The sequence below is a fragment of the Actinomadura opuntiae genome (assembly GCF_030283205.1).
In the GTDB taxonomy this organism is placed as follows: Bacteria; Actinomycetota; Actinomycetes; order Streptosporangiales; family Streptosporangiaceae; genus Spirillospora.
The window spans coordinates 166,422-222,966 of sequence record NZ_JASNWF010000020.1 but is presented as its reverse complement, the minus strand read 5'-3'; the positions used below and the strand labels follow the sequence as shown (position 1 = coordinate 222,966).

The 56,545-nt window shown below is 73.1% G+C and carries 49 protein-coding genes (2 of these 49 only partly in view); 26 read left to right on the top strand and 23 right to left on the bottom strand.

Features of this window, described 5'->3' with window-relative positions; all coding sequences use genetic code 11:
- The 3 genes in view from QP089_RS36750 to QP089_RS36740 are tightly spaced (at most 46 nt apart) and all read right to left on the bottom strand, a layout consistent with a single transcriptional unit that may run on beyond the window.
- Positions 1 to 451: the beginning of an FAD binding domain-containing protein gene (locus tag QP089_RS36750; RefSeq protein ID WP_285918218.1), read on the bottom strand. 524 nt of this gene lie to the left of the window's left edge; 451 of the gene's 975 nt are visible here — the first part of the coding sequence; its start codon is at positions 449 to 451; the stop codon falls past the left edge of the window.
- Complete coding sequence (locus QP089_RS36745; protein WP_285918216.1) at positions 448 to 996, bottom strand: (2Fe-2S)-binding protein; 549 nt, start codon at positions 994 to 996, stop codon at positions 448 to 450. The genes QP089_RS36750 and QP089_RS36745 overlap by 4 nt, the downstream gene beginning before the upstream one ends.
- Positions 997 to 1,042: 46 nt before the next feature.
- Positions 1,043 to 3,541 (bottom strand): FHA domain-containing protein, encoded by a 2,499-nt coding sequence (locus QP089_RS36740; RefSeq protein WP_285918214.1) that lies wholly within the window; start codon positions 3,539 to 3,541, stop codon positions 1,043 to 1,045.
- Positions 3,542 to 3,655: 114 nt separating this feature from the next.
- Between QP089_RS36740 and QP089_RS36735 the strand changes: the two genes are divergently transcribed.
- Positions 3,656 to 4,372, top strand: coding sequence for an LmeA family phospholipid-binding protein (locus QP089_RS36735; protein ID WP_285918213.1), 717 nt, complete (start codon positions 3,656 to 3,658; stop codon positions 4,370 to 4,372).
- Positions 4,373 to 4,394: 22 nt separating this feature from the next.
- Here QP089_RS36735 and QP089_RS36730 read toward each other — a convergent pair whose 3' ends face one another.
- Both QP089_RS36730 and QP089_RS36725 read right to left on the bottom strand, forming a co-directional pair.
- Positions 4,395 to 5,252 carry a Cgl0159 family (beta/alpha)8-fold protein gene (locus QP089_RS36730; protein ID WP_285918212.1) on the bottom strand — a complete coding sequence of 286 codons (858 nt, stop codon included), beginning with the start codon at positions 5,250 to 5,252 and terminating at the stop codon, positions 4,395 to 4,397.
- Between the two features lie 82 nt (positions 5,253 to 5,334).
- Positions 5,335 to 5,709, bottom strand: a complete 375-nt coding sequence (locus tag QP089_RS36725; RefSeq protein WP_285918211.1) for a phage holin family protein — start codon at positions 5,707 to 5,709, stop codon at positions 5,335 to 5,337.
- 119 nt (positions 5,710 to 5,828) lie between these two features.
- On the opposite strand from QP089_RS36725, the gene QP089_RS36720 reads away from it, so the two are divergent.
- The gene (locus QP089_RS36720; RefSeq protein ID WP_285918209.1) at positions 5,829 to 7,958 is read left to right on the top strand and encodes a terpene synthase family protein; all 2,130 of its coding nucleotides are present in this window, start codon (positions 5,829 to 5,831) and stop codon (positions 7,956 to 7,958) included.
- On the opposite strand, the gene QP089_RS36715 is transcribed toward QP089_RS36720, so the two are convergent.
- Positions 7,914 to 8,576, bottom strand: coding sequence for a hypothetical protein (locus tag QP089_RS36715; RefSeq protein WP_285918207.1), 663 nt, complete (start codon positions 8,574 to 8,576; stop codon positions 7,914 to 7,916). The genes QP089_RS36720 and QP089_RS36715 overlap by 45 nt on opposite strands.
- 182 nt (positions 8,577 to 8,758) lie before the next feature.
- Here QP089_RS36715 and QP089_RS36710 point away from each other — a divergent pair, with 182 nt between their 5' ends.
- From QP089_RS36710 to QP089_RS36670, 9 genes are all read left to right on the top strand, one after another.
- Positions 8,759 to 10,156, top strand: coding sequence for a DUF1990 family protein (locus QP089_RS36710; RefSeq protein ID WP_285918206.1), 1,398 nt, complete (start codon positions 8,759 to 8,761; stop codon positions 10,154 to 10,156).
- 45 nt (positions 10,157 to 10,201) lie between these two features.
- Positions 10,202 to 10,834 (top strand): DUF1990 family protein, encoded by a 633-nt coding sequence (locus tag QP089_RS36705; RefSeq protein WP_285918204.1) that lies wholly within the window; start codon positions 10,202 to 10,204, stop codon positions 10,832 to 10,834.
- Positions 10,835 to 11,076: 242 nt separating this feature from the next.
- Positions 11,077 to 11,211 (top strand): hypothetical protein, encoded by a 135-nt coding sequence (locus tag QP089_RS36700; protein ID WP_285918203.1) that lies wholly within the window; start codon positions 11,077 to 11,079, stop codon positions 11,209 to 11,211.
- Between the two features lie 242 nt (positions 11,212 to 11,453).
- Positions 11,454 to 12,755 (top strand): nucleotide sugar dehydrogenase, encoded by a 1,302-nt coding sequence (locus QP089_RS36695; RefSeq protein WP_285918201.1) that lies wholly within the window; start codon positions 11,454 to 11,456, stop codon positions 12,753 to 12,755.
- Entirely contained in the window at positions 12,752 to 14,116 is a 1,365-nt protein-coding gene (locus QP089_RS36690) for a glycosyltransferase family 2 protein (RefSeq protein ID WP_285918199.1), read from the top strand. The genes QP089_RS36695 and QP089_RS36690 overlap by 4 nt, the downstream gene beginning before the upstream one ends.
- On the top strand, positions 14,109 to 15,659 hold the full coding sequence (locus tag QP089_RS36685; protein WP_285918197.1) for a polysaccharide deacetylase family protein: 1,551 nt from the start codon (positions 14,109 to 14,111) through the stop codon (positions 15,657 to 15,659). Before QP089_RS36690 ends, QP089_RS36685 begins: the two co-directional genes overlap by 8 nt.
- A gap of 51 nt (positions 15,660 to 15,710) precedes the next feature.
- On the top strand, positions 15,711 to 16,988 hold the full coding sequence (locus QP089_RS36680) for a polysaccharide deacetylase family protein (protein WP_285918195.1): 1,278 nt from the start codon (positions 15,711 to 15,713) through the stop codon (positions 16,986 to 16,988).
- A complete protein-coding gene (locus tag QP089_RS36675) occupies positions 16,985 to 17,779 on the top strand; it encodes a polysaccharide deacetylase family protein (protein ID WP_285918193.1) in 795 nt (264 codons plus the stop codon). The genes QP089_RS36680 and QP089_RS36675 overlap by 4 nt, the downstream gene beginning before the upstream one ends.
- A gap of 3 nt (positions 17,780 to 17,782) precedes the next feature.
- Positions 17,783 to 18,562, top strand: a complete 780-nt coding sequence (locus tag QP089_RS36670; RefSeq protein ID WP_285918192.1) for a hypothetical protein — start codon at positions 17,783 to 17,785, stop codon at positions 18,560 to 18,562.
- 65 nt (positions 18,563 to 18,627) lie between these two features.
- Here the strand turns inward: QP089_RS36670 and QP089_RS36665 are convergent, their stop codons facing one another.
- Complete coding sequence (locus tag QP089_RS36665; RefSeq protein ID WP_285918190.1) at positions 18,628 to 19,686, bottom strand: LacI family DNA-binding transcriptional regulator; 1,059 nt, start codon at positions 19,684 to 19,686, stop codon at positions 18,628 to 18,630.
- Between the two features lie 239 nt (positions 19,687 to 19,925).
- Here QP089_RS36665 and QP089_RS36660 point away from each other — a divergent pair, with 239 nt between their 5' ends.
- The 9 genes from QP089_RS36660 to QP089_RS36620 all read left to right on the top strand — a co-directional run bounded on the left by QP089_RS36660 (position 19,926) and on the right by QP089_RS36620 (position 30,248).
- Positions 19,926 to 20,744: an ABC transporter permease gene (locus tag QP089_RS36660; RefSeq protein WP_285918188.1), complete on the top strand. Its 819-nt coding sequence runs from the start codon at positions 19,926 to 19,928 to the stop codon at positions 20,742 to 20,744.
- 59 nt (positions 20,745 to 20,803) lie between these two features.
- Positions 20,804 to 21,826 carry an ABC transporter substrate-binding protein gene (locus QP089_RS36655; protein ID WP_285918187.1) on the top strand — a complete coding sequence of 341 codons (1,023 nt, stop codon included), beginning with the start codon at positions 20,804 to 20,806 and terminating at the stop codon, positions 21,824 to 21,826.
- A gap of 20 nt (positions 21,827 to 21,846) precedes the next feature.
- Positions 21,847 to 22,650, top strand: a complete 804-nt coding sequence (locus tag QP089_RS36650) for an ABC transporter ATP-binding protein (RefSeq protein WP_285918186.1) — start codon at positions 21,847 to 21,849, stop codon at positions 22,648 to 22,650.
- A 49-nt stretch (positions 22,651 to 22,699) separates the two neighbouring features.
- Complete coding sequence (locus QP089_RS36645) at positions 22,700 to 23,848, top strand: Gfo/Idh/MocA family protein (protein ID WP_285918185.1); 1,149 nt, start codon at positions 22,700 to 22,702, stop codon at positions 23,846 to 23,848.
- A complete protein-coding gene (locus QP089_RS36640) occupies positions 23,845 to 24,975 on the top strand; it encodes a dihydrodipicolinate synthase family protein (protein ID WP_285918183.1) in 1,131 nt (376 codons plus the stop codon). Before QP089_RS36645 ends, QP089_RS36640 begins: the two co-directional genes overlap by 4 nt.
- Positions 24,972 to 25,772, top strand: coding sequence for a sugar phosphate isomerase/epimerase family protein (locus QP089_RS36635; RefSeq protein WP_285918181.1), 801 nt, complete (start codon positions 24,972 to 24,974; stop codon positions 25,770 to 25,772). The genes QP089_RS36640 and QP089_RS36635 overlap by 4 nt, the downstream gene beginning before the upstream one ends.
- A 37-nt stretch (positions 25,773 to 25,809) precedes the next feature.
- A complete protein-coding gene (locus QP089_RS36630; RefSeq protein WP_285918180.1) occupies positions 25,810 to 27,051 on the top strand; it encodes a purine-cytosine permease family protein in 1,242 nt (413 codons plus the stop codon).
- A gap of 101 nt (positions 27,052 to 27,152) precedes the next feature.
- Positions 27,153 to 29,243: a PQQ-dependent sugar dehydrogenase gene (locus QP089_RS36625; protein ID WP_285918179.1), complete on the top strand. Its 2,091-nt coding sequence runs from the start codon at positions 27,153 to 27,155 to the stop codon at positions 29,241 to 29,243.
- A gap of 63 nt (positions 29,244 to 29,306) precedes the next feature.
- Positions 29,307 to 30,248: a LamG-like jellyroll fold domain-containing protein gene (locus tag QP089_RS36620; RefSeq protein ID WP_285918177.1), complete on the top strand. Its 942-nt coding sequence runs from the start codon at positions 29,307 to 29,309 to the stop codon at positions 30,246 to 30,248.
- A gap of 1,344 nt (positions 30,249 to 31,592) precedes the next feature.
- On the opposite strand, the gene QP089_RS36615 is transcribed toward QP089_RS36620, so the two are convergent.
- From QP089_RS36615 to QP089_RS36605, 3 genes are all read right to left on the bottom strand, one after another.
- Positions 31,593 to 32,867 carry an HNH endonuclease signature motif containing protein gene (locus QP089_RS36615; RefSeq protein ID WP_285918175.1) on the bottom strand — a complete coding sequence of 425 codons (1,275 nt, stop codon included), beginning with the start codon at positions 32,865 to 32,867 and terminating at the stop codon, positions 31,593 to 31,595.
- Between the two features lie 595 nt (positions 32,868 to 33,462).
- A complete protein-coding gene (locus QP089_RS36610; protein ID WP_285918174.1) occupies positions 33,463 to 34,401 on the bottom strand; it encodes a cyclase family protein in 939 nt (312 codons plus the stop codon).
- Positions 34,402 to 35,024: 623 nt separating this feature from the next.
- Positions 35,025 to 35,924, bottom strand: a complete 900-nt coding sequence (locus QP089_RS36605) for a hypothetical protein (RefSeq protein ID WP_285918173.1) — start codon at positions 35,922 to 35,924, stop codon at positions 35,025 to 35,027.
- A 111-nt stretch (positions 35,925 to 36,035) separates the two neighbouring features.
- Here QP089_RS36605 and QP089_RS36600 point away from each other — a divergent pair, with 111 nt between their 5' ends.
- Complete coding sequence (locus tag QP089_RS36600; RefSeq protein WP_285918171.1) at positions 36,036 to 37,487, top strand: hypothetical protein; 1,452 nt, start codon at positions 36,036 to 36,038, stop codon at positions 37,485 to 37,487.
- A 55-nt stretch (positions 37,488 to 37,542) separates the two neighbouring features.
- Here the strand turns inward: QP089_RS36600 and galT are convergent, their stop codons facing one another.
- From galT to QP089_RS36580, 4 genes are read right to left on the bottom strand one after another with little or no spacing between them, the layout of a single operon-like run.
- Entirely contained in the window at positions 37,543 to 38,604 is a 1,062-nt protein-coding gene (gene galT / locus QP089_RS36595) for a galactose-1-phosphate uridylyltransferase (RefSeq protein ID WP_285918169.1), read from the bottom strand.
- A gap of 10 nt (positions 38,605 to 38,614) precedes the next feature.
- Entirely contained in the window at positions 38,615 to 39,226 is a 612-nt protein-coding gene (locus QP089_RS36590; RefSeq protein ID WP_285918167.1) for a GTP-binding protein, read from the bottom strand.
- Complete coding sequence (locus tag QP089_RS36585) at positions 39,207 to 39,584, bottom strand: DUF742 domain-containing protein (RefSeq protein ID WP_285918165.1); 378 nt, start codon at positions 39,582 to 39,584, stop codon at positions 39,207 to 39,209. Before QP089_RS36585 ends, QP089_RS36590 begins: the two co-directional genes overlap by 20 nt.
- Before the next feature lie 6 nt (positions 39,585 to 39,590).
- Entirely contained in the window at positions 39,591 to 42,377 is a 2,787-nt protein-coding gene (locus tag QP089_RS36580; RefSeq protein WP_285918163.1) for a sensor histidine kinase, read from the bottom strand.
- Between the two features lie 256 nt (positions 42,378 to 42,633).
- Between QP089_RS36580 and QP089_RS36575 the strand changes: the two genes are divergently transcribed.
- The gene (locus QP089_RS36575) at positions 42,634 to 43,836 is read left to right on the top strand and encodes an ABC transporter substrate-binding protein (RefSeq protein ID WP_285918234.1); all 1,203 of its coding nucleotides are present in this window, start codon (positions 42,634 to 42,636) and stop codon (positions 43,834 to 43,836) included.
- A gap of 122 nt (positions 43,837 to 43,958) precedes the next feature.
- Complete coding sequence (locus tag QP089_RS36570) at positions 43,959 to 44,867, top strand: oxygenase MpaB family protein (protein ID WP_285918161.1); 909 nt, start codon at positions 43,959 to 43,961, stop codon at positions 44,865 to 44,867.
- Here QP089_RS36570 and QP089_RS36565 read toward each other — a convergent pair whose 3' ends face one another.
- Genes QP089_RS36565 through QP089_RS36550 form a run of 4 tightly spaced genes read right to left on the bottom strand, consistent with a single transcriptional unit; the run spans position 44,868 to position 48,103 of the window.
- Positions 44,868 to 45,761: a RecB family exonuclease gene (locus QP089_RS36565; protein WP_285918232.1), complete on the bottom strand. Its 894-nt coding sequence runs from the start codon at positions 45,759 to 45,761 to the stop codon at positions 44,868 to 44,870.
- A gap of 37 nt (positions 45,762 to 45,798) precedes the next feature.
- Positions 45,799 to 46,509 carry an MBL fold metallo-hydrolase gene (locus QP089_RS36560; protein ID WP_285918160.1) on the bottom strand — a complete coding sequence of 237 codons (711 nt, stop codon included), beginning with the start codon at positions 46,507 to 46,509 and terminating at the stop codon, positions 45,799 to 45,801.
- Positions 46,510 to 46,551: 42 nt separating this feature from the next.
- On the bottom strand, positions 46,552 to 47,406 hold the full coding sequence (locus tag QP089_RS36555) for a PHP domain-containing protein (protein ID WP_285918159.1): 855 nt from the start codon (positions 47,404 to 47,406) through the stop codon (positions 46,552 to 46,554).
- 49 nt (positions 47,407 to 47,455) lie between these two features.
- Positions 47,456 to 48,103, bottom strand: a complete 648-nt coding sequence (locus QP089_RS36550) for a DUF6758 family protein (RefSeq protein WP_285918157.1) — start codon at positions 48,101 to 48,103, stop codon at positions 47,456 to 47,458.
- Positions 48,104 to 48,186: 83 nt separating this feature from the next.
- On the opposite strand from QP089_RS36550, the gene QP089_RS36545 reads away from it, so the two are divergent.
- On the top strand, positions 48,187 to 48,582 hold the full coding sequence (locus tag QP089_RS36545) for an NUDIX hydrolase (protein ID WP_285918155.1): 396 nt from the start codon (positions 48,187 to 48,189) through the stop codon (positions 48,580 to 48,582).
- On the opposite strand, the gene QP089_RS36540 is transcribed toward QP089_RS36545, so the two are convergent.
- The gene (locus tag QP089_RS36540; RefSeq protein WP_285918154.1) at positions 48,568 to 49,971 is read right to left on the bottom strand and encodes a CPBP family intramembrane glutamic endopeptidase; all 1,404 of its coding nucleotides are present in this window, start codon (positions 49,969 to 49,971) and stop codon (positions 48,568 to 48,570) included. The genes QP089_RS36545 and QP089_RS36540 overlap by 15 nt on opposite strands.
- 50 nt (positions 49,972 to 50,021) lie before the next feature.
- The gene (locus QP089_RS36535) at positions 50,022 to 50,963 is read right to left on the bottom strand and encodes an HpcH/HpaI aldolase/citrate lyase family protein (RefSeq protein WP_285918152.1); all 942 of its coding nucleotides are present in this window, start codon (positions 50,961 to 50,963) and stop codon (positions 50,022 to 50,024) included.
- A 39-nt stretch (positions 50,964 to 51,002) separates the two neighbouring features.
- On the opposite strand from QP089_RS36535, the gene QP089_RS36530 reads away from it, so the two are divergent.
- On the top strand, positions 51,003 to 51,509 hold the full coding sequence (locus QP089_RS36530; RefSeq protein ID WP_285918150.1) for a hypothetical protein: 507 nt from the start codon (positions 51,003 to 51,005) through the stop codon (positions 51,507 to 51,509).
- 18 nt (positions 51,510 to 51,527) lie between these two features.
- Here the strand turns inward: QP089_RS36530 and QP089_RS36525 are convergent, their stop codons facing one another.
- From QP089_RS36525 to QP089_RS36515, 3 genes are all read right to left on the bottom strand, one after another.
- Positions 51,528 to 52,415 carry an RNA polymerase sigma-70 factor gene (locus QP089_RS36525; protein ID WP_285918149.1) on the bottom strand — a complete coding sequence of 296 codons (888 nt, stop codon included), beginning with the start codon at positions 52,413 to 52,415 and terminating at the stop codon, positions 51,528 to 51,530.
- Between the two features lie 115 nt (positions 52,416 to 52,530).
- Positions 52,531 to 53,031, bottom strand: coding sequence for an inorganic diphosphatase (locus tag QP089_RS36520; protein ID WP_285918147.1), 501 nt, complete (start codon positions 53,029 to 53,031; stop codon positions 52,531 to 52,533).
- A gap of 43 nt (positions 53,032 to 53,074) precedes the next feature.
- Positions 53,075 to 55,429 (bottom strand): SpoIIE family protein phosphatase, encoded by a 2,355-nt coding sequence (locus tag QP089_RS36515; protein ID WP_285918145.1) that lies wholly within the window; start codon positions 55,427 to 55,429, stop codon positions 53,075 to 53,077.
- A gap of 219 nt (positions 55,430 to 55,648) precedes the next feature.
- On the opposite strand from QP089_RS36515, the gene QP089_RS36510 reads away from it, so the two are divergent.
- Positions 55,649 to 56,545 carry the 5' portion of a DUF5954 family protein gene (locus QP089_RS36510; RefSeq protein ID WP_285918144.1) on the top strand. The gene runs 96 nt beyond the window's last position, so only the first 897 of its 993 coding nucleotides appear in the window; its start codon is at positions 55,649 to 55,651; its stop codon lies beyond the right edge, outside the window.

Genomic DNA, 56,545 nt, shown 5'->3' with positions numbered 1-56,545 from the left:
GGCCGAGGATCGCGAGGTTGTGGTGCTCGCCCTCGCGGGCCGGGCAGCCGCTGCCGGGGTCGCGCTTGTTGCAGGGCTTGTCGGCGTCCTGGAAGTAGGAGCAGCGCGTCCGCTGCAGCAGGTTGCCGCCGACCGTCGCGAGGTTGCGGATCTGGCCGGAAGCCCCCGCCAGCACGGCCTGCGCCAGCACCGGATGGCTCTCGCGGACCGTCCGGTCGGCCGCGAGGTCGCTGTTGCTGACGGCGGCGCCGATGAGCAGGCTCCCGTCCGGCCGCAGCTCGATCTCGCCGTAAGGCAGGTGGGAGACGTCGACGAGGCGGGACGGTTCCTCCACGCCCAGCCGCATCAGATCGACGAGGTTGGTGCCGCCGCCCAGGTAGTAGGCGCCGTCGTTGTGGCGCTGCAGGGCGTCGTCGGCGCTCGTGGCGCGCTCGTACACGAAGGGCCTCATGCCTTCGCCCCTTCGGTCCGCTTGCGCGCCGCCTCGCGGACCGCCTTGACGATGCCCGTGTAGGCGCCGCACCGGCACAGGTTGCCGCTCATGCGCTCGCGTATCTCGGCGTCGTCCAGGACCGGGTCGCCGCGCAGGTCCTCGGTCACCGCGCTCGGCCAGCCGCGGCCGGCCTCGTCCAGCACGGCCGTCGCGGAGCAGAGCTGCCCGGGGGTGCAGTACCCGCACTGGAACGCGTCCTGCTCGATGAACGCCTCCTGCAGGGCACTGAGCCGCCCGTCCTCGGCGAGCCCCTCCACGGTGACGATCTCGGCGCCGTCGTGCGCGACGGCCAAGGCCAGGCACGCGTTCGCCCGGCGGCCGTCCAGCAGGACGGTGCAGGCGCCGCACTGGCCGTGGTCGCAGCCCTTCTTCGAGCCCGTCAGCCCGAGCTCCTCGCGCAGCGTGTCCAGCAGCGAGGCGCGCGTGTCGACGCGGAGCCGGTGCTCGGTCCCGTTCACGACCAGCGTGATGTCGGTGTGTACCGGGGTGACTTCGCTGTCCATGACCCGGCCCCTACCCCGGATCGGCGCGGACCAGTCGGCGGACGGGTCAGCGGCGGCGGCGCGGGCGGAGCCGGTACAGCCGGTACCAGGCCAGCGCCGAGAACAGCAGGCCGAGGGCCGCCGCGACGCCGAGGTCCACGCCCCAGGCGCCCACGGCGTGCTTCCACACCGGGTCGGCGCCGCCCGCGTGCGGCATGATCGTGTCGAGGTCGATGGTCGCGGCGGCGGCGCCGAACCCCCAGCGCGACGGCGACAGCCAGGCCAGCTGCTCCAGCCCCGGCTTGCCCGCGAGCCGCACCAGCCCGCCCGACAGCACCAGCTGCCCCATCGACAGGACGATCAGCAGCGGCAGCGTCTTCTCCGAGCTGTTCACCGACGCCGACACCAGCAGCCCGAGCGTCATCGACACGACGCCGAGCAGCGCCATCGCCAGCATCAGCTCCGGCAGCACCGGCGCGAACGTCCCGGACGGCGGCAGCTTCACCCCGATCGTGCCGATCAGCACCAGCACGACCGCCTGCAACGCCGTGATCACGCCGAGGACCAGCAGCTTCGACATCAGGTACACCCCGGCCGACAGCCCCGCCGCGCGCTCCCGGCCGTAGATCGTCCGCTCCTTGACCAGCTCGCGGACGGCGTTGCCGGTGCCGGCGAAGCACGCCGCGAACGCCAGCACCATCAGCTTGGACGCGGCGTCGGCGTTGGAGCCCGGCGGCCCGGTCAGCCCCTTCGGCGCCGGGATCGCGGCGCTCAGCCCGCCGAGGATCAGCGGCATCACGCCGAGCAGCACCAGGTAGCTGCGGTCGGACGCGATGACCGCGAGGTAGCGCCGGCACAACGTGCTGAGCTGCGCGAACCGGGACTGCTGCGGCGGCGGCGGGGCCGGCACCGAGGTGTCGGCCTGCACGGCGCCGCCCTGCCGGCCGCTCTCCACGTACCGGGCGTGGCGCGGCGAGCGGCGGAACTCGGTCGCCCAGTCGCGGTCCGGCTCGCGGTCGAACGCCTGGAACACCTCCGCCCACGACTTCTTCCCGAAGTGCTCCAGCCCCTCGGCGGGCGGGCCGTAGTAGGCCAGCCGCCCGCCCGGCACCAGGACGAGCAGCCGGTCGCAGATGTCGAGGTTGGCGACGCTGTGCGTGACGACGATGACCGTCCGGCCGTCGTGCGCCAGCTCGGCCAGCATCTCCATGACCGTCTTGTCCAGGCCCGGGTCGAGGCCGGAGGTCGGCTCGTCCAGGAACAGCAGCGACGGCTTGGTCAGCAGCTCCAGCGCGACGCTGACCCGCTTGCGCTGCCCGCCCGACAGCCGGTCGATGCGGGTCGAGGCGTGCGCGGTCAGGCCCAGCTCGCCGATCACCTCGTCGACCCGCTGCTCGCGCTCCTGCCTGCGGGTGTCGCCGGGGAACCGCAGCTCGGCGGCGAACAGCAGCGCCTTCCGCGTGTCGAGCTGGGTGTGCAGGATGTCCTCCTGCGGGACGAGCCCGATGCGGTGCCGCAGCTCGTCGTAGTCGGAGTACAGGTCGCGGCCGTCGTAGCGGACCGTCCCCTCGGTCGCCGGGCGGGTGCCGGTCACCGCGCCGAGCAGCGTCGACTTGCCCGCGCCGGACGGCCCGATCACCCCGACCAGCGACCGCTCCGGGATCGGGAAGCCCACCCCGTCGAGGATCACCTTGCCCTCGGGCGTCCGGACGATCAGGTCCTCGACCGACAGCGACACGTCGCCGGTGTCGACGTACTCCCGCAGCTCCTGGCCGACCAGCTGGAACGTGGCGTGCCCGATGCCGAGCAGGTCGCTCTCGGTGAACTCCGCCGACTCGACCCGGTTGCCGTTGACGTAGGTGCCGTTGTGGCTGCCGAGGTCGACGATCCGGTGCCGTCCGGGGCCGAGGGTGCGCAGCTCCGCGTGGTACCGCGACACCACCAGGTCCGCCACCACGATGTCGTTGTCGGCGGCGCGGCCGATCCGCAGCGTCTTCGGCGCGACCCGGATGATCTGGCTCGGGTTCCGGTCGACGCTCGGCCGGTACTGCGCGGCCGGTTCCGGCCGCCGGTCCGGCGCGGGGACCGGCCCGGGACGCGGGCGCGGCGGGTACGGCTCCGGCGGCGCGGTGCCGGACGGCGGGCCCGCGTTCACCGGCGCCCGGCCGCGCGGCGGCTGCGTCCGTCCGCGCGGCGCCTGGACGGGCGGCGGGTGCACCTGGCGGCGGCTCGGCGGCGGGCGCTCGGGGAAGCAGGCCAGGCTCTCGCCCTCGGTGGAGTGGCCGAGCAGGAACGTCCGGTGCCCGCCGATCTCCATCCGCTCGATGCGTCCGCCCTGGCAGAACGTGCCGTTGCTGCTGCCGACGTCCTCGATCAGCCAGCCGTCCGGGCCCGTCCGCAGCACCGCGTGCCACCACGAGACGCGCGGATCCGACAGCGCGATGTCGGACGCGGGGTCGCGGCCGATGCGGTAGGAGCCGCCCGGGCGCAGCCGGTGCACCCGGTCCCGCGTGCGGACGACGAGTACGGGCGGGGCGAGCGATTCGGCGGAAGGACCGGCCGTCATGCGGGGAAGTGTAAGTCCTCGCCCCGGAAATGTCCCGGCCCTTTTTCCCGCCCGGCATTACCGGGACACCGGTCCCATTGACAGGGGCCGGGGCGCGGGAATTGAGTGAACGCCATGGCGAATCCGCCGGGCGCGGCCACCGTCACCCGGGTCGACCGTCTGCCGCGGCGCAGGCGGCCCCGGTGGCTGGTGGCCCTGGTCTGCGCGGTCCTGCTGTTCGCGCTGCTCCTGGTGGCGGCGGACCGGGGCGGCGTGGCCTTCGCGCAGCACGAGATGGCCGTGCAGATCAAAAAGGAGGGATTCCCGGCGACGCCGAAAGTGACGATCAAGGGAATCCCGTTCCTCACCCAGGTCGCCTCGCGGCACTTCGGCGATGTGCGGCTCGAGGCGAGCAGAATCACCGAAGGCCCCCTGCGCATCACGAACCTCAAAGTGCGCGCCCGGGACGTACGGGTCGATTCCGGTTTCGGCAGCGGGACGCTCGGCGCGGTGGACGGCACCGCGTTCGTCAGCTTCAAGGACCTCGCGAGCGCGAGCGACGACCCCGACCTCGTGCTGACCGCCGCCGGGCACAACCTGGTGAAGGCGAAGGTGGACCTCGGGATCACGGAGGCCACCGCGACCGCGACCGTCACCAAGCAGGGCAACAGCATCGTGGTGCGGACGCAGTCGGTCGAGGGGTTCTCGCGCTCCGACCTCGGCGACGACCTCGACTTCACCGTCCCGGTGCAGGGCCTGCCGCTCGGGCTGACGTTCCAGAGCGTGACCGTCTCGTCCAACGGCGTCGGCCTGCACGTGACCGGCCGCAACATCAAGTTCAGCGACTCGTGAGCCCGCGCCGGAGGGGTCGGGGCTAGAGCACGGAGACGGCGGCGTCGACGGCCGCCCGCACGTCGCCGTCCGGCGGGTACAGCAGCGAGCGCCCGGCGACCAGGCCCTTCACGCCCGGCAGCCGCAGCGCGCGGCGCCACCCGTCCAGCACCGAGCGGGGGTCGTCGCCGATGTCGCCGCCGAGCAGCACCAGGGGCAGCGTCGTCGCCGCCGCGACCCGCTCCATCTCCGGCACGACCGGCACCTTCAGCCACGTGTACGCCGACGTCGTGCCGAGCCCCGAGGCGACCGACACGGCGCGGATCATCGCCTCCGGCGTCAGCAGGTTGCGGACGCGGCCCTCGATGCGGTGCGAGACGAACGGCTCCACCATCGCCATCAGCCGGTGCCCCGCCAGTCCGGTGACGGCGTGCGCGCAGCCCTCCAGGGTGCGGGCCGTCGCCGGGTCGGTGTCCTCGATGCGCAGCAGCATCTTGCCGCCGTCCAGCCCGGCCGCGGCGATCGCGCCGGCGTCGTAGGCGGTGAAGCGGTCGTCGATCTCGAACGCCGCGCCCGCGAGGCCGCCCCGGTTCATCGAGCCGATCGCGACCTTGCCGTCCAGGACGCCGAGGAGCATCAGGTCCTCCAGGACGTCCGGGGTGCCGAGCACGCCGTCCACGCCGGGGCGCTCCAGCGCCGTGCAGAGCCGTTCGAGCAGGTCGCGCCGGTCGGCCATCGCCACCGGGTCGCCGCCGGCGGCCAGCGCGCCGCGCGCCGGGTGGTCCGCCGCGATGATCATCAGCCGGGACGGGAGGGCGGCGCACCGCACCCGCCGCGCCGCCGCCTCCGCGACCGCGCCCGGACGCGCGGCCCGCACGTCCGTCAGCTCGCCGATGCGCACTCCGCCGAGTCTGCTGACGCCCGCGGCGCGCTGTCAATCCGGCCGTGCCGGTCGGGCGGCCGCGCCGGGCGGGCCGGCCGGGTCAGCCGGAATCGGTGATGATCTCCGCCACCTGCCTCGCCGTCTCGGTCGGCAGCGGTGCCGGCAGCCCCTTCCACTTGCGCGAGGCCGCCACCGCCGCGGCGCCCGCGCCGCCCCCGTAGGCCAGCGCCGCGACGAACGACGCCAGCTCCGGCGGGAGCTTGCGCTCCAGCAACTGGACGTTCATGCGGTACGACGCCGCGGTCGCCATGACCCCGAGCGCCCCCGCGAGCGCGCCGAACCTCAGTGCCGGCACGCGCTTGCGCGCCTTGGTGATCATTTCCTGTTGCGCGGCGTCGATCACCTGCCGGACGAGTTCCAGGTTCTCCTCCACCGGGTCGTCCTTGATCTTCGCCGCGACTCGCGACTTGCTCATGACCTCGGCTTACCCGCTGCATTGCGAAGGATTCCAGGGAGCATAGCTGTCACTGTAGGTAACTTTGTGCCTGCTGTAGGTTGCGAAGCGTCCCCCGAGCAGGAAGGCGTGTCCGGTCGATGCAACCGTTCCAGCTGCCCGACTTCTACGTCCCGTACCCGGCCCGGCTGAATCCGCATCTGGAGCGGGCGCGGACGCACAGCGCGGCGTGGGCCCGCGAGATGGGCATGCTGAACGCCACCCGCGATCCCGGCACCCCCGACATCTGGGACGAGGCGCAGCTCGGCGCGATGGACTACGCGCTCCTGTGCGCCTACACCCATCCCGACTGCGACGGCGCCGAGCTCGACCTCGTCACCGACTGGTACGTCTGGGTCTTCTACTTCGACGACCACTTCCTGGAGGTGTTCAAGAAGCCGCAGGACCAGGCGGGCGCCCGCGCCTACCTTGACCGGCTCCCGCTGTTCATGTCGCTCGACCCGCCCGAGCCGCGGAACGCCGTCGAGCGCGGCCTCGCCGACCTGTGGGCCCGGACCGTCCCCGTCCGATCCCTCGCCTGGCGCCGCCGGTTCGCCGAGAGCACCGACGCGCTGCTGCGCGAGTCGCTGTGGGAGCTGTCCAACATCAGCAGCGGGCGCGTCCCGAACCCCGTCGAGTACGTGCAGATGCGCCGCAAGGTCGGCGGCGCGCCCTGGTCGGCGGACCTCGTGGAGCACGCCGCCGGTGTGGAGGTGCCCGCCCGCGTCGTCGGCACCCGGCCGCTGCGCGTGCTGAAGGACACCTTCTCCGACGGTGTCCACCTGCGCAACGACATCTTCTCCTACCAGCGCGAGACGGAGTCCGAAGGCGAGATCAACAACTGCGTCCTCGTCATCGAGCACTTCCTCGGCGTGCCGCCGCAGCAGGCCGCCGACACCGTCAACGACCTGCTCACCTCCCGGCTGCGCCAGTTCGAGAACACCGCCGTCACCGAACTGCCCCCGCTGTTCGAGGAGCACGCGCTGACCCCGGCCGAGCGGGCCGCCGTCGCCGGCTACGTCAAGGGCCTCCAGGACTGGCAGTCCGGCGGCCACGAATGGCACATGCGGTCGAGCCGCTACATGAACCGCGAGTCCGTCGGCATGTCGGCCTCGCGCATCCCCGCGCTACTGAAGTCGGCCCGGATCAGCCGTCCCCACGTCCCGTTCCAGAAGGTCGGCCCGACGCCGCTCCCCGACTTCGACATGCCGTACGAGGCCCGCGTGAACCCGCACCGGGAACGGGCCCGCCGCAACGTCGTCGCCTGGTGCGGCGCCATGGGCATGTACGACCCGCTGCCCCGCCACCCCGTCCCGCTCTGGACGCCCGACAAGCTCGCCGGGTTCGACTTCGCCGTCTGCTCGGCGTCCCTCGACCCGGACTCCACGCCCGAGGCACTCGACCTCGCGACCCAGTGGCTGGCCTGGGGCACCTTCGGCGACGACTACTTCCCCGCCTTGTTCAACCGCGATCGCGACATGGCCGGCGCGAAACGGTTCAGCGCCCGCATCCGCGGCTTCATGCCGCTGGACTGCGGCCCGACGCCCGTCCCGGAGAACCCCTTCGAGACCGGCCTCATCGACCTGTGGCACCGCACCGCGTCCCCAATGCCCGCGCGCGGACGCCGCGAGTTCCGCGCCTCCGTCGAGCACATGGTCGACAGCTGGGTGTGGGAGCTGAACAACCACCTCCAGTCCCGCATCCCCGACCCCGTCGACTACCTGGAGATGCGCCGCCGCACCTTCGGCTCCGAGCTCACCATGGCGCTGACCCGCATCGGCCTCTCCCACGACATCCCCGCCGAGGTCTTCGCCACCCGCACGATGCAGGAGATCGACGCGTCCGCGATGGACTACGCCTGCCTGCTCAACGACGTCTTCTCCTACCAGAAGGAGATCGAGTACGAGGGCGAGCTCAACAACGGCGTCCTTGCCGTGCAGCACTTCTTCGACTGCGGACGGGACGAGGCCGTCCCCATCGTCAACGACCTCATGGCCTCGCGCCGCCGCCAGTTCGAGCACCTCGCCACCGCCGAACTCCCCGCGCTGGCGGCGGACATGGGCCTCGACGACACCGCCCGCACCGGCCTGGACGCCTACGTCGCCGAACTCCGCGACTGGATCGCCGGCATCCACAAATGGCACCACGAGACCCACCGCTACGACGAGCGCGACCCCGCCCGCCCGCTAGGAACCTCCGCCTTCCACCTCTTCAAAACGACCATCGGCTGACCACCCCCACCGCCCCCGGATCCGTTCCGCCAGCAACCGGTCCACGGCACGCCGGCGCCGCAGCAGAGGTATCTGAACGGACGGGATGACCACGATGAGGACAAGGAGCGGACGCCAGTCGAGGAGCTTCAGATAAAGGCTCGCAGCGCACCAGAGGATGAACAGGACGAGAGCGGCGGGGCGCTGGCGGCGCAGCCGTCGCCGCTGCGCCTTCCGTCGCTCGATGAGGGCGAGCAGCGGTTCGTCGAGTGCGGGGTCGTCCGGCGGCCGTCCCGTACGGAAGGCGCAGGCCATCTCCGTCCACGCGGAACGGGGATACCTGCCGATCCGCTTGCTGACCCACGCCCGTCTCACGGCCGCGAGCCCCGCTGACACCGCCGCCAACGCCAGGGCGAACAGCGAGAGCACCAGAACCCCGTGCGCTGATTGGCCGAGCGCGACCGCGAGCGCATCGAGGTACACCGTCAGTAAGACGGCGACTATCAGGAAGAACGCCCAGATCGGCGTGGTCTGGACTCGATCCCGCCAGTTGACCATGACGGCACCGTTCACCACCCGGCGGCCGGGCATGCGGGAGTGGCCGCTCCCGGCCGGACGGCGAGACGTCGCGCCGGTCACCCTGCTCCGCTCAGGTGGACTCGGTGGTGGCGATGCCGGGGCAGGGCCGCGCGGATCCGGGCGACGGTCGGCTCGGCGCCGTCGTCGTAGTCGCGATATCCGTTGGCGGTTGGTTGTGCGGTGCCGGTGCGGGTAGGGCGTGACCTGCGTGAACGGGGCATGGCGAGGCATCGGGGGGTGCCGTGCGGGTACGTTGGCGGCAGCGCGTGCGGACGGCGCGCTGGCCCGCGGGAATGGGCGTCGCGCTGTGGCGCTGGCTGCGGACCTCGCGCGGGATCGCGCGCGAGCGGCTGCCGGCGGCGTCCGGCATGGACCGGATCCCGGACCGCGGGGGCGACCGCGTCCAGGGGCTGCGGCAGGGAGTCGGGCCGGCGTACCAGCGGCGGTACACGGCGCGGATCGTCGGCAGCGACCTGGACGCGCCGCGGCTGATGGAGCGGCTGCGCGCCGACGTCAACGCCGCGTCGCCCGTCGAGTTCGCCGTCTTCGACCGGGTCTCCGGGGACGAGGCGCCGCTGGACCTCGGCGACGAGTACGACGTCCACATGCCGGGGCCCTGGAACTGCCCGGTGCGCGTGGTGGAGCGCACCCCGGTGTCGTTCCGGTTCGCGACCCTGGAGGGGCACGTCGAGGCCGGAGAGATCGAGTTCCGCGCGAGGGACACCGAGGACGGTCTGCTGTTCACCGTGGAGTCGTGGACGCGGAGCGGCGACCGGCTGGCCGACGTGCTGTACGACCGGCTGCGCATGGCGAAGGAGATGCAGCTCCACATGTGGGCGCATTTCTGCGGACGCGTGGCGGAGATGTCCGGTGGGCGGATGGCCGGAGACGTCGAGGTCCGCACCGAGCGGGCCGAGATTCCCGGGGACGGCCGGGTGAACGCCCGGTACCTGACCGAGATGGCGGCCGCGGTGTCGGCCCGGAGCTTCACCGCGCTGGCGAGGGTGCGCGGCGGCCGGCCGCTGCATCCCCGCGGGCTGGTCCTCGACGCGGCCCTGCGCCTGTCCGGCACCTCGCACTTCTGGGGCGTCCCGCTGCTGGACGAGACGGTCGAGCTGCGGGGCGTGGCGCGGCTGTCGCGGTCGGTCGGCCTACCGCCCCCGCTCCCCGACATCCTCGGCCTGGCGCTGCGGTGGCGGCAGCCCGAGGACGGCGGCGCGCCGTCCGAGCTGCTGCTGGCCACCACCGGGCATGGGCGGCTCACCCGGCACCTGCTGCGCCCGGCGGTCCGGTGGGGCCCCGGGTTCTACGGATCACTGGCGCCCTATGCCGCCGGCGACCGACACGTGCTGCTCGGCGCGGTCGCCCGGCGGCCCGTCCCGTCCGGCCTCGGGGCCCTCGCCCGCGCCGCCGCCGAGCGGCCGATCGCGCTGGACCTGGTCGTGACGACCGAGCTCGGCCGGTGGGAGCGGTTCGGCGAGCTGATCCTGACGGGTCCCGGGCGCACCGACGACCGTGAGCCGGTGCGTTTCAATCCCGCCCGTCACCCGATCCCGGGGCTGCGGCCCGCCGGTCCGCTCCAGCAGGTCCGGAAACGCACGTACGACGCCGTCCAGCACGTCGACCGCCGCGCGGGGTGAGCGGTGATCGGCCGGAGGAGGATCGTCAGGCGCAGAAGGCCGCGCGTGCATCGCCGGTTGCAGCGGCACTACGGCGAGCTGCGTGAACGTCCGGTGAACTTCGAGCCGGCGGAGCGGCCGGAGAACGCCGGGCCGGACGGCTGGAACATCGACGACTACCGCCAGCCCCTCCCGCCGGAGCGGCCCGGCCCGCCGGAGCCGGAGGGCAGCTGGGAGGTCGCCCGCCGCCTGGTCCGCGACTACGAGTTCGCCGATCCGCGGATCGTGCGGAGCGCCTACCGGACGGGCGCCCCCGCCCCCGAGGAGGACATGCTGCTGGAGGGCAGGTTCTTCGGGCTGCGCTTCCACCTCGGCGTCCGCGTCGGCGACGTGGTCGACACGGTCGTCGAACGGGACGGGCGCCGGGCGCGCGTGTGGGGCTGGAACTACCGGACGCTGGAAGGGCATCTGGAACGCGGCCAGATGGACCAGGAAGTGCGCAAGTGGCTCGACACCGGGGAGGTGGAATTCCATCTGCACGCCTTCTCCCAGCAAGCCGGGATTCGCAACCCCGTCGTCCGGCTCGGCTTCGCCCTCTTCGGCCGCCCCACCCAGCGCGTGTACCAGCGGCGGGCCTGCCGCCGGATGTCGGAGCTGACCCGAGCGGAGCTCGACGCCCGCCGGGCGGCGGACGGCTGACCGGTCTCAAGGTGCCAAACCGTGAGGGCGTCGCGGGATGGCGGCAGAGAGATTCGTCACAATGCGAACCGGTTTCATGCACGGGAATGCATCTGGGGGCGCATGACGTTGTCACCGGTACCGGCCCCGCGGTCTAGACCATTTTGCTAACCCGGGTGGGTCATCGGGGAAGATCTCCTTATTTCGGTCGGCCCGGATGCCGAGAATCGCGGGCCGTCGTCAACGGGAGGACAGCAGCAGAAATGGACAACGCCCTGGCGAACCCTCGTCGCACCCGGATCGTGTCGTGGCCGGAGCGCCGGCCCGCCGACACCGAATCCGAGCGTCCCGCGGACGCGGAGACGGCCGCCCCGGAGGACCATCTCGCCGCACGTTGACCGGCCGGATATGGCCGCGATCAGGGCCCGCCCCCGCTCGGGGCGGGCCCTGGTCTTTTGCGCAGATCAACGGCATGATCGTTAAACGGAGGAGAGAAGTCATCCGCCAGCAGGCGTAGATAACCTCCGCTGATGTGTGGTCCCTCGTTAATCAGCTGCCTAAGACCCTTTACCTCGTCTTTGCCATTGGCTGATGGACTCCGGCCATCGGACCGGAGCTCACACGGGGAGATCACTGAGCTATGTCCTCCGCTGCTTCGCCCATCGCGGCCCAGCACACGGATTCATCCACTTACGACGTCGCCGTCATCGGGCTCGGCTACGTCGGCCTGCCGACCGCGCTCGCCTTCCACGCCGCCGGACTGCGCGTCCTCGGCGTCGACCTCGACCCCGGCCGGCTGGAGGCGATCCGCGCCGGCCGCGTCGACCTGCTCGACAGCGACCACGAGCGGCTGCGGGCGGCGCGGGACGGGGCGGCGCGGGACGGGTTCGCCGTGACCGCCGACCCGGCGGACGCGGCCCGGGCCGACGCGATGATCATCTGCGTGCCGACGCCGGTCGACCGGCATCTCGTCCCGGACCTCGGGGCGCTGATGGGGGCGTGCGCCACCGCCGCCGCGCACGCCCGGGACGGGCAGACGATCGTGCTGACCTCGACCAGCTACGTCGGATCGACCCGGGACCTGCTCGTCCGGCCGCTGACCGCGCGGGGCCTGCGGGTGGGGACCGACGTGTTCGTCGCGTTCAGCCCGGAGCGCATCGACCCCGGCAACGACCGGCACGCGCACGAGGACGTGCCGCGGGTCGTCGGCGGCGTGACGCCGCGGTGCGGAGCGCGGGCCGTCGAATTGCTAGGCCGGTACGCGGGCGACCTGCACACGGTGTCGTCGGCGGGCGCCGCCGAGATGACCAAGTTGCTGGAGAACACCTTCCGCGCGGTCAACATCGCGCTGGTCAACGAGTTCGCGGACGCCAGCCGGCTGCTGGAGTTGGACGTGATGGAGGTCATCGAGGCCGCCGCGACCAAACCGTACGGGTTCATGCCGTTCTTCCCCGGCCCCGGCGCGGGCGGCCACTGCATCCCCTGCGACCCGCACTACCTGCTGTGGCAGCTGAAACGGGACCGGTTGCACACGCCGCTGGTGTCGGCGGCGATGAACGCGATCGCGATGCGGCCGGGCCAGGTGGTCGAGCGGGCCCGGCAGGTGCTGTCGGACCACGGCCGCGGGCTGGCGGGCGCGGACGTGCTCGTCCTCGGCGTCGCCTACAAGCCGGACGTCGAGGACCTGCGCGAGTCGCCCGCCCTGGAGATCATCGACGGGCTGCTCGCGGCGGGCGCGCAGGTCAGGTACCACGACCCGCGCGTCCCCGAGCTGGTCACCGAGGGCGGGACGAAGCTGGCGAGCGCCGAGCCGGGCCCGGCGGACCTGGTGATCGCGCACACCCCGCACCAGGGCCTCGACCTCGGCTGGCTGGACGAGGACCAGCTGCTGCTGGACGCGACGTACCGCTTCTCCGGCCCCGCCCGGCGGGTCGCGCTGTGAGCCGTGGCCTCGCGCCGCGGGTCCCGTTCCGCGGCCTGCCCTGGAGGGCGCGCCTGCTCTCGCTCGGGGCGCTGACCGGCGTCGCGGTGATCTGCGGCGTCATCGTCTGGCATGTGGGCGTGAAGGTCGCCTACATGCGCGGCAACCTGCTGCTGCCGACGTACACGGTGCTGGTCAGCAGCTACGTGATCAGCCGGTTCGTGCTCGCGGCGTTCTACCGGCCGCCGCGCGACGCCGGCATCGCCCCGTCCGTCGCGATCGTGGTGCCGGCCTACAACGAGGGCGGGGCCGTCGCCCGGACGATCCACTCCTGCCTCGGGCTGGACTACCCGCCGGACAGGCTGGAGATCGTCGTGGTGAACGACGGGTCCACCGACGACACCTGGGACCACATGCAGAAGGCGGCGGCGCAGTACCCGCGAGGGCGGGTGCGGTGCGTCGACCTCGGCGGCAACAAGGGCAAGCGCGCGGCGATGGCCGCCGGGATCCGGGCGACGTCGGCGGAGATCCTGGTGTTCGTCGACTCCGACTCGATGCCGGCGCCCGGCTCCGTCCGGCTGCTGGTGCAGGGGTTCGCGGACGCGAAGGTCGGCGCGATCTCCGGGCTCACCTACGTCCGCAACGCCGAGAGCAACGTGCTGACGCGGATGCAGGCGGCCCGGTACTACGTGTCGTTCCAGCTGCTCAAGAGCGCCGAGTCGGTGCTGGGCGCGGTCACCTGCTGCTCGGGGTGCTTCGCCGCCTACCGGCGGGCGGCGATCGCGCCGCTGCTGGACGCCTGGGAGCACCAGCGGTTCCTCGGCGTCGAGTGCACCTACGGCGACGACCGCGCGCTCACCAACCGGGTCATCAAGTCCGGCTGGACGACCCGCTACGACGCCCGCGCCGAGGCGTGGACGGACGCCCCCGACCGGTACCGCAAGTTCTTCCGGCAGCAGCTGCGCTGGAAGAAGTCGTGGAGCCGGGAGGGGCCGCTGCTGCTGGCGCACGTGTGGCGGAGCCGGACGCGCGCGCTGCCGTCCATCGCCGTGCAGACGATCGCGGGCCTGCTCAGCCCGATCGTGGTGATCTACAGCCTGGCGACGCCGCTCGCCGGCGGCCGCTTCCCGATGATCTACTTCCTCGGCCTGTACCTGGTGTCGATGGGGTACGCGCTGACGTACCGGATGCTGCGCGACGACGGCATGTGGATCTACGCGTTCATCGGGACGTTCTTCTACGTCGCGTTCTCCCCGCAGCTGCTGTGGGCGATCGCGCGGATCCGGGACGGCAAGTGGGGCACCCGGGACGCCGCGACGCCGTCGTCCCCGTCGGCGCCGCGCCCGATGCACGTCTACAGCGCGGCGGCGACCGATGGCTGAGCGGGCGGAGCCGGCTGAGCCGGCGCCCTGGGAGCGACCGCCGCCGGGCCGCTCCACCCGGGCGTTCCGGGCGTTCACCGGCCTGGTGTTCCTGTGCGCGCTCATCCTGGCGGTCACGACGTGGGTGACGCTGAGCCGGCCGTTCGACCCGGGGCAGAAGGCGGCGCTGACCGTCCGGCTGGACCCGGCCGCGGCGCGGACGGCCGCGGCGCTCCCCCGGTACCCGGGGTCGGTGCTCGTGCTGACCTACCACGGGGTCTCCGACACCGACCACGCCGGCAGCACGCTGTCGCGGCGGCTGTTCGGCGAGCACATGGCGGCGCTCGCGGCGGCCGGGTACCGGACCGTCCGGCTGCGGGACGTGGAGGACCTCATCGCGCACCGGCCGGTCCGGCTGCCGCCGCGCGCCCTGCTGATCACCTTCGACGACGGGCAGCTCACCGACTGGACCACCGCCGACCCGGTGCTGAAGGCGCACGGCTTCACCGCGGCCGGGTTCCTCACCACCGGGAAGATCGTCCAGGCGGGGACGCCGTCGTACTACCTGTCGACCCGGCAGGTCCGCGACCTGGCCGCGACCGGGCGCTGGGAGTTCGGCTCGCACAGCGACGGCCTGCACGACCTCGCCCGGATCCCCGGCGACGTCGCGGCGCCGATGGCGAACCGCGTCCTGGTGGACGGCGGAACCGAGACGATCGGCCACTGGCGCGCCCGCGTCCGCCGCGACCTGGCCCGCAGCCAGCGGTTCTTCGCCAAGACGCTCGGCCGCAAGGCCACCGCGTTCTCCTACCCGTTCGGCGAGTCGGGCCGCTCCGGCAACGACCCGAGGATCGCAGCGGAATTGCCCACCCTCATCAGGCACGCCGGGTTCAGCGAGGCGTTCGCCGGCGAGAACGTCCCGACCGACCACGTGGACGCGCTCACCGCCGACGCGCCGCGCTGGACGCTCGGCCGGATCGGCGTCCGCGCCACCACGTCGGTGTCGGACCTGCTGGAGATGATCCGCGGCGCCGTCCCCTCCCCGCCGCCGCACGCGCTGGCGGCGCTGCCCTGGACGGGCGACCTCGCCGCCTGCCGGCGCCACGGGCCCGACCTGCGCGTCAGCAGCGACGTCTACGGAAGCTGCCTGCTCACCGGCGTCAACACCAGCCAGTGGACGGACTACAGGGTGACGACGTCGATCTTCGGCACCGACCCGCGCACCAGCGCGGTCATCGCGGTCCGCGACGGCGCGGGCGCGGGCCACCGCGGCCGCGCCGAGGTCGTGATCGGCGCCGCGTCCGTCCTGGTCCGGCAGCAGGTCGGCGGCGCGGACCCGGTCGTGCTCGGCCGCCGCCCGCTCGCGGCGCGCGCGGGGGCGCGGGCCGTCCGGATCGAGGTGCGCGGCGCCCGGCTCACCGTCGCGGTGGCGGGCGGCGCGCCGCTGCGCGCCGCGATCGACCCGCGGCTCAACGAAGGAGGCCTCACGTTCGAGATCGCGGCGCGCGACCGGCGCACGCTGATCTTCCGCAGACCGGCGCTCGACCCGCTCCGGGCGCGCTGACCCACCCCCCAACGGAGTCCGACGATGCCTCCACGAATCCTTCTCCTCCTCATGGCCGCGGCCTTAACCGCCGCGTTCGTCCTCGTCCTCGTCCCCGCGCCCGCGAACGCCGACACCGGCACGGTGGTGTCGCTGACGTTCGACGACGGGTCGCAGGACCAGTACGACAACGCCCGTCCCGCGCTCGACAGCCGCGGAATGAAAGGGACGTACTACATCAACAGCGCGCGGGTCGGGACGTCCGGCTACATGACCCAGGCCGAGATCGCGGCGCTGGCGTCCGCCGGGAACGAGATCGGCGGGCACACCATCACGCACGCCGACCTGCCCACCCTGTCCACCGCCGAGCAGCAGCGGCAGGTCTGCGACGACCGCGTCGCGCTGCTCAACATGGGCTTCACCATCAAGAACTTCGCCTACCCCTACGGCAACGCGAACAGCACGTCCGAGCAGGTCGTGCACGGCTGCGGCTACAACAGCGCCCGGGCGGTCGGCGGCGTCGTCTCGCCCGGCAGCTGCAACGGCTGCGGTTACGCCGAGACGATCCCGCCGGCGGACGCCTACCTCACCCAGACCCCCGACTCGGTCAAGACGGGCACGACGCTCGCGCAGCTCCAGGGGTACGTCACGCAGGCGGAGACGCACGGCGGCGGATGGGTGCAGCTCGTCATCCACCACGTGTGCAACGGCTGCGACGACACCTACGCCGTCAGCCCGTCCACCCTCTCCTCGTTCCTCGACTGGCTGGCGCCGAGATCGGCGAACGGGACGACCGTGAAGACCGTCGACCAGGTCATCGGCGGCAGCCTGCAACCGCCCGTCGACGGGCCGCCGTCGCCGGCCACCGTGCAGAACCCGTCGCTGGAGGCCGCGACCGGCGGCGTCCCCGACTGCTTCCAGCTCGGCGGCTACGGGGCCAACACCTTCGCCTGGACGCGGACGAACGACTCCCACACCGGCCAGTACGCCGAGCGGGTCGACGTCACCGCCCGCACCGACGGCGACCGCAAGCTCGTCACCAAGCAGGACGCCGGGACCTGCGCGCCCGCCGCCACGCCCGGCCACACCTACCAGCTCGGGGTCTGGTACAAGGGCACGTGGTCGTCCGGTGTCACCACCAAGATGAGCATCTACTACCGCAGCGCCACCGGCGCCTGGACGTTCTGGGCCAACGGCCCCACCCTCGCGCAGACGAGCACCTGGCAGCGGACCCTCGTCACCACCCCCGCCGTCCCCGCGGGCGCGACCAACCTCAGCTTCGGCGTCGCCCTGCCCGGCGTCGGCACCCTCATCGTCGACGACTTCTCCCTCACGGACCAGGGCACATGACGAACCACAGGAAGGCGGCCGGGCCCGCGCGGCCCGGCCGCCCGTCCCACCGCAGGAAGCACCTGCGCAGGCACCTCACCGAACTCGGCTTCGGCGTCCTCGCGCTCGCCGCGATCGTCCCGCTGGCGCTCGACGCGCTGGTCCCGCAGCGCGGCAGCGCCGACACCGGGCGCGCCAGGACCGTGATCTCCCGCGACATGCTCCAGGCCGCCGACACCGGCAACGTGTGCCGGCGCGGGCGCGTCGCCCTCACCTTCGACGACGGCCCCGACGTCTACACCCCGCAGATCCTGGAGGTCCTGCGCGCCTACAACGTGCGCGCCACGTTCTTCATCATGGGCGAGAAGGCCGCCGCGCACCCCGAGATGGTCCGCGCGGTCGTCGCCGGCGGCCACCTCGCCGAGAACCACAGCTGGGACCACCCGCACATGGCCGACCTCGACGCCGCCGCCGTGCACCACCAGCTCGCCGACACCACCGCCGCGATCATGCGGGCGGGCGCGCCGCGCCCCACCCTGTTCCGGCCGCCGTTCGGCAACACCGACGCCCTCGTGGACGGCCAGGCCCGCGCCCTCGGGCTGCGGGTCGTCCGCTGGTCGGTCGACACCAACGACTGGCGCGGGCGGCGGCCCGCCGACATCGCCGCCACCGTCCTCGGGCAGGCGGTGCCCGGCTCGGTGGTGCTGCTGCACGACGGCGTCGCCAACTCCGCCGCCACCATCCGGGCCCTGCCGGCGATCATCACCGGGCTCCGCGCGCGGGGGTTCTGCACGGCGCTCGACACGGAGTAGCCGATGACCTCCCGGCGGACCATCATCGCGGGCGTCGTCGCGGCCGCCGCGCTGCCCCCGGCCATCTGGTCCATGGCCGGCCGGGGCGGGCCGGACGACTTCGCGGCGCGCACGTCCGGACGCGACCGGCTCGTCACCAACGAGTACGCGCACTGGAACCCCCGCGCCCCCGACGCCCGCCGCTCCTCCGTATGGGACGTGACCAGCGGGTCCCTCTTCGTCCGGGGCGGCGCCGGCTGGTCGGGCCCGCCCGATCTGGCCGCACCGGACGCCCGCTCGTCCACCGGCACCGGGTCGAGCGTGTTCCGGATGAACACCCGCCGCGCCGACTTCGGCGACGTCCGGGTGACGCTGCGGTTCCGCACGCTGCGGTTCGTGCCCGGCGGCGGGCGGGCGCCGACCGAGCCGACCGACGGCGTCCACCTGATGCTGCGCCGCCAGGACCAGACCGAGCTGTACGTCGCGTCGCTGAACCGGCGCGACGGGCTGCTGGTGGTGAAGAAGAAGCTGACCGGCGGCACCGAGAACGGCGGCACCTACGTCACGCTCGCGCAGGTCCGGCACCCGTTCCGGCTCGGCGCGTGGCAGTCGTTCGACGTCCGGATCACCTCCAACGGCCGCTCGCTGGTCACCATCGCCGTCTCCCAGGACGGCCGCGAGCTGCTGGAGGCCGTGGACGGCGGCAGGCACGGCCCGCCGATCGTCCACCCCGGCTCGATCGGCCTGCGCGCCGACAACTGCGAGTTCGAGTTCACGGACCTGCGCGCCCACCCCCTGCGTTGAGTTGCGGCGAGTCGTCGTTATGGACGCCGCCATGACGACGACTCGCCGCAACTCAACGAGAGAGGTCAGCGGGGGGCGGCGGTGCTGTCGCGCAGGATGACGTGGCCGGCGACGCGCTCGATGCGGCTGCGGCGGGTGGCCGGCTCGCGCAGCGCGAGGCCCATGACGCGCTCGCCCATCGCCTCCAGCGGCAGCGCGACCGTGGTGAGCGGCGGGGTCAGGTCGCGCACGATCGGGACGTCGTCGAACCCGGCGAGGGACATCTCGCCCGGCACCGCGACGCCGTGGTCGCGCAGCGCGGCGAGCGCGCCGATCGCCATCACGTCGGTGACGGCGAACACGCAGGTCGGGCGGGTCGAGCGGCGCAGCAGCTCGGTCGCCGCGCGGTACCCGCCGTCCCGGGTGAAGGACGCCTCGACGATGTGCTCCTCCGGCACCCGCACGCCCGCCTCGCCGAGCGCCTCGGTGAACCCGCCGAGCCGGTCGGCGACGGTGGTGAGCGCGCGCGGGCCGCTGAGCACGGCGAAGTCGCGGTGGCCGAGGTCGAGCAGCGCGCGGGCGAGCGCCGCCGCGCCCTCCCGGTTCTGCGGCAGCACGGCGTCGACCTTGAGGCTGCGGTGCCGGCTGAGCACCGCGACGCGGCCGCCGGTGCGCTGGTAGGGGTCGAGCTCGGCGCCCATCGAGCGCTCCCAGTCGCGGTCCTCGAAGCCGGAGCCGATCAGCAGGATCGCGCGGGCCCGCTGGGCGCGCAGCATCGCCACGTACTCGATCTCGCGGGACGGGTCGCGGAACGTGCTGGCCAGCATGACCAGCATCCCGTGCTCGGCGGCGGTGCGCATGACGCCGCGGGCGACGGCGGCGAAGTAGGGGTCGCTGACGTCGTGGCAGATCACCCCGACGGACTTGCTGGAGGAGCTGGCGAGGGCCTGCGCGTGCGCGTTCGGGGTGTAGCTCAGCTCGGCGGCGGCGGCCAGCACCCGCTCCCGCAGGTCCGCCCTGACCTGCGACGTCCCGTTGAGGACGCGGGACGCGGTGGCCAGCGACACCTCGGCCTGCCGGGCGACGTCCTGCAGCGTCACGTACGCATGGTCCCCGGTGCGCTCCTCCCCCACCGCCTCGGACATCGCGCTCCTCATCGGGGCGCCGCGCGGCGGATCTCTTGGGGAGACCCTCTTGACCGCGCCGGGCGCCGGTTCTTACGGTACCTCAGAAAGCGCTTTCTGAACGCGCTTTCTCGGCACCGTCCGGAGGAACCATGGTGAGTCAGGACCTTTCGAGGGGGGACGACCCCCCGCGCCCCCCGAACCGGCTCCGCCGGCCTCAGGGGACGACCAGCGCGAAGCCCGCGCCGGACGCCGCGGGCGTGGTCGAACGCGACCGGCCCGGCACGGGCGAGCGGATCGCGAACGCGCTGGAGTCGGCGTGGCGGCCGGTCGCGCTGCTGGTGGCGTGCTTCGCCGCCTGGTGGGCGATCACCGCGTTCAAACTGGTCGAGGCGTACCTGGTGCCCTCGCCGTGGACGACGCTGCGGCTGATGGGCGACAAGTGGGGCTACATCTGGCACCACACGTGGGTCACCACCTACGAGACCCTGATCGGCTTCGCGCTCGCGGTCGTCATCGGGGTCGCCGCCGCCGTCCTCATGGTGTACTCGGCCACGGTCGAGCGCACCCTCTACCCCATCCTGCTGTTCGCGCAGGTCATCCCCAAGATCGCGATCGCCCCGCTGTTCGTGGTCTGGCTCGGCTTCGGCATCGGCCCCAAGATCGTCGTCGCGGTGCTGATCGCGTTCTTCCCGGTGGTGATCTCGATGGTCGCCGGGCTGAAGGCGGTCGACCCGGAGATGCTGCAGCTGTCGTCCACGATGGGCGCGAGCGCCTACGCGACCTTCACCAAGATCCGGCTCCCCGCGTCGCTGCCGCACCTGTTCTCCGGCCTGAAGGTCGCGGTCACGCTGGCCGTCACCGGCGCCGTGGTCGGCGAGTTCGTCGGCGCGAACGAGGGCCTCGGCTACGTGATCCTGCAGGCCAACGGCAACATCGACACCCCGATGCTGTTCGCCGGGCTGCTGGTGATGTCGGCCATCGGCGTCGTGCTGTTCGTCGTCGTGGAGATCGCCGAGAAGCTGCTGCTCCCCTGGCACGCCAGCCGGCGCGGCGACTCGGTCACCACGACCTACTGACCCGCCTCCACGAACCGGCCGGCCGGCCGGGACCCCACCCACCCATGGAGGACCGTCCCATGAAACTCCGCATCTTCGCCGCCGCCGTCCTGGCTCCGGCCGTGGCGCTCGCGGGCGCCGCCTGCGGCGGGGGCTCCGACGAGAGCACCAGCGCCTCGGGCAAGAAGCTGAAGAAGGTCACGCTCACCCTCAACTGGTATCCCTACGGCGAGCACGCGCCCTTCTACTACGGCAAGAAGAAGGGCATCTACGAGAAGCACGGCATCGACCTGGAGATCAAGGCGGGCCAGGGCTCGCAGAAGACCGTCCAGGCGACCGGCGCCGGGCAGACCGACTTCGGCTGGGCCGACACCCCGGCGCTGCTGTCCGCCGTCGACAAGGGCATGCCGATCAAGAGCATCGGCGTGTTCCTGCAGACGACGCCCGCGTCCGTGCAGGCGTTCAGCTCCAAGAACCTCAAGAAGCCCGCCGACCTGAAGGGCAAGAAGATCGCCATCACGGCGGGCGACGCGCTCTCGCGCACGTTCCCGGTCTTCCTGAAGAAGAACGGGCTGTCGGACGGCGACGTCCCGCTGCAGAACACCGACCCCGCCGGCAAGATCGCCGCGGTGATCTCCGGCAAGGCCGACGGGCTGGTCGGGTTCGCCAACGACCAGGGCCCGACGGTGGCCGCCAAGTCCGGCAAGCCGGTGTCCTACCTGCGCTACGCCGACTTCGGCGTCAACTTCTTCTCCAACGGCCTGATCGTCGGCGAGCGGAAGCTGAAGAGCGACGGCGGCCTGGCCAAGGACATGGCCGCGGCCACCAGCGAGGCCTGGGCCGCCGCCGAGGCCGACCCGGCGGGCGCCGTCGCCAGCATGGCCGGCGCGTCCGAGCAGCTGCCCGCCACCCCGGTGGTGACCGAGCAGTTCAAGACCACCCTCACGCTGCTGCACACCCCGGCGACGCAGGGCAAGGCGCCGGGCGTCAACACCGAGGACGACTGGAAGCAGACGATCGCGCTGTTCCAGCAGACCGGGGTCATCGGCAAGGCCGAGGCGCCCTCGAAGTACTGGTCGCCGCAGGTGGCGGCGCAGGGATGACGGGACGGGCGATGAAGACCATGAGCGAACCGAGCAGGGCCGCGGCGGAGCAGGCGACCGCCGTGCGGATCGACGAGGTGGCCGTCCGGTTCCGCAGCAAGAAGCGCGACGTCACCGCGCTGCGCGAGGTGTCGCTGGACGTCCCGATGGGAGAGTTCGTCGCGATCGTCGGGCCGTCCGGCTGCGGGAAGTCGACGCTGCTGAAGCTGGTCGCCGGGCTGCTCAAGCCGTCGACCGGGTCCGTGCTGCTGCGCGGCGAGCGGGTCACCGCGCCGCGCGCCGACATCGGGTACGTGTTCCAGCGGGCCGCGCTGCTGGAGTGGCGCAGCGCCCGCAAGAACATCCTGCTCCAGGCGGAGATGCGCAAGATGCCCGCCGAGCAGGCGCGCCGGCGCACCGCCGAGCTGATCGAGATGACCGGGCTGACCGGGTTCGAGGACGCGCTGCCGCACGAGCTGTCCGGCGGCATGCAGCAGCGGGTCGCGCTGTGCCGGGCGCTGCTGCACGAACCGCCCGTCCTGCTGATGGACGAGCCGTTCGGCGCGCTCGACGCCCTCACCCGCGAGCAGCTCAACATCGAGATGAACCGGATCTGGCGGGAGACCGGCACGACCGTCCTGCTCGTCACTCACTCGGTCGCCGAGGCCGCGTACCTGGCGAACCGGGTCGTGGTGATGACCGACCGGCCCGGCACGATCGCCGAGGTCATCGACGTCGACCTGCCGCCGAAGCGGGACTACGCCGAGACGATGGCGCAGCCGGAGTTCGCCCGCGTCACCGGCCGGATCCGCAAGCTGCTCGGCGCCGGCGCGGCGCTCGACTAGTCGGCTCTCTCAACACTGCCTACGACACGAAGGCTTGGGAAGGAACGGGATGGCACGCAAGTCCATCGGGATCGTCATGAACGGCGTCACCGGCCGGATGGGATACCGGCAGCACCTGCTGCGGTCGATCCTCGCGATCCGCGAGCAGGGCGGGCTGCGGCTGGCGGACGGCACCGACCTGTGGCCGGAGCCGGTGCTGGTCGGACGGTCCGAGGTGAAGCTGCGCGACCTCGCAGCGCGGCACGGGCTGGACGCCTGGACGACCGACCTGGACGAGGCGCTGGCCCGTCCGGACGTCGAGGTCTACTTCGACGCGCAGGTCACCAGCGCCCGCGTCGAGGCGATCCGCAAGGCGGTCGCGGCCGGCAAGCACGTCTACACCGAGAAGCCGCTGGCCGAAGACCTGGACGGCGCGCTCGCGCTGGCCAAGCTCGCCGACGAGGCCGGCATCAAGCACGGCGTGGTGCAGGACAAGCTGTTCCTGCCGGGGCTGCTGAAGCTCAAGCGGCTGATCGACGGCGGCTTCTTCGGCCGGATCCTGTCGGTGCGCGGCGAGTTCGGCTACTGGGTGTTCGAGGGCGACTGGCAGGAGGCGCAGCGGCCGTCCTGGAACTACCGGGCCGAGGACGGCGGCGGCATCATCCTCGACATGTTCTGCCACTGGCGGTACGTGCTCGACGCGATCGCGCCGGTCCGGTCGGTGCAGGCGCTCGGCGCGACGCACATCCCCGAGCGGGTGGACGAGGACGGCAAGCCCTACGAGGCGACCGCCGACGACGCCGCGTACGGGGTCTTCGAGCTGGACGGCGGGATCGTCGCGCAGATCAACTCGTCCTGGACGACCCGGGTGTTCCGCGACGAGCTGGTCGAGTTCCAGGTGGACGGGACGGAGGGCTCGGCGGTCGCGGGGCTGCGGCGCTGCCGCGTCCAGCACCGGTCGATGACGCCGAAGCCGGTGTGGAACCCGGACCTGCCGGCGACCGAGGACTTCCGCGCGCAGTGGCAGGAGATCCCCGACAACACCGAGTTCGACAACGGCTTCAAGACGCAGTGGGAGATGTTCCTGCGGCACGTCACCGAGGACGCGCCGTTCGCGTGGGACTTCTACGCGGGCGCGCGCGGCGTGCAGCTCGCCGAGCTGGGGCTGAAGGCGTGGCGCGAGGGCCGCCGCCTCGAGGTGCCGGAGCTGCGGCGATGAAGATCGAGCTGCCGGAGCCGGACGGGACGCTCGTCCCGTACACGATGGGCGAGCCGCGCGCCTATCCCCCGCCGCCCGGGCCGCCGTCGTCGCGGGTGGCCTACGCCGCCGCGCACGTGGTCGTCGACCCGTTCGGCGACTCGCTGGACTGGGACGCGACGCTGGCGTTCCGCCGCCACCTGTGGTCGTACGGGCTGGGCGTCGCGGAGGCGATGGACACCGCGCAGCGCGGCATGGGGCTGGACTGGGCGACGACCCGCGAGCTCATCGTGCGCAGCAGTGAGGAAGCGCTTTCAGTCGGCGGCCGGATCGTCTGCGGCGCGGGCACCGACCAGCTCCCGCCCGGCCCCGCCACGCTGGAGCAGATCACGGCCGCGTACGAGGAGCAGCTCGGCGTCGTCGAGGGCGCCGGGGCCGTCCCGGTGCTGATGGCGAGCCGCCACCTCGCCGCCGCCGCGCGCGGGCCGGAGGACTACGCGGCGGTGTACGGGCGGCTGCTGCCGCAGCTGCGGAACCCGGCCGTCCTGCACTGGCTCGGGCCGATGTTCGACCCGGCGCTGGAGGGCTACTGGGGCTCGTCCGACCTGGACGCCGCCGCCGACGCGGTCCTGGCGCTGATCGGCGAGCACGCCGCGGCGGTCGACGGCGTGAAGATCTCGCTGCTGGACGCGGACCGGGAGATCGCGTTCCGGCGGCGGCTGCCGTCCGGCGTCCGGCTCTACACCGGCGACGACTTCAACTACCCGGAGCTGATCAAGGGGGACGCCGAGGGGCACAGCGACGCGCTGCTCGGCATCTTCGACCCGATCGCCCCGGCCGCCGCCGCCGCGCTGCACGCCCTCGACAAGGGCTCGGACGACTACGACGCGATCTTCGCGCCGACCCTGCCGCTCGCCCGGCACCTCTTCGAGACCCCCACCTTCTACTACAAGACCGGCGTCGTGTTCCTCGCCTGGCTGGCCGGCCGCCAGCGGCACTTCCGGATGGTCGGCGGGCTGGAGTCGGCGCGGTCCGTCCCGCACCTGTCCCGACTGTTCCGGCTCGCCGACGCGGCGGGGCTCTTCCCCGACCCGGACCTGGCCGCCGCCCGGATGCGCGCCTGGCTGACCGTCCAAGGAGCCGCATGACCAGGTTCAGCCTCAACCAGTGGACGACCCGGCACTGGCCCGTGCCCGACCTGCTCGCCGGCTGCGCGGCGGCCGGAGCGGGCGTGGGCCTGTGGCGCGAGCCCGTCGCCGAGTACGGGCTGACCCGCACCGCCAAGCTCGTCCAGGAGCACGGCCTGGCCGTCACCTCGCTGTGCCGGGGCGGGTTCTTCCAGCGGCCGGACGCGCTGGAGGACAACCGGCGCGCCGTCGAGGAGGCCGCGGCGCTGGGCGCACCCGTCCTGTGCCTGGTCAGCGGGGGCCTGCCGGAGGGGTCCCGGGACCTGGACGCCGCCCGGTCGCGGGTCGCCGACCTGCTCGCCGAGCTCGCGCCGTACGCGGGCGAGCACGGCGTCCGGCTCGCTCTGGAGCCGCTGCACCCGATGTACTGCTCGGACCGGTGCGTCGTCTCCACCCTCGGCCAGGCCCTCGACCTGGCGGCGCCCTTCCCCCCGGCCCAGGTCGGCGTCATGGTCGACACCTACCACCTGTGGTGGGACCCGGCCGTGTGGGACGGCATCGCGCGCGCGGGCGCGGAGGGCCGGATCGCGCTGTTCCAGGTCGCGGACTGGGTGACGCCGCTGCCCGAGGGCGTGCTGACCGGGCGCGGCATGCTCGGCGACGGCTGCGTCGAGCTGCGCCGGTTCCGCGAGGCCGTGGACGCCACCGGCTACACCGGGCCGATCGAGGTGGAGATCTTCAACGACGAGCTGTGGTCCATGCCCGGTCCGGACGCCCTCGCCCTCGCCCTGTCCCGCTTCGGCCGGCACGTCGAATGACGTCCCGAACGACGTTCACTTGCGGCGAGTCGCCGTTATGACGGCGCGCATAACGACGACTCGCCGCGACTCGGCGTCCGGCGGGGGGCGGACGTGGCGGTCGGCGTCGGGGGCGTGGCTCGGGATCGGGACGGCGCCGGGCGCGCTGGTGCTCGGCGCGCAGGTCGGCGGGCGGCACGGCGGCGCGCTGCCCGTCGTCGTGCTCGCGGTCGGCGGTGCCGTGATGACCGCGCTGCTCGCCGCGCAGGGACGGCTCGGCCTGCGCCCGCCCGCCGGCGAGGGCGCCGGCATGGCGGAGCTGGCGCCGCGCTACCTGCCGCCGCTCGCCGAGCGCGCGTTCACCGCGCTGCTCGCGGTCGCGATGGCGGGCTGGTTCGGCTTCAACGTCGGGCTCGGCGGCGCGGCCCTCGCCGCGCTCGCGGGACTGCCGGACGCGGCCGGCGTCTGCGCGCTGACCGTCCCGCTGGTCGCGGTGCTCCTCGCGGGCGGCGGGCGGTGGAACGCGATCGCCGTCGCCACCACCCTGACCGCCATCGCGCTCATCGGGATCGTCGCGGTGAAGCTGCCGCCGCCCGCGTCCCCGGTGTCGTTCGCGCGGGACGGCCCGCTCGCCGGGCTGGCCGCCGACCTGGCCGGATACATCGGCTACGTGTCGGTGTTCGCGGTCCGGGCGCCGGACTTCACCGCCGGCCTGCGCGGCCGCGGCGACCTCGCGGCCTGCGTCGCGCTGCTGGTCGGGCCCGCGCTCGCCGCGTCGGTGGTCGGCGCGGGCGTCGCGGCCGCCAGCGGCTCCACCGACGTCGTCGCGGTGCTGGCCGGGCCGGACGGGCTGCCCGCCGCGAACCTGTTCGTCGCCGCGTCCGTGGTCGCGCCGACGCTCGCCGCCGTGCACTCCGGCGCCCTCGCCGTCCGCCGCTTCCTCCCAGAGGGCGGCCGGTTCGGCGCGCGGGCGTGGGGCGTGCTGGCGGTCGCGGCGCCCGGGGCGGTGCTGGCCGCGCTGCGCGTCGACCGGATGCTGCTGGACTGGCTGACGGTGCTGGCCGCCGCGCTGCCCGCGCTCGTCCCGCCGATGGCCGCCGAGGCCGCGCGGCGCCGGCGGGGACGGCCCGCGCGCCCCGTCCCGACCTGGATCTGGGCGCCGGGCGCGGCGCTCGCCGTCGCGCTGACGCTCGCGGGCCACGCGGCCGCGGCGCCGGTCGGCCTCGCCGTGTCGGCCGCCGCGACGCTGGTCCACTCCCTGCCGACCCGCTCCCGGAACCGGCTCCGAATTCGTTCTTGACGGAGGCGGACGCCGGTCGTACGTTCGTGAAAGCGCTTCCAGAAAGCGCTTTCCAGTTCTCTCCGTCCCCCAACCGACCCCCCACCCTTGGACGGCCGGAAATGCAAAGACTGAGATGGTGCCTGCTGACGACCCTGGCGCTGCTCGCCGCCCTGATCACCGTGCTGCCGGCCGGTGCGCAGGCGCGCGACGACGCCCCGATCCTCGACCCCATCCCCGACGACCCCGCCCCGTCCGGGCTCGGCCTGGTGCTCAAGGAGGTCGCCCAGCTGCCCAAGTCGCAGCCCTCCGCACCGCCCACCGACCCGCGGCTCGACCGCTGGAACCGCATCAACTACGTCGGTGAGCTGCCCGACCACTCGGGCCGGCTGTACGTGCCGGACCTGAACGGCAACCTGTACTTCCTCGACAAGCAGAGCGGGAAGTCGCACGTCTACCTCGACGTCAAGGCCGCCTTCCCCGACTTCTTCTCCGCGCAGGGGCTCGGCCAGGGCTTCGGTTTCGTCGCCTTCCACCCCGACTTCAAGAAGAACGGCAAGTTCTACACCACGCACGTCGAGGCCGGGAACGCGCTCACGACCAAGACGCCGGACCTCACCGCGCAGCCCAAGACCGCCTTCCACGGCGTCGTCGACGAGTGGACCGCCGACGACCCGAAGGCGCAGACCTTCCACGGCACCCACCGCGAGCTGCTGCGCATCGGCTTCGCCGGCCGCATCCACAACCTGCAGCAGATCGACTTCAACCCCAACGCCAAGCCCGGCTCCGCCGACTACGGCAAGCTCTACCTGTCGGTCGGCGACGGCGGCAACGGCAACGTCGGCGACAACGGCGGTGACCCGCAGAACCTCGGCGTCCCGCAGGGCAAGATCCTGCGCATCGACCCGTCCGGGAACGACTCCGCCAACGGCAAGTACGGCATCCCCGCCGACAACCCGTTCGCCGGGCAGTCCGGCAAGGTCGGCGAGATCTTCGCCTACGGCATGCGCGACCCGCACCGCTTCAGCTGGGACACCGGCGGCACGCACCGGATGTTCCTCGCCCACATCGGCGAGCACGAGATCGAGTCGATCCACGAGCTGAAGTCCGGCGACAACATCGGCTGGAGCGAGCGCGAGGGCGCGTTCACGTTCCGCAAGGACGACCGCTGCCACCTGTACCCGCTGCCCGCCGACGACGCGAAGAACAACTACGACTACCCGGTCGCCGCCTACGACCACGACCCGCCCGCCGACTGGAACTGCACCAGCGACACCGGGCACGCGATCTCCGGCGGATACGTCTACCGCGGCGCCGCACTCCCCGCCCTGCGCGGCAAGTACCTGTTCACCGACATCGTCGACGGCCGGCTCATGTACACCGAAGAGTCGGAGATGAAGCGGGACCCGGCCGGCAAGAACCGCGCGCAGATCTACTCGCTCGCGGCCTACGACACCCAGGGCAACCCCGTCACGATGAAGCAGCTCGCCGGCAACGACCGCGTCGACCTGCGTTACGGCTCGGACGCCAAGGGCGAGCCCTACCTGCTCGCCAAGGCCAACGGCAAGATCTGGAAGGTCGTCGGCACCAAGAGCTACGCCGGCTGCCGCCCGAACGAGATCCGCGAGAGCCGCCTCATGGCGGCCGACAACTGGGCCCCCGTCACCCCGTCGAAGTGGCGGTTCCCCGGTAAGGAGGTCGTCCTCGCCGAGGCCGGCTCCGAGCGCCCCGGGCCGCGCCGCCCCTTCGAGTACGCGGTGCTGAAGTCCGGGCCGGTGCTCGGCTCGTCGAAGATCGACGCCGAGGTGCGGCTCGACACTCCGGTCGACATCGTCAACCGGGACGTCATCATCGTCTTCGGCTACCAGGACGACACGCACTTCTACTACGCGCACCTGTCCACCGACAACAGCATCTACCCGCACAACGGCATCTTCGTCGTCAACGGAGCGGACCGGCTGCGCATCGACCAGCAGTGGAACGCCAACCGCTCGCACGGCGCCCCGCCGACCATCACCGACGCCGACTGGCACCGCGTCCGCGTCACCCACTGCGCCGGCACCGGCGAGATCGCGGTCTACGTGGACGGCTCCGCCCGTCCCGCCATGACCGCCCTCGACAAGACCTTCACCTCGGGACGCGTCGGGTTCGGATCGTTCGACAACATCGGACGGCTCCGCGACCTCACCGTCCACGCGAACCCGGCACGGTAACGGCCTCTCCGGGGCGGGCGGGCGCGGTCCCGCCCGCCCCGGGGCACCGGAAGGAGACCCTCCATGCTGCTCCGCCGCCGCGTCACGGCCGCGACCGCCCTGCTCGGCGCGTCCGTCGTCGCCGCCTCACTCGCCTCCCCCGCCCAGGCGTCCCCGGCGCCGGGCGTCGCCCCGTCCTTGAAGAAGAACCTCGTCGCCTACTACGACTTCGAGCATCCCGTCCGCGGCAACGCCGCCCAGGAACGCGACCTCGGCCGCTCCGGCACCACCATCGACCTGATCAACGGCGGCGCGGCGATGCGCGTCCGGGACGGCGCGCGCCGGCACGCCATCCAGCTCGGCCAGGTGAACCCGTCCACGGCGGGCAACGACGACTGGAAGGCCGGCGTCTACTCCGCGTCCGGCGTCCCGTCCCTGCGCGCCTACAACGCCGCGCGCGGCGCCACCGTCGCCGGCTGGTTCAAGATGACCGGCACCAACCCGTCCCCCAACACCAACACCGCGAACCCCGACGACGTCTACAACGCGGTCGGCCTCATCGGCGTCCTCACCGGCGACTCCGACGGCCACGCCGTCCGCGCCCTGCTGGAGATCATCGACGTCTCCGGCACCCTGCGCCTGGTCGCCCTCGGCCGCCGCCTCGACGGCGGCAGCTCGCAGACCTTCGCCGCGAGCGACGACTGGCAGTCGCTGCTGCCGCAGAACACCTGGGTGCACCTCGCCGCCACCTTCGACTACGACACCGGCACGATGGCGCTCTACAAGGACGGCGAGCCGGTGGACGGCTTCTACACCGTCTCCGGCGACCCCTGGAAGCTCCAGGGCACGCCGAGCCCGCACCTCACCTCCGCCACCGACCCGCGCGGCATCAAGATCGGCGGCAGCTACCCGCAGAACACCAGCGAGAAGAACCCCTGCAACTGCCGCATGGACGGCCTGACCTTCCTCGACCGCGCCATCACACCCCGCGAGGCGCGCCTCCAATACCGCATCGCCAAACGCTGACCCGCTCCTCCGGCTCTGGCCGCCGGCGCGCTCTTTCGCGCGCGCCGGCGGCCTCTGTCTTTGTACGGCTGCCAGACCTGTGCTCGGTGTGGTCCTTCCGGCCCTGGTTGACCCCTGTCTGAGCAACGCTCCACTCGCCCGGAACCACAATCCCGGCGACTGCCCTGCCTCGCCGTCCTCGCCACCGACCCGCGCGCAACATCGGTCACCCGCGCCCTGCCTCGATTACGGAACACGTTGCGGGATGTGCCGACCAGTGGGGAGAAATTCAGCGGCGGGGAGGACGGACACGAAGAGAAGGGTGTTCAGGGCAGAGGTGGTGGGGTTGGCCGTGCGGTGGGGTGGCGCTGGCGTACGGGGCCGCCCCTCCAAAGTCAAGGGCGCCTTCGGCGTCGCTTCGCGATGGACTTCGTCCACCCTTGACTTTGGAGCCTCTGCGGCCCCTGAGGCAGCGCCAAAGGGGCAGGCTCCGCCTGCCCCGCCCGGGTCGCGCCACCCCACCGCCCCCGAACCAGAGGACCAAGAAGCAGCTCGGAAGAGCATGCCCAGCGTGCATGAGGTGCCGATCTCACTCCGAGCAGGGTAGGTCGGGCCAGGTCGCCTTCCTTCCTGCGTTCAGGAGAGACCAAGGAGCTGATGGGCGCGCCACTCCTGCGGCCCCCTGCCGTCCTGGAGCGCATCAGCGTGTTCCCTGTGTCGGGCCGGAGCGTCCTGGCAACCGTTCCGACCGGGCCCGTGCCGACAAGGCCAACGGATTCCCGCGCCAACCGCACCTACCTGCATAGACGCAGGATCGGCTGCGCTATCGCGGCCAGGGCCGCCCAGGCCCGCAACCGCAAGAAGCAGGGGCAAGGGCAGTCGCGGTGAACGCCCGCCGCTGTCGTGCGAGCTGGGCCACCGTGCCGTGACCACCCGGTATGAGGGCGTCCTCTGCATCGCCGCCATCAGCGTTCACCACGCGCATCCGGTGTGCGGCCTCGGCGTCGCAGGTGTCGCCGAGGAAGAAGATCTCGCGCGCAACTTCTGCCCGGACTGCCGCGCCAGGTAACACCGACCCGAACTCGCCGTCACGACTGGCTGGCCTGCCTTTGAGATACGCCCTGCTCGAGCTGCCTCAGGGGCGGCCTGTCTGTGCCGTTGGTGAAGGGCGATGAGGTCTGCGGCGGTATAGCGCGGTGGGGCCGCGCGCGCCGCGACGAGGCAATGGTGAGGGGTCCGGTTCTGCTGGCCTGGCCGCGCCCACTGCTGACGGAGCAGTGGAGGGCGGGTAGGCGATGTGGGCATGCCGGTTCGCCCGAGATCCCAAGGCGGATCGGGCGAACCGGTGGCGTGGAGGTGGGGTGGTTATGCGGCCCAGTCGAAGGTGGTGTCGGGTGGGCCGAGTGCGCCCGGTGGCCCATTTCCAGTCCGGGTTCTTGACCTGGCGTCGGGTGGCGGCAGGAGCCGGTACACATACCGCCCGTCGGGATCTTTGCTGATCCCGATCTGGTGTGGGCTGGTGTGTTTGAAGCGGTTGTGCCACCCGCAGGTGAGCGTGAGCTGATCAATGTCGGTCGGACTGTGACCCAAGGCCCAGCCGTGGACGTGGTCGACCTCGCACAACGTCCCCGGAATCTCACACTCCCGCACCGCACACGTCGGATACAGCGTCTCCAAGACCCGGCGTTGGGCCGGGCTGGCGAACCGCTCCCGGTACCCCAAGTACAGCGGGTTGTGGCCGCGTCCCAGGATCAGCGGCGATACACCGGCCGCAAGAGCGATGCGGCGCACCTGCTCGGCCGGGATCGGCGTCCCGTCGATGAGACGGCCCGGAGCGTTGCCGCCGGTGAGGGTCTCCAGGTCGCAGATGACGGTGACCTTGGTGGCCTTGTGGCCGCCCGACAGCACACTCGACAGCGCCGCCGCCGTCCGCTCGGCGACGTCGCGGTGGTCCTCGGGCCCGGCCGGCTTGGCCAGTGGAGCCAGCGTGCCGTCCCAGATCGCGGCATCCTCGGCGTTCAGCCACCCCTTGATGTACCGGCCGCCGTCCAACGAACCGGAGCTGGTGATCCAGGACTTGGCGTAACCGCGCTTGGCGTCCTCGGGTTCGCGGTCGGTGCCGTTGTTCTCGGCGATGACATCGCGGATGCGATTGCCGAACACGCCGACCTTCCCCGGTGAGAAGCCCTGGTCGACGAACCCCAGCAGGGTCCGTTCGGCCTCGGCGCACTCTTCCTCGTCCAGGCGGGCGACCGAGTCGCTGATGGTGGCGGCGTAGCCGTAGGACAGTTCCCCGGAGACGAGCCGCTCGGTCACCTGCGGCAGGCGATGGCGCTGCCGGGCCAACACGAGGCGTTCCTTGGCACGGTTCTCCCGCATCCCCAGCCTCGACCGTAGCCATGCCCGCGTGGAGGGAAATCCCCAGCGTTGCTGCTCTCCGGTGGCATCGACGCGGCCGATGAAACCGGCCAGGGCGCTTTCCTGCATATCGCAGGCGGCGGCCAGATCCTCGGTCAGTTCCAGACACGCTGCCGCCGATTCGGGAGCCTCTCGCTGGGCGAGTTCAGTGGCGATCGTCGAGAGCGCGTTCACCAATTCCATGGTGGACGCGCCCTCAAGGTCGACCGTCGCTGACTGCATACCTAAAGTGTACCCCAAGTGACCGACAATTGCGCGCCGAGAGGAGGGCTTCTTCTTTGCTGATCAGTGGAAAAATATTGCTCAGTGCGCCCTGAATTCCCCCGCCTTTACCTGGTCGGCGAATTGTTCCTTTGGGGTGGTTTGTCGAGCACGCGTACGGATGGGGGCGGTGGGGTGGCGCGACCCGGGCGGGGCAGGCGGAGCCTGCCCCTTTGGCGCTGCCTCAGGGGCCGCAGAGGCTCCAAAGTCAAGGGTGGACGAAGTCCATCGCGAAGCGACGCCGAAGGCGCCCTTGACTTTGGAGGGGCGGCCCCGTACGCCAGCGCCACCCCACCGCACGGCCAACCCCTCGCCTCTGCCCCAAACGTGCTTGCACCCGTCCCGAATGCCCGCGCCAACTCTAGGAGCGTGAAGGATCAGCGCGTCTGGGTGACTCAAGACACAAGCGACAAGCAATGGGCTCCACTCGAACTACTGCTGCCAAAGCACAGACCAGACGCCAGCCGGAGAGGCATACCCGCCGCGCGTTGGTGGACGTGATCCTCGACGTGCCGCGCAGCAGATACGCATGAGGGATCGGACGCGAGTCCTGCGGTCAGAATGTGGCGATCGGGTTGACCGGGCTGCCGGACGTGCCGGCGAAGCGGACCGGCGCGACTGCGAGGTGGAAGTCCCACTGGCCGAGTTCGGCGGCGGTCGTCGCGCACGCCTCCAGGTCGCAGTTGTCGACCAGCCATAGGCCCATCGCGACGAGGCCCACGGTGTGCACCGGCATCGCCAGGTCTTCGTATCCCGACGGCTGAACGTCCTGGGGCGTGTCAGCGGCGATCAGCGCGACCTGGCGTTCATGCAGCCACGGCAAGCAGGACGCATGCCAGCCGGCCTGGGTGAAACCGCCGGCCTCACCGGCCTCGTGACGGACGCGGCCGTAGCCGGTCCGCAGGAGTACTGCGTCACCGGGCCGCACCCGCACGCCCTGGCGGCGCTCGGCCTCCTCGAGATCGTCGGGATGCACGCCCTGCCCCGGTTCCAACCACGGCACATCGCGGACCTTCGCGATGTCCAGCAGGACACCACGCGTGATGATTCCGTTCGCCGCGGCCGTGACGGCGCCCCACGCCGATCCCGTTGCGGCGTCGACCAACGAGTGCGACCGCCCGTTGTACATCGTGCCGTCCCAGTAGATGTGGCAGGGCGAGTCGATGTGGGTGATGGTGTTGCCGTGGAACGTGATGCCGAGGTGCTCGTTCGAATAGCCCCAGTGCCGGTCGTTACGGAATCCGGGCAGCGGCATGTTTTCGGCACCTGGCATGTCGGCGGCGCACGGGCATGTCGTCGTCGACCGCTCCATCTCCTCGGGTACGGCGACCTCCCACGCGCACGACACGCTCCTGCCGTGGCGCACGGCCCGCGCCGCTGCCAGCCGGACGTCGTCGGTGATGTGGTTCAGAGTGCCGAGCTCGTCATCGTCGCCCCACCGTCCCCAGTTCGACAGCGTGTCGAAGTATCCGAGCACGTCGTCCTGTGTGGGCATCGGTCGCTCTGCCGTCATCCCCGCATCGACTCCTCCGGTTCGAAGTACCAAGCTGAACTGGCATGACGCTAAATCAGCGGGCCAGCAGTCGGCCGGTCAGGAGGTAGCGTACGGCACACCTGTGGTGCCGGCATCGATTGCCGTTGATATGGCGTGCGCGGTATTGCGGAGCGGCAAAGCTCCGCTTCCGCGGGACTCGCACCCGATGGCGCGGGCTCTACGCGGACTCCAGCAATGCCCGCCCGCTGCGCCATTTCGCGCCCCAGTGAAGTAGAGAGTTCACGTGGCGGCGGGTCAGGCCTTCGATCGGATTCACAGGCATGAGTCGTACGGCTCGGCGGTGCCGGAGGGCTTGCCGCCTGACCGTCCAGGGAATGACGTCGTCCACCCACGCGAATGGACGACCGTCCGCGTGCCGGAGGATCGGCGCCCATTTGCGTGTGCGCGGGATTTGGAGCAGCGGCGTGTACGGGTCGTCAGCACGTGGCACGTACGCGGAAATGGCCACGTAAGGCAAAGGCGGAACCTCGTGGGCGAGTCCGGGTTCAGGACGCCGTCGACGTCCAGGTAGAGGACAGGGCGGGTGATGCGGCTGCCGGGGCGGGGTGCGCCGCGTAGGGCGGTCATGGGGAGGTGGTGTGGAGGCCGGTGTCCGTGGCGGCGACGAGGGTGCCGTCCGTGGTCAGCGCCAGGTCGTTCACCGTGGACGGGAGCGGGGCCCGATGCGACGGGACGGCGGACGCGGCGTCCCACACCACCAGGGCATCGGCGACGGCGGCGGCCGCCAGGAACCGGTCGTCGACGACAGAAGCGGCGACCGGGCCGATGTCGGCGGGGGCCGTCAGGGTGGCCGCGGTGTCGCCGTCCAGGGTGCGGACGAGCAGCGAAGCGCCGTCGGGCTGGACGAGGAGCGGCGACCCGTCCGGGCCGGGCGCCAGCACCGGGTGGGAGCCGGACGACGGCAGGGACGCCGCCTCCTCCTCGCGTTCCACGTCGAGGATCCCGATGACGCGTTCGGTGTCGCAGGCGAGACCGACGAGGGGGCCGCTCGCGGGGACGGCGTGCAGGATCCAGCGGTCGATGGCCGTCCAGTGGCCGAGCCAGATGCCGAACTCGGCGCGGGGGTCGCCGGTGCGGGCGTCCCAGACGACGACCTTCGCGTCACTGGCGGGGCCGAAGACGGCGACGACGGCGCCGCGGCCCTCGTGGACGGCGAGTCCGACCAGGTCGGGTTGCCCGTCGACGGTGAACTCGGCGCCGGTGGACAGGTCGTGGACGTGCACGCGGTCGCGGTGCGTCCAGGCGGCGACCGGCGCGCCGTCCGGCAGCAGGCCGAACGTCCATTCGGCGCGGTGGTCGGGGAAGTCGGGGATCGGCGGGCCGAGCGCGGAGCGGGTGCGCAGGTCCCAGGCCTGGCCGATGTTGGCGCCTTGGCCGGCCTGCGAGGTGAAGGCCAGCGGCGGTCCCGCGGCGGTGGCGGCGACGCCGTCGAACGCTCCCTGCGCCAGCACGCATTCAGGCATGCCTGGGAGGCTAGGGCACCGGGATGAGATCGTTCCGCGAAGTGCGCGAAAACGCAGCGGCGGCGGCCGGTGGCACCGCGTGACCGCCGTCGCCCGGTAGGTTCCAGGGTCGTGGAGCCGATCGATCTGACCCCCGTCGAGCGGCGCGTGTGGCGGGCGTTCCCGACGGGTCTGCCGGTGGATCTGCGGGACGGCGACGACGACCCGGAGCGCGGCGGCGGCTGGGGGCCCGCCAGGACCCTCCGGGCGGGCGTGCTGCGGAAGCTGCTGCTGAGGCCGGCGGTCGACGGGGAGGTCGCGGCGCTGCGGGTGAACGGCGCGCGGATCTCGGGACGGCTCGACCTGCGGTACGCGGCTGTCGGGCATCCGGTGCGGCTGTCGGGCTGCCATTTCGACGAGGCGCCGGAGCTGTACGGCGCGCACCTGCGGCAGCTGAACCTCAGCGGCTCCTTCCTGCCGAGCCTGGTGGCGGAGACCCTCAGGATGGACGGGGTGCTGCGCCTCACGGACTGCCGCGTCCCGGGGCAGGTCCGCCTGGGCGGGGCGCGGCTGGCCGGCGCCTTCTTCCTGGAGCGCGCGCGGCTCGGGCAGGACGGCGCGCGGAAGGAGGTCCTGCACCTCAACCATTCCACCGTCGAGGACGACGTCTGGGCGCCCGGCCTCGAGGCGCGCGGGCAGATCCGGCTGAACGGCGCGTCCGTCACGGGCATGGTGAACCTCAGGGGCGCCGTGCTGCTGACCCCGGGCGGGCGGGCGTTCGACGGCGAGAACCTCTCCGTGGGATCGGACGTGGTCGCCACCGGGGCGCGCATCGAGGGCGAGGTGAGCCTGCGCGGCGCGGCGATCCCCGGGCTGCTGGTGCTGACGAGCGCGCGGCTGTCCGACGCGTCCTGCGCGCTGCGGGCGACGAGCGCGGTGATCGGCGAGGTCTGGCTGCGGGAGGCACGGGTCGACGGCCCGGTGAACCTGCTGCGCGGCCGCTTCGGGCTGCTGCACGCGGCGCCCGGCGCGCTCGGCGGGACGGTGTGGCTGGACGGCCTGACGTACGGCCTGCTCACGCCGCGGCTCCCCGCGAAGGCCCGCATCGCGATGCTGGAGCGGGACGAGGAGGGCTACGTCCCGCACGCGTACGAGCAGCTCGCCGCCGCGTACCGGCAGGCGGGCGACGACCGGGCGGCGCGGAACGTCCTGCTGGCCAAGCAGCGCCGGCACCGGTCGACGCGGCCCCGGTACGCGCGGCTGTGGGGGTATCTGCAGGACGTGACGGTCGGGTACGGGTTCCGGCCGATGTGGGCGGCGGCGTGGCTGGCCGGGCTGCTCGCGGTGGGCACGGCGGTGTTCGCGGCGCATCCGCCCGCGCCGCTCAAGGCCGACGAGCATCCGCCGTTCAACGCGCTGTTCTACACGCTGGACCTGCTGCTGCCCATCATCGACTTCGGGCAGCAGAACGCGTTCAAGCCCGCCGGCTGGCACCAGTGGCTGGCCAACGGCCTGGTCATCGCGGGCTGGGTGCTCGCGACGACGATCGCCGCCGGGATCACCCGGACGCTCAGCCGGCAGTGACCCGGGCGCTCAGCCGACAGTGACCCGGATGCTCAGCCGACAGTGATCCGGGCGCTCAGCCGGCGGTGACCTCGCGGAGCCGGGCGGCGGCGGCCTCCGGCGGGACGTCGTTGATCCACGCCGCCATGCCCGACTCCGACCCCGCCAGATACTTGATCTTGTCGGGGGCGCGCCGGATGGAGAACAGCTCCAGGTGCAGGCGGACGAGGTCGCGGCCCTCGCCGGTCGGCGCCTGGTGCCAGCCCGCGACGTACGGGAGCGGCGTGTCGTACAGGGCGTCGCAGCGGCGGAGCAGGTCCCGGTAGAGGACGGCCAGCTCGTCGCGCTCCCCGGCGTCGAGGGCGGCGAAGTCGGGGACGTGCCGGTGCGGCATCAGGTGGACCTCGACCGGCCAGCGGGCGGCGGCCGGCACGTAGGCCGTCCAGTGCTCGCCGGCCAGCACGACCCGGCTGCCGGACCGCTCGGCCTTCAGCACGTCGTCGAAGAGCCCGGGCCGCCGCGCCGCCGCCGCCAGCACGCGCTCGGTCCGCGGGGTGATGAACGGGTAGGCGTAGATCTGGCCGTGCGGATGGTGCAGGGTCACGCCGATCTCGACGCCGCGGTTCTCGAAGGCGAACACCTGCCGGACGGTCGGGATCTGCGACAGCTCGGCGGTGCGGTCGGCCCACGCGTCGATGACCGTCCGGACCCGGGAGGCGGGCAGGTCCGTCATCGCGGCGGTGTGGTCGTCGGTGAAGCAGACGACCTCGCAGCGGCCCGCGCCCGGGAACCGCGCGAAGACCTCGGCGCCGTCGACCGTGGGCGGCACCGCGGGGGTGCGGACGTCGAACGAGGGGAACCGGTTCTCGAAGACGGCGACGTCGTAGGAGTCGTCGGGGATCTCCGAGGCGGGCCCGCCGGGGCACAGCGGGCACTGGTCGGGCGGCGGCAGGAACGTGCGCGTGTTGCGGTGCGCGGTGACCGTCACGTGGTCGCCGGTCAGCGGGTCGCGGCGGACCTCGCACACCGGCTCGACGGGCGGCAGCCCGCGCGGGTCGGGGACGGGGGCGCGCCCCGGCTTCTCGTCGTAGTAGACGAGTTCGCGGCCGTCGGAGAGCCGCGCGCGTGTCCGGTGCATCGCCCGCAGCCTACCGGGCCCCCGCGCCGGCCGCCTCCGCCTGGTGCACCGCCAGCAGGTGCTTGACCAGGGTGGTCAGCACCTCCTTGCCGGACGCGCGCTCCCGGACGTCGCACAGGACGATCGGGGCGGTGTCGCTGAGGTCGAGGGCCTCGCGGATCTCGTCGTCGGTGTAGTCGTAGCCGTCGTCGAACATGTTGACGGCGACGACGAACGGCAGCCCGCGGTTCTCGAAGTAGTCGACGGCGGGGAAGCAGTCGGCGAGGCGGCGGGTGTCGGCGAGGACGACGGCGCCGAGCGCGCCGTAGGACAGCTCGTCCCACATGAACCAGAAGCGGTCCTGCCCGGGGGTGCCGAACAGGTAGAGGACGAGGCCGTCGCGGATGGTGATGCGGCCGAAGTCCATCGCGACCGTGGTGGTGGTCTTCTGCTCGACGCCCGCGACGTCGTCGACGCCGACGCCCCGGTCGGTGAGCAGCTCCTCGGTCTGCAGCGGCCGGATCTCGCTGACGGCGCCGACGAGCGTCGTCTTGCCGACCCCGAAGCCGCCGGCCACGAGGATCTTCACCGCGACGGGGGCGGCGGTGGCGGCGGCCGCGTCGTCAGAGGGCTTGGAGACCATGCAGCACTTCCCTGAGCAGGCGTTCCTTGGAGAGCGGGCTCTCCTGTCGAGGACGGGTGACGGTGATGAGCCGGTGGTGCAGCAGGTCGCCGAGCAGCACCCGGATGACGACCAGCGGCAGCCGCATCCGGGCGGCGATCTCGGCGACCGGCTGCGGCTGCAGGCACATCTCGAGGATGTCCAGGTGCTCGGGGCCGATGCCGGGCGACCCGGACCGGGGCCGCGCCGCGGTCGCGACGATCGTGATCATGTCGAACGTCTCGCCCGTGGCGGGCCTGGCGCGCCCGCGGGTGAGCGCGTACGACCGGACGATCGGCCCGGCCTCGTCATCGAGCCATTCGCTCCCAGGACCGCTCATGCGGGGTCACGAGTCCTCGGTGTCGAGGGTCTCGGCGCGGCCGCGCCGGGTGCCCTGCTGGATGGACGACATCATCGAGCGCAGCTCCTCGGGGGTGCGTCCGGCGCGCGGCTCCGGCTCGGCGGCGGGCCGGGCGGCCGGCTCCTCGCGCAGCTGCGCGGCCATGTTCTCCTGCCGGACGCGCTTGGGCAGCGGCGGCCGGTCGGTCCGGCCCGCGCCCGGGGGACGCCGCCGGACCTCGCGCGGCGAGCGCGGCGTCCGCGGCGCCGCGGGCCGCTCCTCCTCGCGCGCGGGCCGCTCCTCCTGCCGGCCGGCGGGCTCCTCGTGCAGGGCGGGCGGCTCGCCCCACGCGGACGGCGACTGCCGCTGGGCGGGCGGCGGTCCCTGCACGGGTTCGGCGAAGACCGGCCGCGGCCCCGTGGTCTCGGACGCCTCGGACGCCTCGTCGCTCGGCCCCCATCCGATCGGGCCGGTGGGCCGGCCCTCGGCGGGCAGGCCGATCGGGCCGGTGGCGGGACCGTCCGGCGGAAGCCCCATCGGGCCGGTGCCGGGGCCGTCCGACGGCAGCCCGATCGGTCCGGTGGGCCGGCGGTCGGAGGGCAGGCCGATCGGGCCGGTGGGCGGGTCGTCGGCGCGGTCGCCGAACCACGCGCCGGAGCGGTCCGCGGGAGCGGCGTTGCTCGGCCCGGCGGTCGCCGGGCCGAAGGGGCCGCCGGGCTGCGGCGGGCGAGGGAGCGGTTCCGCGGGACGCGGCTCGGCGGGTTCCGGTTCCGGGCGCGGGGCCGCGGCGTGCCGTCCGGACGGAAGGCGCAGCACGGACCCGCCCTGCCCGGACTCGGCGGCCGGGTCGGCCCGGTGGCCGCCGACGATGGCGCCGACCGGCACGAGGGCGTCCTCGGCGCGCCGCGTGGTGAGCGCGGGCGGGGCCTGCAGCGCGTCGGTGTCGGCGCGGACGACGAGCTCCTCGGGCAGCAGCACGATCGCGGTCATGCCGCCGTACGGGGAGGTGCGCAGGGTGACCTTGACGCCGTGCCGGCGGGCGAGCCGGCCGACGACGAACAGGCCGAGCTGGGAGGCGTCGGACAGGTCGAACTCGCCGCCGCTCGCGAGCCGCTCGTTGGCGGCGGCGAGGCTCGGCTCGTCCATGCTGAGGCCGCGGTCCTCGACCTCGAGCGTGAAGCCGTGCGAGACGGCCTGCCCGTGCACCTGCACGGTGGTGTGCGGCGGCGAGAACGCGGTGGCGTTCTCGATCAGCTCGGCCAGCAGGTGGATGATGTCGGCGACGGCGGGGCCGACGATCGCGGCGCGGGTCATCGGGGCGACGTTGACGCGGGTGTAGTCCTCGACCTCGGACGCGGCGGCGCGGGCGACGTCGACGATGGCGACGGGGCTGCGCCAGCCGCGGCCGGGCGCCTGCCCGGACAGGATGATCAGGCCCTCGGCGTGCCGGCGCATGCGGGTGGCGAGGTGGTCGACCCGGAACAGATCCTCGAGGTCGTCGGGCGCCTCGATGCGGCGCTCCATCGAGTCGAGCAGCTTGAGCTGGCGGTGCAGCAGGGTCTGGCTGCGGCGGGCGAGGTTGACGAAGACGTCGCTGACGTTGCGGCGCAGCGTCGCCTCCTCCACGGCGCCCTGGATGGCGGTGCGGCGGGCGGCGTTGAACGCCTCGCCGACCTGGTCGATCTCGCGGGTGCCGAACGCCAGCGGCGGCGCCTCGGCGGCCACGTCGACCTCCTCGCCGCGGCGCAGCCGGCGGATCACCCCGGGCAGCCGGACGTCGGCGAGGTCGATCGCCTCGCGGCGCAGCCGGGCCAGCTCGCGGATGACCGACCGGGCCACCCAGACCGCGATGACCAGCGACGCGACGACGGCGAGCAGGCCGAGCGCGCCGGCCAGCACGACCCGGGTGATGATCCCGTCGGCGATCGGCTCGGCGCGCTTCTCGGCGCCCGCGGTCACCGACAGCTCCAGGCCGCGCAGCCGGGTGAGGTTGGAGTCGGCGGTGGTCTTCCACAGCGTGCCCGCGGTGCCGGACGGCCGGACGAGCGCGCCGGAGGCGACGAACCCGTCCTCCAGCTTGCGGAGCCGCGCGTACTCGGGCATCCCGATGACGCGCTCGTAGTACGCCTGGTCGCCGGCGCGCAGCTCCGACGAGGCGAACCCGTACAGCGAGCGCTGGGTGCCGACGAGCTTGACGAACTGGGCGTGCTCGGCGGGCGTCATCCGCCCGGCGGCGAGCGCGCCGGCGAGGACGGCGTCCTCCTCGGCGAGGGTCTCGCGGGCCCGCGACAGCGACGCCTCGTTGCGGGCGTCCTTGGCGACCTCGGAGTTGTCGAGGGTGGCGAGGGAGCCCTGCAGCGAGCCGACGTCCGACAGCAGGGCGGTGTAGTCGGTGAACGCCTTGGACCGGCTGGTGGCGCCGGCGTCGATGGCGCGCCGTCCGGTGCCGAGGGCGGCGAGCTCGCCGCCGATCCGGTCGGCGAGCCGGCGGGCCTGCGCGGGCGCGGCGTCGCGGGCGTCGGGGTCGGCGACCAGGCGGCGGAACAGCTCGGCCTGCCGGTCGGTGACCAGCCGGCCGGACTCCATCGCGGCGCGGTCGCCGTCGCTGTGGCTGCCGAGGTACACCATCGACAGCCGGCGCTCGTTCTGCAGCGCGCTGCCGAGGGCGCCGGACGGGTAGCCGAAGTGGTCCTGGACGGTCTCGACGTGGCGCAGGTTGAGTCCCTGGCCGAGGGCGATGCTCGCGGCGAAGGCCCAGAGCACGCCGAGGGAGACGATCGAGACGGTGACCATCAGGACGACCTTGAACCGGATGGACCGGAACCGCGCGGCCTTGGGCGCCCGACGGTGGCCGGCGGCGGGGTCCGGGGAGCGGCCTCGTTTTGGCACTTCGGTGACGACTTTCGCTCGTAGGGGCTGGTGGGGCCGAGGGGGTTGCGCGGAACGCACGGAAGCCTAGGGCGATCTCGCGTCGTGTGTCGACAGTTCCCAGATCATCACATTTTGTGTGCGCACGTGACCAAAAATAGCCCTACGATCTCTCAGCGTGATGGCGAACACCCCGAACCACGCGCACCGGGTGCGGCGCCTGCTCGCGGCGGCCGCGGCCGTCCTGTCGGCGGCCGCCGCGGCCGCCGCCTGCGGCGGCGGGTCGTCCGGCCCGGCCGCGCCGCCCGACGTCCCGATGCAGCAGGAGATCGGCGCCTCGGAGGGCAGGCTCGACCTGGTCGTCTGGGCCGGCTATGCCGAGGACGGCTCCAACGATCCGAAGACCGACTGGGTCACCCCCTTCACCAAGGCGACCGGCTGCCGCGTCCAGGCCAAGGTGGCCGACACGTCCGACTCGATGGTCGCGCTGATGAAGACGGGCAAGTACGACGGCGTGTCGGCGTCCGGCGACGCGACGCTGCGGCTCATCTACGGCGGGACGGTCGCGCCGGTCAACACGCGCCTGCTCGGCGGCTACGGCGACATCGCCCAGTTCCTGAAGAACCAGCCGTACAACTCGGTGAACGGGCAGATGTACGGCGTCCCGCACGGCTACGGCGCCAACATGCTGATGTACCGGACGGACAAGCTGGCGCAGCGGCCGACGTCCTGGGACGTGGTGTGGAAGAAGGACTCCCCCGCCGCCGGGCACGTCGTCGCCTACGACTCGCCGATCTACATCGCCGACGCCGCGCTGTACCTGAAGGCGCACCGCCCGGATCTGAAGATCGACAACGTCTACGAGCTGGACGGCAAGCAGTTCGACGCGGCGATCGACCTGCTGAGGCAGCAGCGGCCGAACGTCAACCAGTACTGGGCGAACTACCTCGACGAGCTCCAGTCGTTCAAGAGCGCCGACAACTACGCGGGCACCGCGTGGCAGGTGACCGCGAACCTGGCGATGGACGAGCGGGCGCCGGTCGCGACGACGATCCCGTCCGAGGGCGCGACCGGCTGGTCCGACACCTGGATGATCTCCTCGAAGGCGCAGCATCCGGCGTGCATGTACCAGTGGATGAACTGGATCACCAAGCCGAAGGTGCAGGCGCAGGTCGCCCAGTACTTCGGCGAGGCGCCGGCCAACCCCAAGGCGTGCGCGTACACCGCGAAGGGCTTCTGCTCGACCTACCACGTCGGCGATCCGGACTTCTACCGGCGGCTGGCGTTCTGGCGGACGCCGGTGAAGGACTGCGGCGACGACCGCGGGGACGACTGCGTCGACTACTCCCGCTGGACCCAGGCCTGGACGCAGATCAAGGGCTGACCTGCGGAGATCGGGTCCCGCGGGAACCGGCACCGGCCGCGCGCCGGGGGCCGGTGTCGCGGCCGTTGCCGAGTAATGAGACACTTACATCAGTTTGTCGCACGACGTCTGGTGAGGTGGGAATGTCCGCGACCGTCCAGCCCCCCGAGAGCGTGACCTGGCGCGTCCACATCGACCGGTCCATGTGGGTGGGCGGGGTGCGCAGCCTCATGCTGCAGGCCCTGCACCCCATGGCCATGTGGGGCGTCTGGCAGAACTCCAACTTCCAGGAGGACCCGTTCGGCCGGCTCCAGCGCACCGCCGACTTCGTCGGCGTCGCCACGTTCGGCACGCGCGAGGAGATCGACGCGCTGGCCAGGAAGGTCCGCGACATCCACCGCAGCCTGCGGATCCTCAACCACGACACCGGCAGTAAGGAGCGCCTCGACCAGCCGGAGCTGCTGCGCTGGGTGCACTGCGCCGAGGTCTACTCCTACCTCCAGGTCGCGCGCCGCGCCGGGCTGCCGCTCACCGACGCCATGGCCGACCGGTACCTGCACGAGCAGCGCCACACCGCCACCTACGTCGGCCTGCACGCCGAGGACGTCCCCGGCAGCGTCGCCGAGATGGAGCGGTACCTGGCGAGCATGCGCCCGCACCTGCGCGTCACCGAGGAGGCGGCGGCGACCGTCCGGTTCCTGATGTGGCCGACGATGCCGGAGAACCTGAAGCTCCTCGCGCCCGGAAAGCCGGGCTACTTCCCCTTCGGCGCGCTCTGCTACTACACGCTGCCCGACTGGGCCCGCAGGATGTACGGGGCGCTCCCGGAGGTCCCGCAGCCCGCCGTCACCGCCGCGCTGCGCTCGTTCCGCCTCGCGATGAACTCGGTGCCGGAGAAGCTGCACGACTACGCCTTCGCCAAGAACACCCGCGACATGCTGGAACGCGCCCGCCAGAACCTCGCCGCCGAAGGCTACGACACCAGCAAAGGCCTCTACGGCCTCCGCGACCCCCGGCGCTGGCCGCCCCGCCGGTCTCTTACGCCAGCCTGATCAGGTCTCGTCGGCGAGGGCGGCCCAGGGGTCCTTTCGGGGGGCGGCTTCGCGGCCTTCGGGGCAGTGGCGGGCGAAGTCGCACCACGAGCACAGCCTGCCGGGGTTCGGCGGGAACAGCTCGTCGAACGGGGCGTGGTCGACCGGCGGCGCGGGCTCGCGTCCGGGCGCGGCGGCGACCCGGGTGCGGGCCTCGCGACGGCGCGGGGCCGGGACGCGGGCGCGGTAGGCGTCGTCGGCGGCGGACGCCTCGGCGGCGATGCCCTCGGCGCGCCTGATGTGGCGCTGCAGCGACTCGTCGGTGTGCTCCCAGACCGCGACCTCGCCCGACGGCAGGTGGTGCAGCTCGACGCGGTGGCACGGGCGGCGCAGCACGCGGGACGCGGCGACCGCGTAGATCGCCAGCGCGAGCGAACCGCGCGCGTCGTCGGTCGTCAGGACGTGCCGGCCCGTCTTGTAGTCCACGACGACCAGCTCGGAGCCGCGCGCGTCGAGCCGGTCGATGCGGCCGGACACGGCGATGCGGTCGGTGCGGGCCGCGACGGTGCGCTCCACGCCGATCGGCTCGTCGGACGGGTCGAGGCCCGCCGCGTACCGCTCGGTCATCTCGCGGGCGCGCTCGCGCCACGCCGCAGACTGCGCCTCGTCCCGGAACCCGTCGGTCAGCCAGCCGCGCGCCAGCAGGGTGCCGGCGGCCTCCGGGGTCCGCTCGGCGAGCGGCAGCCGCCACCAGCCGGCCAGCGCGTTGTGCACGCTCGCGCCGACGCTGTTGTGCGCCCACGGCGGGCCCTTCGGCGGCATCGGACGGTCCAGGTAGGTCATCCGGTACCGGCGCGGGCAGTCCAGCCAGGTGTTCAGCCGGGACGGCGTGCACGCGTACAGCCGCTGGGGCATCCCGTCGAAGCCCAGCTGCTCGCCCCCGGACACCGGGTCAGCCGTCGTCCTGCTCGCGGGCGAGCGAGCCCCAGGTCTCCCAGCGGGCGTCCTCCTCGCCGACCGTGGTCTCGCCGCCCTGCCCGGGCAGGACCCGCAGGTCCTTGGGCAGCGGGGTGAGCAGCGCGCCGATCGAGTTCAGCTGCTTGCCGAGCTCGTCGTACACGCCGCCGATCGAACCGGGGCGGCCGCGGTGCAGGGTGTCGCCGGAGAACAGCACGCCGAGCTGCTCGCTGATGAGGCTGACGCTGCCGGGCGTGTGCCCGGGGGTGTGCAGCACCTCCAGCTGGGCCTCGGCGATCTCGAAGACGCCGCCGTCCTCGAGCCAGATGTCGGGTTCGAGGGAGCGCAGCGCCTTGGCGTCGTCCTCGTCCTTCTCCTCGCGGGCGAGGCGGCCGAAGTAGTCCCGCCACAGCACCCGGTCGCCGCGGTGCAGCGCGATCGGGGCCCAGTTCTCCTCGTCCTCCTCACCGGCGGCGGCCACCTCGAGCACCACCTCGAGGCGGTGCTCGTTGCCGTCGGTGAGCAGCACGGCCATGACCTCGCGTTCGCCGACCCCCTTGAGGATGGCGTCGGCGTCGAAGGCCGGGTCGATCACGATGACCTCGTCGTCGTCGCCGACGATGTAGGTGTTGTTCTCGACGTCGTACTCGGTGTCGTCGAGGGTGAGCTTCCCCGACGTCGTCACCTGTTCGATGCGCGCGTCCACGCCTGGCACCCTACCGTGCTTCGCGGCCCCTTCCGGGCCGCATCACACCGGTCGCCCGACCGGGGCGACGGCGCCGGACGACGCGGCGGCGAGCGCGGCGAAGGCGTCCGGCGCGGTGGTCTCGGCACCGAGCCGGTCGCCGGTGAGGGCGCCGTGGTCGTCGCTGGAGCCGGTGCCGGCCAGGCCGAGGTCGCGGGCGAGGGCGCGCAGCGCGGCGCGTTCCTCGGCGTCCTGGTCGGGATGGTCGATCTCGATCCCGGCGAGCCCGGCGGCGGCCAGCGCCACGATGACCTCGTCGGAGAAGACGTAGCCGCCGCGCCGGGTGCGCGGGTGCGCGAGCACGCACACCCCGCCCGCCGCGCGGACGAGCCGGATCGCGCGCTCGGGGTCGAGCGCGTACCGGTCGGCGTGCGCGTGGCCGCCCTCGGCGATCCAGTCGGGGGTGAACGCCTCGTCGGGAGTCGCCACGACACCGGCCTCGACCATGGCGCGGGCGATGTGCGGCCGCCCGACGGCCTCGCCCCGCGCCAGCGCACGGACCCGCTCCCAGGTGACGTCCGCGCCGAGTTCGCGCAGCTTGTCGACCATGGTGCGGGCCCGGATGACGCGGTCGTCGCGGATCCGCGCCAGCTCCGCCGCCAGGACGGGCTCGGACGGGTCGAACAGGTACCCGAGCATGTGCAGGCTGCGCCCGTCCTGCTTGCACGACAGTTCGATGCCGGGGACGAGCGTCAGCCCGTCCGGCAGCGCGGCGGCCGCCGCGTCCCAGCCGGCGACGGTGTCGTGGTCGGTCAGCGCGAGGACGTCCACGCCGTTCGCGCGGGCCCGCCGGACGACCTCGGCGGGCGGCCGCGTCCCGTCGGAGGCGTCGCTGTGGCAGTGCAGATCGATCCGCATGCGCCTCTTTCTAACAGGCCCCGCTTCCTAACAGGCACCGCAGACGCGGCTACTCGTCGAGGCGGGGACTGTGGGCGCCGTAGGGCAGGTCCGGGTCCATGCCGGGCTCGCGCAGGTCGAGGAGCTTCTGGCGCTCCAGCATCAGCACCCCGGCCTCGGCGGGCCACAGCACCGCCCAGAGCCAGTCGCCCATCGCCTCGCCGACGTAGACGGCCCGGTCCGCTTTCGTGCCGACCGTCCACATGGGCACCGTGTGGCCGCAGGTCGCGGCGGGACCGCTCACGTCGATCTTGGCGTCCGGCGGGCTGCCGTCGAACACCTCGCCGGGGTCGCCGCCGTCCAGCCCGGCGTAGTGGCCGCCGAGGCCGACGCCCGGTTCCTCGGCGATCAGGACCATGTCGGCCGGGCCGCTGACCAGCCCCGGCCCGGACACGGCGACGGCCGCCGCGCGGGCGCCCGAACGCTCGTCGCCGACGGTCAGGAACCCGGTGACGAGCCAGGCCTGCGGAAGGGGCCAGGGCGTCCAGACCGGGACCCTCGCGTCCCGGAGCACGGCGGCCAGCCCGTCCGGACCGGGGCGCAGGGACGGCCGGCGGGGCAGGACGGCGCCGTGCACGCCGCAGCTCCAGTCGCTCGACCAGAGGCCCGGCGCGCTCAGCGGACCCGCGCATCGCGGGCATGTGGGCTCCGCCCTCATGATTACCCACCCTGCGCGCCGGTTCCCCGCGCCGTCAAGTTCCCCGAGGTAGCGGACCGGGCAAGGGGCGACAAAATGGTGCCATGAGAGTGCGGTGCGTCGGCGGGATCGTTCGGGACGGCGCGGGACGCCTGCTGCTGGTGAGGCGGGGCAGGCCGCCCGGCGTCGGCCTGTGGTCGGTGCCGGGCGGCCGGGTCGAGCCGGGCGAGGACGACGCCGCCGCAGTGGCCCGCGAGCTGCGGGAGGAGACGGGCCTGGACGTGGCGGTGGGCGCGCTCGCCGGGTCGGTCGATCGGCCCGGCCCCGGAGGCGTCGTCTATGAGATCCACGACTATGCGGCGCGGGCCGTCGGCGGCGAGCTGCGGGCCGGGGACGACGCCGCCGAGGTCCGCTGGGTCACCCCTGCCGAGCTGCGGGAACTGCCGCTGACGGAGGGGCTGGTCGAGGCGCTGGAGACGTGGGGGCTACTCGGCCCGTGAGGCAAGCTCGGGCTCGGCGTCGAGGGCCGGCGCGTCGACGCCCGCGGCATCGCCCGGGGCCTGCGTGACGGTCTGGATCCGCTTGCGCCGCGCCAGCCAGACGACGGCCGCCGCGTACAGCACCATTGGCACGATGTCGGCGACGACGTACTGCCACGGGACGTCGCCTTGGTCGATGTCGAGCTGCCCGACCGCGGCCGGGCCGAGGAACGCCAGCAGGTTGTTGAACACGTGCAGGGCGATGCCGGACTCCAGCCCGCCGGTCCGCGTCGCGAGCCAGGCCGCGATCGCGCCGAAGACGAAGATGTCGAGGATGCCCCAGCCGGTGTAGCCGTGCAGGGACGTGAACGCGGCGGAGCCGATCACGATCCCGGGCCAGGGGGTGCGGAACACGGCGCTGAGGGCGCGCCCGACGCGTCCGGTGCGGTTCTCCAGCGCGCAGGCGCCGACGGCCTGCAGCAGCCAGCCGCGGAAGACGACCTCCTCCGCCGACGACTGCAGCGGCACCAGCAGGACGATCACGATGGCGGCGGGGACGAACCGGCCCCAGCCGACCCAGTGCTCGCCGCCCGAGGAGGAGTCGTCGACGAACGCGCTCGCGATGATCGAGGACGCGTACGACACCGCGCAGAACGCCAGCGCCAGCCCGCAGCAGGTCAGCAGCCAGCGCCCGCGCAGGCGGCCCGCGACCGACGCCAGCGTGCCGGGCCTGCGCCGCTGCAGCAGCCAGGCGGCCAGCAGCGCCATCGGCAGGAAGATCGCGATCGTGGCGAGGTTGAACGCCAGGTCGGCGGTCGAGTTTCCGAAGAGCGTGTCCGTGTCGGAGCCGGAGATGTCCGGGGCGTCGCCGGTCGCCACGACCCGCACGACCATCCCCGCGATCATCATCCCGACCGCCAGCGCCATGCCGGCGAGGACGATCGCGACGCTGCCGGCGAGCGGCCGCCACCAGCGGTGCAGCGGCGTGCGCGCCATCCGGTGGAACGGCGTGCCGGGCGGCGGCCCGACCGTCCACGGCCCCTTCGGGGGCGGCGGCCCGTACCCGGCGAACCCCTGCGGCGCGTAAGGGCCGTAAGGCGGCTGGTCGGGGGCGGCGTACTGGCCCTGGTAGGGCGGAGCACCCTGATAGGGCTGGGCGCCGTAGTAAGGCGGCTGCATGGGGGCGGGCGGGGCCTGCTGCGCGTGCTGGTCGGCGGGCCACGTCCAGCCTGCCGCGGGCGCCTGCGGGACGGGCGCCTGCGGGAGCGGCTGCTGCTGGACGGGCGGCTGCGGGACGGGCGGCGGCGGAGGGCCGGGCATGGGCGGCCGCTGTGCCGGCGGGTCCGGGGACTCGCCCGACATGCCGGGATCGAGCGGAGCCCAGCCCTTCTCATCCGCTGGTTCCGGCACCTGGTCCCCTCCCGCGACGGCTTCCCCGTGTGGACGAATGGTATGTCCCGTCAGGTGCCCGAGGGATCGAAGCGCTTGGTGCGCGCCATCCCGGCGGCGCGTCCCTTGGCCGCGACGACGAGCGCCATCTTGCGGGACGCCTCGTCGATCATCTCGTCGCCGAGCGTCGCGGCGCCGCGTCCCTCGACGGTGGTGAAGTGCTCGTAGGCGTCCAGGATCAGCTCGGCGTGGTCGTAGTCGTCCTGGGACGGGGAGAACACCGCGTTCCCCGCCTCGATCTGGGACGGGTGCAGCACCCACTTGCCGTCGAAGCCGAGCGCGGCGGAGCGCTCGGCGACGCGCCGGAACGCCTCCACGTCGCGGACGTTGAAGTACGGGCCGTCGATGGCCTGCAGGTCGTGGGCGCGGGCGGCCATCAGGATCCGCATCAGGATGTAGTGGTAGGCGTCGCCCTCGGTGTAGCCGGGCGGCTGCTCCCCCACCACCAGCGTCCTCATGTTGATGGACGCCATCAGGTCGCCGGGCCCGAACACCAGCGACTCCAGGCGCGGCGACGACGCGGCGATCGCGTCGATGTTCACCATGCCCTTGGCGTCCTCGATCTGCGCCTCGATGCCGATGCGTCCGACCTCGAACCCCATGGCCCGCTCGATCTGGGTGAGGAGCCGGTCGAGCCATTGGACGTGCGTGGCGTCCGACGCCTTCGGCAGCATGATCGCGTCGAGGTTCGCGCCCGCGCCCTCGACGACCTCGATCACGTCCCGGTAGGCCCAGTGCGTCTCCAGGTCGTTGATCCGCACCACCCGGATCCTGCCGGTCCAGTCGCCGTCGTTGAGCGCGGCGACGACGGTCGCGCGCGCCCCCTCCTTGGCGGACGGCGCGACGGCGTCCTCCAGGTCGAGGAAGATCTCGTCGGCGGGGAGCCCCTGCGCCTTCTCGATGAAGCGGGGATTGCTGCCGGGGACCGCGAGGGTGGTGCGCCGAGACCTCATGGGCGGGATGCTATCCAGCGGTGTGAGACGCTTTCCTGCGTGGGTGAGCTGAACCGCGCGCTGGTCGAAGAGGCGGCGAAGAAGTCGGGGCTGCTCTGGCTCGACCTGCCCGGGCTGCCGCAGCCGCGCGCGGCCTGGCACGTCTGGCACGACGGGTCGGCGTACGTGCTGACCGGCGGCGAGGGCGAGCAGCCGCTGCCGGGCCTGCCCGAGGCCGACCGGGTCACCGTGATCCTGCGCAGCAAGGACAAGGGCGGCCGGCTCGTCACGTTCACCGCCGACTGCGCGCCGGTCGAGCCGGGCACCGAGCTGTGGGACGAGGTCGCGCCGCTGCTGGCCAAGGAGCGGCTGAACGCCCGCACCCACGAGGGGCAGCTGGAGACCTGGGCGGACGAGTCGTGGATCGTCCGGCTGACCCCGGCGGAGACGGCGGACGACCCGGAGCCCGGCGGCTACGCGACGGTGCGCCCGGTGCCGACCCCGGCGACGACCGCGGGCCCGCCGCCGAGGATGTTCGGCGGCAGGCGCCGCGGCGCCGACCGCTAGCGGGGCGGCCGGGCGCCGTCACATCTCCAGGGTGCGGCCCTCGGCGATCGCGCGGAGCTTGTCCGGGTTCGCCACCAGGTGGATCTCCGCGACGCGCCCGTCGTCGCCGACGGAGACGGTGATCGTGCTGATCGGGCGGTCCGGGCCGTCCACGACCAGGGCCGGCGCGCCGTTGATCTCGACGCGGCGCATCCGCCACTCGTCCGGGCCGACGCCCTCGTAGGGGCGGTCGCGGATGCCGGAGAGGAAGCGTCCGACCAGCTCGAAGCCGTGGACCAGCTTCTTCGGCGCCCGCACCTTGCCGCCGCCGTCGGTCCACATCGTCACGTCCGGGGCGAGGCTCTCCATGAGCCGGTTGACGTCGCCGCCGACGACCGCGTCGAGGAACCGCTCGGTCGCGGCGCGGCGCTCGGCGGCGCCGGCCTCGAAACGGGGGCGGCGGGCCTCGACGTGCTTGCGCGCCCGGGTGCCGAGCTGCCGCACGGACGCCTCCGTCCGGTCCAGCGCCCGCGCGATCTCCGCGTACGGGTAGCCGAACACCTCCTTCAGCACGAACACGGCGCGCTCCAGCGGGCTGAGGGTCTCCAGCACCACCAGCATCGCCATCGACACCGACTCCGACAGCTCCGCGCCCTCCGCGACGTCCGGCGAGGTCAGCATCGGCTCGGGCAGCCACGGGCCCACGTAGGTCTCGCGCTGCGCCCGCGCGGACCGCAGCCGGTCCAGCGCCACGTTCGTGGTGATCCGGACGAGGTAGGCCTTGGGGTCCTGGACGTCCGAGCGGTCCGCGGCGGACCAGCGGAGCCACGCGTCCTGGACGGCGTCCTCGGCGTCCGCCGCGGAGCCGAGCATCCGGTAGGCCACCGCGAACAGCAGGTTGCGGTGCTCCTCGAAGACATCAGACATGATCGTTCAGCCTCTCACGGGCGGCGCGCGCACCCGCCCTCGCCCTGAGGGACGGAACCGCCCGCCGGAACGTGACATGCCGCCGGTAGAAGGGCCGTGCGCCGATCGGGAGCGGCTAGCGGGAGCGGGCGAGCCGGGCGTCGGCGGCGCGCTCGATGGACTGGCCGATCTCCAGGTCGGCGACGTCGCGCTCCTGCCAGCCGCGCACGTCGGTCTCCTTGCCCGGTTCCAGGTTCTTGTAGATGTCGAAGAAGTGCGCGATCTCGTCGAGGAAGTACTTCGGCACGTCGCCCAGGTCGCGGATGGAGTCGTAGCGGACGTCCCGGGCCGGCACCGTGAGGATCTTGGCGTCGGGCTCGCCGCCGTCGTGCATCCAGAACACCCCGACGCTGCGGACCGACACCTGGCAGCCCGGGAACGTCGGCTCCTCCAGCAGCACCATCGCGTCCAGCGGGTCGCCGTCCTCGGCCAGCGTGTCGGGGACGTAGCCGTAGTCCACCGGGTACTGCGTCGAGGTGAACAGCATCCGGTCCAGGCGGATCCGCCCGAGCCGGTGGTCCATCTCGTACTTGTTGCGGGATCCGCGCGGGATCTCGACGATCATTTCCATTTCCATGGTGTCCTCCCCGCAGGGGCCATACCCGGCATGCCGGGCTCCCCTACTCCCGCACGGCCGGAACGTGCTCCCCGGTCGGAACGTCCTCCGCGGCCGGGACGTGCAGGGCGAGGAGGGTCACGTCGTCGGACTGCTCGTATCCGGCCAGCAGCCGGGCGACCAGATGGTCGACGAGCCGGGCCGGATCGGCCCCGCCGCCCCGCGGCAGCTCCGCCGCCGCCGCGACCAGGTCGCTGAGGCCGGTGTCGACGCCGCGCCTGCGGTTCTCCACCAGGCCGTCGGAGTACAGCACGACGGTGTCGCCGGGCGACAGCGAGAAGCTCGCCTGCTGCCGGTGGCTCGGCCAGCCGAGCGGGGTGCCGGCCTCGACGTCGCTCAGCTCCGGCGGCCGGCCCGCCGGCAGCAGCAGCGGCGGCGGATGCCCGGCGCTGGTGTACAGGCCCTGCCCGGTCGCGGGGTCGATCACCAGGTAGGCGACCGTGGTGAACTGCTCGGCGTCCTCGGTCGCGCTGAACAGCCGGTCCAGCCCGGACAGGACGGCGGCGGGCCGCGGGTCGGTGAGCGCCAGCGCGCGCAGCGCGTTGCGCACCCGGCCCATGATCGCGGCGGCCAGGACGCCCTTGCCCATCACGTCGCCGACGACGACCGCGAGCCGGTTGCCGGGCAGCTTGAACACGTCGTACCAGTCGCCGCCGACCTGGACGTGCCGGGTCACCGGGTCGTAGCGCGCCGCCATCCGCAGCTCCGGGCTGCTCGGCAGGTCGCCCGGCAGCAGGCTGCGCTGCAGCTGCTCGGCGGTGCGGTGCTCGCGCTCGAACAGGATCGCCCGCTCCACCGCCAGCGCGCACTGGCCGGCCAGCGCCTCCAGGAACACCTGCTCGTCCTCGGTAAGGAACCGGGTCCGGGTGAAGGCGAACCGCAGCACCCCGATCGCCGCGCCCGCCGCCAGCAGCGGCAGCGCCACCCACGCCTGCTCGCCGGGGCCGCGGCGCATCTCGTGCTCGGCGGCGGCCTCGCCGAGCATCCGCCGCAGCTCGCCGGGGTTCTCGGCGACGAACGGGCGGCCCTCGCGCGCCGCCGCCGACATCACGGTCGGGTCCGTGACGGCGACGACGTCCGGCCACACCGGCAGCGCGCCGGGGCCGGCTCCGGATTCCTCGGCTTCCTCGAACTCCTCGTCGTCCTCGGTGGCGGGGGCGGCGGTGTTGGACGGGTCGGCCGCCGGGGCGATGGGGGTGAGCCACGCCTTGCCGTCGTCCAGCAGCGCGACCGTGCAGTGGTCGACGCCGACCGCCGACTGCCCGACCTCCACGATGACCCGCACCACCTCGCCGACGGTCAGCGCCTCGGCGAGCATCGAGGTGGCCTGCTGGAGCCGGGCGGTGCGCAGCGCGGCGGCCGACAGCTGGCCGGTGAGCCGGCCGCGCATCTCCTCGGCGTCGCGGCGGCCGGTGACGTCGGTGCCGGCGCAGACCCACTCGATCACCTCGCCGTCCCGCCGGATCGGGACGGCCCGCACCTCGAAGTGCCGGCGCCCGCCGGCCCCGGTGAGGACGCGGCAGTCCACCTCCAGGACGCGCCCGCCGCGCATGCAGTCGCGCCACTCGGCGGCGACGCGGTCGTAGTCCTCCGGATGGACGGCGGCGAGCCAGCCGCCCTCCGCGTAGTCCTCGGGGGTCTGCCCGGTGACGGCGCGCCAGTGCGGGGCGTCCTCGCCGGCGGAGCCGTCCGCCGCGGTCGTCCACACCACCGGCGTCGTCGCCTCGACCAGCGACCGGTACCGCTCGGTGCGGCGGGTGATCGCCTCCTCCACCGCGCGGCGGACCGTCTCGTCCTGGACGATCAGCGCCGCGCCCAGCGCCGCGCCGCCGGGTCCGCGGACCGGCAGGCACGCGCAGACCCAGACCCGCTCGCCCGCACCACCGGGCTCGGACGCACCGCCGGGCTCCTGCGCGGCGCCGGACGGGGCGGCCGGTGCGGCGCCGGTCTCGGGGACGGGGCCGCGCACCTCCAGGCCGGTGACCGGGCGGCCGTCGTCCAGGACGCCGCGCAGCGCGGGCTCGAGGGCCGCGGCGAACTCGCCGTCCAGCACCTCGGTGAGCGTCCGGCCGGTCAGGTCGGCGCCGTCGCGGCCGCCCTCGCCGGCACCGCCGTCGCGCAGCAGCGCGCGCAGCGCCGCGTTGACGCGGCGCAGGCGGAGCCGGTCGTCGAGGAACGCGACGCCGAACGGCACCTCGGTGACCAGCGCGCCGAACAGCGCCCGGTCGGCCTGGGCGGCCTCGGCCGCGTCGGTCCGGGCAGCATCGGTCCGGGCCGTGTCGGTCGCAGCGCTGTCGGCCTGGGACGGGCCGGCGTGGGCCGCCTCGGCACCGGCCGTGTCGCGGGCATCCGGGACCATCGCCTCATCCCCCGGTCTCGATCCGGCCACCAGTCTAGACGCGGGGCCGCCCGATCGGCGGCGCTCACGCGCGCCGGGTCGTCCGCGGGGAATTATGTCCGGCACCTCCCCCTCACCTGTCGGACATAAGTCACTGACCAGGAGAAGTCGCACGTCAGCGGCCGTCCGGTTCCGCGGAATCCGCTGCGGGCGGCGCTCCGGGTCCCGAGGATGAGGGGCATGACGTTCCCGTTGATGCCGGGGTACGACCACATCAACCTGGTCGCCTCCCTCGATCCGGTCGCGGCCGTACGGGACCGCGAGATCGGCGACGCGATCCTGGCCTATCCCAAGCTCCTCCCGGCCGGGTCGCCCGATTTCGGGTACGCGGTGCAGACCGGCGCCGAGTGGCGGATCGGCTGCCTCGGCTCGGCCGACCCGTCCACCGCCCGGTACGGCCTGGCCGCCGACCTGCGGCGGGAGGCGGCGTCCGGCCGGCACGAGCCCGGCGTCGGGGCCGCGATGCTCGCGGCGGCCGGCCGCCTGGACCCCGAGGAGGGCGAGCAGCTCCCCAAGGACGAGTGGGAGATCGGCGACCGGCGCTACCGGATCATCCGGGTGGAGAAGTACACGCTGCTCGGCGACCGGGTGATGGAGCCGCCCCGGCCGACCGACACACCCGGCTCCTGCGGCGACGGGATGCTCCGCGGCCACCTGCTGGAGCCGGCGGCGCCGGCCGGGCAGTGGGAGGCGCAGCTGCGGCTGAACCTGGTCGGGCACATGCCGGTGCCGGGCACCGTCCCCGACATCGTGCTGGCCGAGGCGCGGCACGCGGTGCAGGCGCACCCGGGGGTGGTCCTGCTACCGCCGACGTTCGTCGCGGTCGAGGTCAAGGAAAACGGCTGGGCGCCGCTGACCGGCGGCGACGACCCGGAGCAGACCCGCCGGCGGCTGGCCCGCTACTTCGGCGACCTGCTGCCGCGGCTGCGCGAGTTCCAGGGCGACCCGCCCGGCCCGCAGGAGCTCGCCGAGTGGGAGCGGGCCGCCGAGCAGATCGAGCGGGCGACCGGGCACGCGTTCACTGCGGCGGGACGCGAGTTCCGGACCGTCCGCATCTCGCGGATGCTGCGCCTCGGC

What these genes read in the sequence shown, in the direction of transcription:
- QP089_RS36745 (WP_285918216.1), bottom strand. Translation starts at nt 996, where the DNA reads ATGGACAGCGAAGTCACCCCGGTACACACCGACATCACGCTGGTCGTG.
- QP089_RS36740 (WP_285918214.1), bottom strand. Translation starts at nt 3,541, where the DNA reads ATGACGGCCGGTCCTTCCGCCGAATCGCTCGCCCCGCCCGTACTCGTC.
- QP089_RS36735 (WP_285918213.1), top strand. Translation starts at nt 3,656, where the DNA reads ATGGCGAATCCGCCGGGCGCGGCCACCGTCACCCGGGTCGACCGTCTG.
- QP089_RS36725 (WP_285918211.1), bottom strand. Translation starts at nt 5,709, where the DNA reads ATGAGCAAGTCGCGAGTCGCGGCGAAGATCAAGGACGACCCGGTGGAG.
- QP089_RS36720 (WP_285918209.1), top strand. Translation starts at nt 5,829, where the DNA reads ATGCAACCGTTCCAGCTGCCCGACTTCTACGTCCCGTACCCGGCCCGG.
- QP089_RS36700 (WP_285918203.1), top strand. Translation starts at nt 11,077, where the DNA reads ATGGACAACGCCCTGGCGAACCCTCGTCGCACCCGGATCGTGTCGTGG.
- QP089_RS36695 (WP_285918201.1), top strand. Translation starts at nt 11,454, where the DNA reads ATGTCCTCCGCTGCTTCGCCCATCGCGGCCCAGCACACGGATTCATCC.
- QP089_RS36685 (WP_285918197.1), top strand. Translation starts at nt 14,109, where the DNA reads ATGGCTGAGCGGGCGGAGCCGGCTGAGCCGGCGCCCTGGGAGCGACCG.
- QP089_RS36680 (WP_285918195.1), top strand. Translation starts at nt 15,711, where the DNA reads ATGGCCGCGGCCTTAACCGCCGCGTTCGTCCTCGTCCTCGTCCCCGCG.
- QP089_RS36675 (WP_285918193.1), top strand. Translation starts at nt 16,985, where the DNA reads ATGACGAACCACAGGAAGGCGGCCGGGCCCGCGCGGCCCGGCCGCCCG.
- QP089_RS36670 (WP_285918192.1), top strand. Translation starts at nt 17,783, where the DNA reads ATGACCTCCCGGCGGACCATCATCGCGGGCGTCGTCGCGGCCGCCGCG.
- QP089_RS36665 (WP_285918190.1), bottom strand. Translation starts at nt 19,686, where the DNA reads ATGTCCGAGGCGGTGGGGGAGGAGCGCACCGGGGACCATGCGTACGTG.
- QP089_RS36655 (WP_285918187.1), top strand. Translation starts at nt 20,804, where the DNA reads ATGAAACTCCGCATCTTCGCCGCCGCCGTCCTGGCTCCGGCCGTGGCG.
- QP089_RS36650 (WP_285918186.1), top strand. Translation starts at nt 21,847, where the DNA reads ATGAGCGAACCGAGCAGGGCCGCGGCGGAGCAGGCGACCGCCGTGCGG.
- QP089_RS36645 (WP_285918185.1), top strand. Translation starts at nt 22,700, where the DNA reads ATGGCACGCAAGTCCATCGGGATCGTCATGAACGGCGTCACCGGCCGG.
- QP089_RS36640 (WP_285918183.1), top strand. Translation starts at nt 23,845, where the DNA reads ATGAAGATCGAGCTGCCGGAGCCGGACGGGACGCTCGTCCCGTACACG.
- QP089_RS36635 (WP_285918181.1), top strand. Translation starts at nt 24,972, where the DNA reads ATGACCAGGTTCAGCCTCAACCAGTGGACGACCCGGCACTGGCCCGTG.
- QP089_RS36630 (WP_285918180.1), top strand. Translation starts at nt 25,810, where the DNA reads ATGACGGCGCGCATAACGACGACTCGCCGCGACTCGGCGTCCGGCGGG.
- QP089_RS36625 (WP_285918179.1), top strand. Translation starts at nt 27,153, where the DNA reads ATGCAAAGACTGAGATGGTGCCTGCTGACGACCCTGGCGCTGCTCGCC.
- QP089_RS36620 (WP_285918177.1), top strand. Translation starts at nt 29,307, where the DNA reads ATGCTGCTCCGCCGCCGCGTCACGGCCGCGACCGCCCTGCTCGGCGCG.
- QP089_RS36615 (WP_285918175.1), bottom strand. Translation starts at nt 32,867, where the DNA reads ATGCAGTCAGCGACGGTCGACCTTGAGGGCGCGTCCACCATGGAATTG.
- QP089_RS36610 (WP_285918174.1), bottom strand. Translation starts at nt 34,401, where the DNA reads ATGCCCACACAGGACGACGTGCTCGGATACTTCGACACGCTGTCGAAC.
- QP089_RS36605 (WP_285918173.1), bottom strand. Translation starts at nt 35,924, where the DNA reads ATGCCTGAATGCGTGCTGGCGCAGGGAGCGTTCGACGGCGTCGCCGCC.
- galT (WP_285918169.1), bottom strand. Translation starts at nt 38,604, where the DNA reads ATGCACCGGACACGCGCGCGGCTCTCCGACGGCCGCGAACTCGTCTAC.
- QP089_RS36590 (WP_285918167.1), bottom strand. Translation starts at nt 39,226, where the DNA reads ATGGTCTCCAAGCCCTCTGACGACGCGGCCGCCGCCACCGCCGCCCCC.
- QP089_RS36585 (WP_285918165.1), bottom strand. Translation starts at nt 39,584, where the DNA reads ATGAGCGGTCCTGGGAGCGAATGGCTCGATGACGAGGCCGGGCCGATC.
- QP089_RS36580 (WP_285918163.1), bottom strand. Translation starts at nt 42,377, where the DNA reads ATGGTCACCGTCTCGATCGTCTCCCTCGGCGTGCTCTGGGCCTTCGCC.
- QP089_RS36575 (WP_285918234.1), top strand. Translation starts at nt 42,634, where the DNA reads ATGGCGAACACCCCGAACCACGCGCACCGGGTGCGGCGCCTGCTCGCG.
- QP089_RS36570 (WP_285918161.1), top strand. Translation starts at nt 43,959, where the DNA reads ATGTCCGCGACCGTCCAGCCCCCCGAGAGCGTGACCTGGCGCGTCCAC.
- QP089_RS36565 (WP_285918232.1), bottom strand. Translation starts at nt 45,761, where the DNA reads ATGCCCCAGCGGCTGTACGCGTGCACGCCGTCCCGGCTGAACACCTGG.
- QP089_RS36555 (WP_285918159.1), bottom strand. Translation starts at nt 47,406, where the DNA reads ATGCGGATCGATCTGCACTGCCACAGCGACGCCTCCGACGGGACGCGG.
- QP089_RS36550 (WP_285918157.1), bottom strand. Translation starts at nt 48,103, where the DNA reads ATGAGGGCGGAGCCCACATGCCCGCGATGCGCGGGTCCGCTGAGCGCG.
- QP089_RS36545 (WP_285918155.1), top strand. Translation starts at nt 48,187, where the DNA reads ATGAGAGTGCGGTGCGTCGGCGGGATCGTTCGGGACGGCGCGGGACGC.
- QP089_RS36535 (WP_285918152.1), bottom strand. Translation starts at nt 50,963, where the DNA reads ATGAGGTCTCGGCGCACCACCCTCGCGGTCCCCGGCAGCAATCCCCGC.
- QP089_RS36525 (WP_285918149.1), bottom strand. Translation starts at nt 52,415, where the DNA reads ATGTCTGATGTCTTCGAGGAGCACCGCAACCTGCTGTTCGCGGTGGCC.
- QP089_RS36520 (WP_285918147.1), bottom strand. Translation starts at nt 53,031, where the DNA reads ATGGAAATGGAAATGATCGTCGAGATCCCGCGCGGATCCCGCAACAAG.
- QP089_RS36515 (WP_285918145.1), bottom strand. Translation starts at nt 55,429, where the DNA reads ATGGTCCCGGATGCCCGCGACACGGCCGGTGCCGAGGCGGCCCACGCC.